47 protein-coding genes (1 of these 47 only partly in view) are annotated in these 57,671 nt (G+C 39.0%); 29 read left to right on the forward strand and 18 right to left on the reverse strand.

Translation table 11 applies throughout. The features are described 5' to 3' along the window. The 3 genes from ACXAG7_RS02310 to ACXAG7_RS02320 all read right to left on the reverse strand — a co-directional run. Positions 1–1,595 carry the 5' end (the start) of a CusA/CzcA family heavy metal efflux RND transporter gene (locus ACXAG7_RS02310; RefSeq protein ID WP_476665820.1) on the reverse strand. 2,713 nt of this gene lie to the left of the window's left edge, so 1,595 of the gene's 4,308 nt are visible here — the first part of the coding sequence; the start codon lies at positions 1,593–1,595; the stop codon falls past the left edge of the window. 82 nt (positions 1,596–1,677) lie between these two features. After that, a complete protein-coding gene (locus tag ACXAG7_RS02315; protein ID WP_476665821.1) occupies positions 1,678–2,016 on the reverse strand; it encodes a hypothetical protein in 339 nt (112 codons plus the stop codon). A gap of 122 nt (positions 2,017–2,138) precedes the next feature. Next, positions 2,139–2,945: an RDD family protein gene (locus ACXAG7_RS02320; RefSeq protein WP_476665822.1), complete on the reverse strand. Its 807-nt coding sequence runs from the start codon at positions 2,943–2,945 to the stop codon at positions 2,139–2,141. Between the two features lie 22 nt (positions 2,946–2,967). Between ACXAG7_RS02320 and ACXAG7_RS02325 the strand changes: the two genes are divergently transcribed. Genes ACXAG7_RS02325 through ACXAG7_RS02350 form a run of 6 tightly spaced genes read left to right on the forward strand, consistent with a single transcriptional unit; the run spans position 2,968 to position 8,642 of the window. Further along, positions 2,968–3,933 carry a stage II sporulation protein M gene (locus ACXAG7_RS02325; protein WP_476665823.1) on the forward strand — a complete coding sequence of 322 codons (966 nt, stop codon included), beginning with the start codon at positions 2,968–2,970 and terminating at the stop codon, positions 3,931–3,933. Continuing rightward, complete coding sequence (locus ACXAG7_RS02330; protein WP_476665824.1) at positions 3,933–4,658, forward strand: DUF4129 domain-containing protein; 726 nt, start codon at positions 3,933–3,935, stop codon at positions 4,656–4,658. The genes ACXAG7_RS02325 and ACXAG7_RS02330 overlap by 1 nt, the downstream gene beginning before the upstream one ends. Beyond that, a complete protein-coding gene (locus ACXAG7_RS02335; protein WP_476665825.1) occupies positions 4,659–5,864 on the forward strand; it encodes a DUF4350 domain-containing protein in 1,206 nt (401 codons plus the stop codon). A 2-nt stretch (positions 5,865–5,866) separates the two neighbouring features. Then, a complete protein-coding gene (locus tag ACXAG7_RS02340; protein WP_476665826.1) occupies positions 5,867–6,865 on the forward strand; it encodes an AAA family ATPase in 999 nt (332 codons plus the stop codon). 4 nt (positions 6,866–6,869) lie between these two features. Beyond that, the gene (locus tag ACXAG7_RS02345; RefSeq protein ID WP_476665827.1) at positions 6,870–8,204 is read left to right on the forward strand and encodes a DUF58 domain-containing protein; all 1,335 of its coding nucleotides are present in this window, start codon (positions 6,870–6,872) and stop codon (positions 8,202–8,204) included. A gap of 48 nt (positions 8,205–8,252) precedes the next feature. Continuing rightward, positions 8,253–8,642, forward strand: coding sequence for a DUF805 domain-containing protein (locus ACXAG7_RS02350; RefSeq protein WP_476665828.1), 390 nt, complete (start codon positions 8,253–8,255; stop codon positions 8,640–8,642). Positions 8,643–8,678: 36 nt separating this feature from the next. Here ACXAG7_RS02350 and ACXAG7_RS02355 read toward each other — a convergent pair whose 3' ends face one another. The 3 genes from ACXAG7_RS02355 to ACXAG7_RS02365 are packed head-to-tail and all read right to left on the reverse strand — an operon-like array spanning position 8,679 to position 11,295. Then, complete coding sequence (locus tag ACXAG7_RS02355) at positions 8,679–9,071, reverse strand: acyl-CoA thioesterase (RefSeq protein ID WP_408043922.1); 393 nt, start codon at positions 9,069–9,071, stop codon at positions 8,679–8,681. 11 nt (positions 9,072–9,082) lie between these two features. Then, a complete protein-coding gene (locus ACXAG7_RS02360; protein WP_408043923.1) occupies positions 9,083–9,307 on the reverse strand; it encodes a CPXCG motif-containing cysteine-rich protein in 225 nt (74 codons plus the stop codon). Further along, complete coding sequence (locus ACXAG7_RS02365) at positions 9,274–11,295, reverse strand: vWA domain-containing protein (protein WP_476665829.1); 2,022 nt, start codon at positions 11,293–11,295, stop codon at positions 9,274–9,276. Before ACXAG7_RS02365 ends, ACXAG7_RS02360 begins: the two co-directional genes overlap by 34 nt. 145 nt (positions 11,296–11,440) lie before the next feature. Between ACXAG7_RS02365 and ACXAG7_RS02370 the strand changes: the two genes are divergently transcribed. Beyond that, positions 11,441–11,782, forward strand: a complete 342-nt coding sequence (locus tag ACXAG7_RS02370) for a hypothetical protein (protein ID WP_476665830.1) — start codon at positions 11,441–11,443, stop codon at positions 11,780–11,782. Here ACXAG7_RS02370 and ACXAG7_RS02375 read toward each other — a convergent pair. Then, on the reverse strand, positions 11,763–12,167 hold the full coding sequence (locus tag ACXAG7_RS02375) for a group III truncated hemoglobin (RefSeq protein WP_476665831.1): 405 nt from the start codon (positions 12,165–12,167) through the stop codon (positions 11,763–11,765). The two genes, ACXAG7_RS02370 and ACXAG7_RS02375, sit on opposite strands and share 20 nt — an antisense overlap. A gap of 68 nt (positions 12,168–12,235) precedes the next feature. Between ACXAG7_RS02375 and ACXAG7_RS02380 the strand changes: the two genes are divergently transcribed. The 5 genes from ACXAG7_RS02380 (at position 12,236) to ACXAG7_RS02400 (ending at position 18,337) form a co-directional block, all read left to right on the forward strand. Next, complete coding sequence (locus ACXAG7_RS02380; RefSeq protein ID WP_408043927.1) at positions 12,236–12,832, forward strand: Crp/Fnr family transcriptional regulator; 597 nt, start codon at positions 12,236–12,238, stop codon at positions 12,830–12,832. A 153-nt stretch (positions 12,833–12,985) separates the two neighbouring features. Beyond that, positions 12,986–14,329 carry an adenylosuccinate lyase gene (gene purB / locus ACXAG7_RS02385; protein ID WP_476665832.1) on the forward strand — a complete coding sequence of 448 codons (1,344 nt, stop codon included), beginning with the start codon at positions 12,986–12,988 and terminating at the stop codon, positions 14,327–14,329. Between the two features lie 19 nt (positions 14,330–14,348). Then, on the forward strand, positions 14,349–14,765 hold the full coding sequence (locus tag ACXAG7_RS02390; protein ID WP_476665833.1) for a hypothetical protein: 417 nt from the start codon (positions 14,349–14,351) through the stop codon (positions 14,763–14,765). A 2-nt stretch (positions 14,766–14,767) separates the two neighbouring features. Next, positions 14,768–15,544 (forward strand): TerC family protein, encoded by a 777-nt coding sequence (locus tag ACXAG7_RS02395; protein ID WP_408043930.1) that lies wholly within the window; start codon positions 14,768–14,770, stop codon positions 15,542–15,544. 519 nt (positions 15,545–16,063) lie between these two features. After that, on the forward strand, positions 16,064–18,337 hold the full coding sequence (locus tag ACXAG7_RS02400) for a TonB-dependent receptor (protein WP_476665834.1): 2,274 nt from the start codon (positions 16,064–16,066) through the stop codon (positions 18,335–18,337). 96 nt (positions 18,338–18,433) lie between these two features. On the opposite strand, the gene ACXAG7_RS02405 is transcribed toward ACXAG7_RS02400, so the two are convergent. Together ACXAG7_RS02405 and priA are read right to left on the reverse strand one after the other, a co-directional pair. Then, positions 18,434–18,589 (reverse strand): hypothetical protein, encoded by a 156-nt coding sequence (locus ACXAG7_RS02405; protein ID WP_408043932.1) that lies wholly within the window; start codon positions 18,587–18,589, stop codon positions 18,434–18,436. A 431-nt stretch (positions 18,590–19,020) separates the two neighbouring features. Then, positions 19,021–21,462, reverse strand: a complete 2,442-nt coding sequence (gene priA, locus ACXAG7_RS02410; RefSeq protein WP_476665969.1) for a replication restart helicase PriA — start codon at positions 21,460–21,462, stop codon at positions 19,021–19,023. Between the two features lie 71 nt (positions 21,463–21,533). Between priA and ACXAG7_RS02415 the strand changes: the two genes are divergently transcribed. After that, positions 21,534–22,406, forward strand: coding sequence for an alpha/beta fold hydrolase (locus ACXAG7_RS02415; RefSeq protein WP_476665835.1), 873 nt, complete (start codon positions 21,534–21,536; stop codon positions 22,404–22,406). Between the two features lie 266 nt (positions 22,407–22,672). Continuing rightward, positions 22,673–23,020: a hypothetical protein gene (locus tag ACXAG7_RS02420; protein ID WP_476665836.1), complete on the forward strand. Its 348-nt coding sequence runs from the start codon at positions 22,673–22,675 to the stop codon at positions 23,018–23,020. A 54-nt stretch (positions 23,021–23,074) separates the two neighbouring features. Here the strand turns inward: ACXAG7_RS02420 and ACXAG7_RS02425 are convergent, their stop codons facing one another. Together ACXAG7_RS02425 and ACXAG7_RS02430 are read right to left on the reverse strand one after the other, a co-directional pair. After that, entirely contained in the window at positions 23,075–23,623 is a 549-nt protein-coding gene (locus tag ACXAG7_RS02425) for a TlpA family protein disulfide reductase (protein ID WP_476665837.1), read from the reverse strand. A 2-nt stretch (positions 23,624–23,625) separates the two neighbouring features. Further along, on the reverse strand, positions 23,626–25,248 hold the full coding sequence (locus ACXAG7_RS02430) for an aminopeptidase P family protein (protein ID WP_476665838.1): 1,623 nt from the start codon (positions 25,246–25,248) through the stop codon (positions 23,626–23,628). 167 nt (positions 25,249–25,415) lie between these two features. Between ACXAG7_RS02430 and gcvT the strand changes: the two genes are divergently transcribed. Beyond that, on the forward strand, positions 25,416–26,498 hold the full coding sequence (gene gcvT / locus ACXAG7_RS02435; RefSeq protein ID WP_408043937.1) for a glycine cleavage system aminomethyltransferase GcvT: 1,083 nt from the start codon (positions 25,416–25,418) through the stop codon (positions 26,496–26,498). Positions 26,499–26,531: 33 nt separating this feature from the next. On the opposite strand, the gene ACXAG7_RS02440 is transcribed toward gcvT, so the two are convergent. Continuing rightward, a complete protein-coding gene (locus ACXAG7_RS02440; protein WP_408043938.1) occupies positions 26,532–27,959 on the reverse strand; it encodes a pyridoxal phosphate-dependent decarboxylase family protein in 1,428 nt (475 codons plus the stop codon). A 138-nt stretch (positions 27,960–28,097) separates the two neighbouring features. Here ACXAG7_RS02440 and ACXAG7_RS02445 point away from each other — a divergent pair, with 138 nt between their 5' ends. The 6 genes from ACXAG7_RS02445 (at position 28,098) to ACXAG7_RS02470 (ending at position 37,387) form a co-directional block, all read left to right on the forward strand. Then, positions 28,098–29,729, forward strand: coding sequence for an OstA-like protein (locus ACXAG7_RS02445; RefSeq protein ID WP_476665839.1), 1,632 nt, complete (start codon positions 28,098–28,100; stop codon positions 29,727–29,729). Beyond that, positions 29,730–30,911: an aspartate aminotransferase family protein gene (locus tag ACXAG7_RS02450; RefSeq protein ID WP_476665840.1), complete on the forward strand. Its 1,182-nt coding sequence runs from the start codon at positions 29,730–29,732 to the stop codon at positions 30,909–30,911. Positions 30,912–30,948: 37 nt separating this feature from the next. Beyond that, positions 30,949–32,721 (forward strand): AMP-dependent synthetase/ligase, encoded by a 1,773-nt coding sequence (locus ACXAG7_RS02455; RefSeq protein ID WP_476665841.1) that lies wholly within the window; start codon positions 30,949–30,951, stop codon positions 32,719–32,721. A gap of 72 nt (positions 32,722–32,793) precedes the next feature. Beyond that, positions 32,794–34,566, forward strand: coding sequence for an AMP-dependent synthetase/ligase (locus ACXAG7_RS02460; RefSeq protein ID WP_476665842.1), 1,773 nt, complete (start codon positions 32,794–32,796; stop codon positions 34,564–34,566). Between the two features lie 72 nt (positions 34,567–34,638). Further along, a complete protein-coding gene (locus ACXAG7_RS02465; RefSeq protein ID WP_476665843.1) occupies positions 34,639–36,258 on the forward strand; it encodes an RluA family pseudouridine synthase in 1,620 nt (539 codons plus the stop codon). Between the two features lie 400 nt (positions 36,259–36,658). Next, entirely contained in the window at positions 36,659–37,387 is a 729-nt protein-coding gene (locus tag ACXAG7_RS02470) for an SDR family NAD(P)-dependent oxidoreductase (protein WP_408043944.1), read from the forward strand. Between the two features lie 26 nt (positions 37,388–37,413). On the opposite strand, the gene ACXAG7_RS02475 is transcribed toward ACXAG7_RS02470, so the two are convergent. After that, the gene (locus tag ACXAG7_RS02475; protein ID WP_476665844.1) at positions 37,414–38,157 is read right to left on the reverse strand and encodes a LytR/AlgR family response regulator transcription factor; all 744 of its coding nucleotides are present in this window, start codon (positions 38,155–38,157) and stop codon (positions 37,414–37,416) included. Positions 38,158–38,407: 250 nt separating this feature from the next. Between ACXAG7_RS02475 and ACXAG7_RS02480 the strand changes: the two genes are divergently transcribed. After that, complete coding sequence (locus ACXAG7_RS02480) at positions 38,408–40,021, forward strand: class I SAM-dependent methyltransferase (protein WP_476665845.1); 1,614 nt, start codon at positions 38,408–38,410, stop codon at positions 40,019–40,021. A 52-nt stretch (positions 40,022–40,073) separates the two neighbouring features. Here the strand turns inward: ACXAG7_RS02480 and ACXAG7_RS02485 are convergent, their stop codons facing one another. Continuing rightward, positions 40,074–42,557, reverse strand: coding sequence for a PIG-L family deacetylase (locus tag ACXAG7_RS02485; protein WP_476665846.1), 2,484 nt, complete (start codon positions 42,555–42,557; stop codon positions 40,074–40,076). Positions 42,558–42,638: 81 nt separating this feature from the next. Then, entirely contained in the window at positions 42,639–44,066 is a 1,428-nt protein-coding gene (locus tag ACXAG7_RS02490) for an ATP-dependent DNA helicase (RefSeq protein ID WP_408043948.1), read from the reverse strand. A 103-nt stretch (positions 44,067–44,169) separates the two neighbouring features. Here ACXAG7_RS02490 and ACXAG7_RS02495 point away from each other — a divergent pair, with 103 nt between their 5' ends. The 4 genes from ACXAG7_RS02495 to ACXAG7_RS02510 all read left to right on the forward strand — a co-directional run bounded on the left by ACXAG7_RS02495 (position 44,170) and on the right by ACXAG7_RS02510 (position 46,652). Continuing rightward, positions 44,170–44,904 carry a hypothetical protein gene (locus ACXAG7_RS02495; protein WP_408043949.1) on the forward strand — a complete coding sequence of 245 codons (735 nt, stop codon included), beginning with the start codon at positions 44,170–44,172 and terminating at the stop codon, positions 44,902–44,904. Next, positions 44,888–45,712, forward strand: a complete 825-nt coding sequence (locus ACXAG7_RS02500; protein ID WP_476665847.1) for a DUF3822 family protein — start codon at positions 44,888–44,890, stop codon at positions 45,710–45,712. The genes ACXAG7_RS02495 and ACXAG7_RS02500 overlap by 17 nt, the downstream gene beginning before the upstream one ends. Next, positions 45,713–46,264, forward strand: coding sequence for an RsmD family RNA methyltransferase (locus ACXAG7_RS02505; RefSeq protein ID WP_408043951.1), 552 nt, complete (start codon positions 45,713–45,715; stop codon positions 46,262–46,264). It abuts the gene before it with no gap. A gap of 109 nt (positions 46,265–46,373) precedes the next feature. After that, on the forward strand, positions 46,374–46,652 hold the full coding sequence (locus tag ACXAG7_RS02510) for an STAS domain-containing protein (protein WP_408043952.1): 279 nt from the start codon (positions 46,374–46,376) through the stop codon (positions 46,650–46,652). On the opposite strand, the gene acs is transcribed toward ACXAG7_RS02510, so the two are convergent. Next, complete coding sequence (acs, locus tag ACXAG7_RS02515; RefSeq protein WP_476665848.1) at positions 46,649–48,571, reverse strand: acetate--CoA ligase; 1,923 nt, start codon at positions 48,569–48,571, stop codon at positions 46,649–46,651. The two genes, ACXAG7_RS02510 and acs, sit on opposite strands and share 4 nt — an antisense overlap. Positions 48,572–48,751: 180 nt before the next feature. Here acs and ACXAG7_RS02520 point away from each other — a divergent pair, with 180 nt between their 5' ends. Then, on the forward strand, positions 48,752–49,528 hold the full coding sequence (locus tag ACXAG7_RS02520) for a sulfite exporter TauE/SafE family protein (protein WP_476665849.1): 777 nt from the start codon (positions 48,752–48,754) through the stop codon (positions 49,526–49,528). 52 nt (positions 49,529–49,580) lie between these two features. Here the strand turns inward: ACXAG7_RS02520 and ACXAG7_RS02525 are convergent, their stop codons facing one another. Further along, on the reverse strand, positions 49,581–50,051 hold the full coding sequence (locus ACXAG7_RS02525; protein WP_476665850.1) for a Dps family protein: 471 nt from the start codon (positions 50,049–50,051) through the stop codon (positions 49,581–49,583). A 116-nt stretch (positions 50,052–50,167) separates the two neighbouring features. On the opposite strand from ACXAG7_RS02525, the gene ACXAG7_RS02530 reads away from it, so the two are divergent. Beyond that, positions 50,168–51,109 (forward strand): LysR family transcriptional regulator, encoded by a 942-nt coding sequence (locus tag ACXAG7_RS02530; protein ID WP_408043956.1) that lies wholly within the window; start codon positions 50,168–50,170, stop codon positions 51,107–51,109. 503 nt (positions 51,110–51,612) lie between these two features. Then, the gene (locus tag ACXAG7_RS02535; RefSeq protein ID WP_476665851.1) at positions 51,613–55,665 is read left to right on the forward strand and encodes a hybrid sensor histidine kinase/response regulator transcription factor; all 4,053 of its coding nucleotides are present in this window, start codon (positions 51,613–51,615) and stop codon (positions 55,663–55,665) included. 13 nt (positions 55,666–55,678) lie between these two features. Here the strand turns inward: ACXAG7_RS02535 and ACXAG7_RS02540 are convergent, their stop codons facing one another. Beyond that, positions 55,679–57,556 (reverse strand): SulP family inorganic anion transporter, encoded by a 1,878-nt coding sequence (locus tag ACXAG7_RS02540; RefSeq protein ID WP_476665852.1) that lies wholly within the window; start codon positions 57,554–57,556, stop codon positions 55,679–55,681. Positions 57,557–57,671: the final 115 nt, after the last annotated feature.

Genomic DNA, 57,671 nt, shown 5'->3' on the forward strand with positions numbered 1-57,671 from the left:
ATTACAAGCAGTGGCTCGTACTTTGATCTAAAAAACTGCATTAACCGATCTGAAAATGTTTGCTTCACTTGAATATCCTTACTCAAAAACCAGGCGCTCATCATCGGAACATAGGTCAATGACAACAAGAAAGCACCGAGAATAGCAAAACTCACAGTAATTGCCATGGGTTTAAACATCTTTCCTTCAATGCCTACCAAAGCTAATATTGGCAAATACACGATTAATATGATCAATTCTCCAAAAGCAGCACTCGTGCGAATTTTTGAAGCCGCTTGGTACACCTCTCGATCCATCTCTTCTTGCGTCAGTGACCTACGTTGTTTTCCTTTTGACAAGAAATGCATGGTTGCCTCTACAATAATCACTGAACCGTCGACAATAATTCCGAAATCAATGGCTCCCAAACTCATTAAATTTCCAGATACGCCAAAGAGTTTCATCAAACTTATCGCGAACAACATCGCCAGCGGAATCACAGAGGCCACGATAAGCCCTGCTCTAAAATTCCCTAAGAGCAGTACTAAAATAAAGATGACGATCAAAGCGCCTTCGATGAGGTTTTTACTCACCGTACCTATGGCCTTATTCACGAGTTTAGAACGATCCAAAAACGGTTTGATAACAACCCCTTCTGGAAGGCTATTTTGAATTTGCTCCACGCGTTTTTTTACCTGCTCAATAACCTGAGAAGAATTTGCACCTTTCAGCATCATTACGATGCCTCCCACAACTTCACCATCTCCGTTTCGGGTCATTGCTCCATACCGCGTGGCATGGCCAAATTTTACGGTTGCAATATCTTTAATACAAATAGGAGTTCCGTTCTGGGTGTGTTTTACAGCGATCTTTTCTATCGCCGAGACATCTTCTATGAGTCCTTGACTTCGAATAAAATAGGCTCGAGGATTTTTATCAATATAGGCACCTCCAGTGTTCTCATTATTTTTTTCAAGCGCCGTTACCACTTCAGCGATGCTGATTCCTAGGGCTTTTAATTTTTCCGGATTTAAGGCCACCTCATACTGTTTTAGAAAGCCACCAAAACTACTGACATCAGCAACGCCTTCTATACCTAACAACTGCCGTCTTACCACCCAATCTTGCAAGGATCGCAATTCCATACTGGAAAACCTGTCCTCATAACCCGGTGTAGGAAAAATGGAATACTGATATATTTCTCCAAGCCCCGTTGTCACAGGAGCCATTTCAGGTACTCCAATCCCTGCTGGAATTTGACTTTTTACATCGGCCAGACGTTCGCTTATTTGCTGCCTTGCCCAATAAATATCCGTTTGATCTTTAAATACGACAGTAACAACACTCAAACCAAATCGAGAAAAGGAACGCACCTCTTCCAACTCGGGAATATTAGCTACTGCCAACTCAATAGGAAAGCTTACTAAACGCTCAATATCTTGAGCAGACTGTGAAGGTGCACTCGTTATAATTTGCACCTGATTATTGGTGATGTCCGGCACTGCATCAATTGGAAGGTCACGCAACGAAACGGTTCCCCATCCAATCAAGCCTAAGACAAACACAACAATAATCAATTTATTTTTTATTGAAAATTTTATGATGTTATCTAACATGAAAAGTAATTTAAACATTATGTATTGACACGTTAACCACGTGTACTCTTACCCGATGTAAGTACCGGGGACGGACTAATGTTTAAACTCTGGGCGGTTGAAAAATATCTACCAAATAATTAGAAAGAAAGGTCTGTTGGTAAGACACAGGCGGTTTTTGAACTACTCCCACCACGGGCAATACTTCAAAATCAAACCACGCAGGAATAAATTCCAAGGACAAATTTACCACAGAGCAATGATGATGGTGTTTTTTATGTTCATCTTCATTACTATCATTTTGATGATGCAAATCTTCGTGTTTAGCATCCATCAACTCGTGTTGTTCAGCATCGTCGTACACCACAATATCATTGTGTGCTTGCATTGGTGGCGCTAGCAATAACAGGGTGACTAATACGAGAATAACTTTCTTCAACATCTAACAAAGGTAGTAATAAATCTTTAACAAATGAAGCGTATACAGCTCAAAAAAACGCAGTCTTCTGCAGTTCTTCAAAGAAAAACGAATGATTGCCATTAAAAAGAAGCATTCTCTTAACACTACATATTTTGCGTATAATAATTATAATCCTTTAACACGATATCGATAAACTCAAAATCTGTAAGATTTTCGGCCGTTATTCCGGTCACTTCTTCTACTTTGAGCTTTAACTTCTTTATGGTCTTGTAATCTTTAGTTTTACGCGCCTTTCTGTAGGTATCCTTTATAATACGAGCATCGTTATCAGACAGTTTAATGACCGCAGCAAACTTCGGCTTATATGTTTCTGATATATTCTCTAAAATGGTATGTGAAAACTTCACTTCATCTTTCAGAGTCACTACCGTAGTATTGGCTGCAAAATCTCCGATACGCTGGTTATTCTTTGTAAATAGGATCATAAAAAAACCTATCATTTTCCCCATAAAAAACAAGACATATAAAAGCGCCTCTAAATGTGACATTCCAAGCGCATAGACATAGACTCCTATTAAGAAAAACAAATTAAAATCAGCAATTCGCAAAAACCAACGAATGAGATAATCGGTAAATGAGGGCTTAAACCCATCTTTTGTGATCACTCTGATTTTCAAGGCTCTTTTCCCTAAGGTTTGTCCATTCATCAAGACTTCCTGATACAAAGAGTACAACGTAACCGGTAAAAACAGAACCACTGTCACGGCCTTTACTGACCAACCATCTTCTGTAGCTTCCAACAATCGTAAATTAAAGAGCTGCATCACAAAATACACATAAGCAAACTTTAGTATATTGTCAATAACAAAAGCCCCTAATCGGAGTCCCACATGTGCGAGTTCAAAGTTAATTTTTACATTTTGTGTGGTATTTACTTGCAGTCTTTTCATACATTATTTATTTTTGTTCTCTATGAGAGAGGTAGCTTTTATTAAGCAAAATAAAGAAAAATGGCTTGAATTTGAAGAAGTAATTTCAAAGAAAACTGAAAAAAGCCCAGATGAAATTGCGGATTTGCATATTAAAATCATGAACGATTTGTCATATGCACAATCCTTTTACCCTAAGAGCAAGGTAGTTACCTACCTCAATAAGCTCGCAAAAAAAAGTTATGGAAAAATTTACCACACCAAGAAACAGGATAAAAACAATTTATTCCATTTCTTTTTTGACACGGTTCCTTTAATCGCTTACAAACGAAGAAACTACATCTACATTTCTTTTGCATTCTTTTTTATCTGCTTTTTTATCGGACTGTTGTCTACATTTAACGAAGAGAACTTTGCTAGAGAAATATTAGGGAATGCCTATGTGGATGAAACCTTAGAAAATATTGCGAGTGGTGATGCCCTGGCCATCTATAAAGGCGGCAGTACATGGGGATCTTTTATCGGAATCTTTGACAACAATCTCCGCGTCGGGCTCAACATGTTTTTGTCTGGATTGTTTATCGGAATAGGAACCGGATATTACATTTTATACAACGGTATCATGGTTGCGGTTTTCCAGGCCTTCTTTTACCAACACAACAGCTTTTACGACAGTATCAAAGGAATATGGATCCACGGTACTTACGAAATTTTCGCTATGGTAATAGAAGCCAGCGCTGGTTACATTATTGGAGGTAGTTTATTGTTTCCGGGAGCTCTTAAACGAATTGAGTCGTTAAAAAAGGGACTACGTGAAGCCTTTTTCCTCTTTATAAGTACTATTCCCTTCACCTTTGTCGCTGCTTTTTTAGAAGGGTATGTCACGCGACTTTACAATCAAATTCCAGCAATTATTTGTTATATTATAATCCTAGCTTCTTTGGCAAGTATCAGTTATTACTATTTGGTACTGCCCTTTAAAGTAGCTTCAAAGCACCATTTGCGCTAATGAAAAAACATTTACTTTCTTGGCTGATAGTACTAATGAGTTTTTCGGCCATTCAAGCGGCGAACCGCGCAACAACATTACAGCAAACCAACCCTAAACCGAACATTGAATCGGCTAGTATTCAGGAGAGACGTCAATTTAAAGAAAATCTCAACGAGAAATATTCTGGTAGGGACTTTACCTATATTGAAGAAGAAACCAAAAAGGAAGAAACGGAAGATAAAAAATCAAATTCGTCCAGTGGCAAGGCATTTATCGATCTTTTAAAGGGGATCGGAACTATACTCCCCTACCTACTCATCCTATTTGTCGTATTTATTTTAGTGAAGAGCTTTATCGGGGAAGATTTTGATTTCTGGAACAAAAGCAAATCAAAAATAGCTCAAGGAGCTGAGTTTTCCACGGAGGAGGAAGTAGACTTAATTGATAGAACCGGTTACGAAAAAGCTTTACAAAATGCGATTGCGGCAAAAAATTTCCGCTTGGCCACACGCTTCTATTACCTGATTCTATTACAGCGTTTGAACGAAAAAGAACTGATACAATATCACAAAGACAAAACGAACTCGCAGTACTTGTTTGAATTGAGCCAAGCTTCTCAACGCAAACATTTCACCTACCTTGTGTACCTGTACGACTACGTATGGTACGGTGAGTTTCCTATCAATGAAGTCGAATTTGAACAGGTAACCAACAGTTATCAAGATTTCTTTAAAACGCTATAAATGAAAAAGAATCGCAGCATACCATTTTTTACCTTAGGGATACTTGTCGCATTTTTGACTAGTTGTTCAAAAACCAACTGGGAGGAAAACTACAGCAAACGGTCTAAAGATCCCTTCGGAACTTTTATCTTATACGAAGAACTACCCGAATTGTTTGACAATAATGAGGTGCTTTACTTGCGTAAAAACATTCACGACTACCTAGATGATATCTATTTTGAAGAAGAATCAGAAATTGCCAATTACTATCTCATCAAAAAAAACGATGCTAGGTTGGACTCTGTTAGTGTGGCTAGCTTACTTAACTTTGTAGCGGCAGGTAATGATGCACTTATTTCTTTGGACCATTTTGGTGAAGAACTAAAAGACGCCCTCCATTTTGAAACGAAAGACGGTTCTGCTTACGGTAAAAACAACCGTAAAAACATGAGCGGAACTTTGACTTTAGACCGCAATCACTTTACTCCTTTTAAAACTGAGTATGACCGCAACCTGCACAACCACTATTTTTCGGAGCTAGACAGCAGCTCGACAAAAGTTTTAGGTTACCAAACCATCGGTAGGAAACACAACCCTAATTTCTTACAAATAAGTTATGGTGATGGTAAAATTTACTTGCACAGCAACCCTATCGTATTTACCAATTATTACTTGCTCAAAAAGGCTAACCGTGACTATGTCGCTCAGGTATTATCGTACCTTCCCAATCGCAACTCGTTTTGGGATCCAGCTATTCGTTCAAGAAAAATGGCCAAAGAAGAGAGTCGCTCTATCTTAAAGTTCTTCTGGAAGCACAATTCGCTAAAATGGGCATTGCTTTTAGGCTTCTTTGGACTGCTGTTGTTCATGCTTTTTAATGCTAGAAGACGACAACGCCCTGTTCCGGAGCTACCGGAATTGAAAAATGCGACCTTAGAATTCACCCATACTATTGCCAACTTGTATCGCCAAGAAGAAAATCACAAAAATATTATCACCAAAAAAATCACGTATTTTCTTGAAAAAATACGTACCAAATATTTGATAGAAACCAACGTACTCAATGATGACTTTATTGAAAAACTCGCTGCAAAATCGGGTAATGAACTGAGTACAACACGCTATCTAATCAACACCATTATTATGCTCAATAAAAAATCGTCATGTAGTCAAGACGAATTATTGCGCCTAAATACATTAATAGAAAACTTTTTTGAAAATCGCTAATTATGGAAAATACAACAAACGAATCTAGTAATCTTGAATTTGAAAACAGGATTGACTTAACAGAGTTACAAGAGAGCGTTTACCAAATAAAATCGCAACTCTCAAAGGTGATTGTTGGACAACAGCGCATGATGGACCATTTAATTGTTGCTTTATTAGCCGATGGTCACGCCTTGATAGAAGGAGTTCCAGGAGTAGCAAAAACAGTTACGGCAAAGCTTTTATCGAATACTATTAGTATTGATTTTAGCCGTATACAATTCACTCCCGATTTAATGCCTTCGGATATTTTAGGGACCTCGGTGTTTAATGTAAAGACCTCTGAATTTGAATTTAAAAAGGGACCTGTATTTTCTAACATGATTTTGATTGATGAGATTAACAGAGCGCCGGCTAAAACGCAAGCCGCTCTTTTCGAGGTTATGGAAGAGCAGCAAATCACTATAGATGGCGTTACCTATAAAATGGACGAGCCTTTTATAGTGCTAGCTACGCAAAACCCCGTAGAACAAGAAGGTACCTATCGATTACCAGAAGCACAACTCGATCGTTTTCTTTTTAAAATTAACGTTGAATATCCAACTGCAGAAGAAGAGCTAGAAATCGTGACCCGTGAGCAAGCACTGATAAACGGAAGCAAACTCGACGCTGTGGAACCTGTGATTTCAGGAGCCCAGATTACGAAATATAGAGCTCTCGTAAAACAGATAAAAGTGGAGCCTCATTTGTTGAAATACATAGCCAATATCGTGGTAAATACTCGTAGCAACTCCTTTTTATTTTTAGGAGCATCTCCTAGGGCTACGATTGCCATTTTAAATGCAGCAAAAGCTTTTGCCGGTATCCATGGAAGAGACTTTGTTACACCTGAAGATATAAAGTCTGCAGCCATTCCAGTGTTGCAACACCGTGTTATTGTAACCCCTGAACGCGAAATGGAAGGGCTCACAAGTACACAAATCATTGAACAAATCATCGAATCCGTAGAAATTCCAAGATAAGCACATGCAGAATTTATACAATTCTTTATTTCTCAACAATCGATTCTTTTACGGGGTCGGAATGCTGAGTATGCTTTTTATAGTAGGATATTTCGTGCCCTTTTTCTTTTGGATAGCTAAATTGGGAGTGTTTTTCTTGGTACTGCTTACCTTGGTTGATATGCTATTGCTGTTCAGCACCAAAAATGCCCTACAATTAGAAAGGATACTCCCTGAACGCTTGTCAAACGGAGATGATAATACGGTACAATTGCACCTTACTAGCAAATATAAATTTAAAGTTAAAGCGGAAATTTTGGAAGAACTCCCCTTTCAGTTTCAATTGCACAACTTTAGTTTAACCAAAAGCTTAACGCGCAATAAAACAGTTCAGATTGACTATATTGTCAGTCCCAAAAAACGCGGTGAATACAATTTTGGTCGTGTGAACATATTCATCACAACCCCATTTCAACTGGCTAGTAAAAAGTTTGAACTAGGAACAGAAAAAACATTGAAATGTTATCCCTCTTTTTTAAAAATACAAGATTTTAGCTTAAAAGCCATCAGCAATAATTTAACTGCTATCGGAAGTCGCAAAATCAGACGACTCGGACACTCCCTCGAATTTGAACAAATCAAAGAATACGTTTCAGGAGATGATATCAGAACCTTAAACTGGAAAGCGACCGCTAAGCGCAACCAACTTATGGTTAACCAATACATAGACGAAAAGTCACAACCTGTTTATGCCATTATCGATAAAGGGAGAACCATGCAAATGGACTTTGACAAGTTACATTTACTCGACTATGCCATCAACGCTACTTTGGCCTTGAGTAATATCATTTTGTCGAAACAAGATAAAGCCGGAATGCTGACATTTGCCGAAAGCGTGGATAATTTTGTCGTAGCTGAACAACGACGCTCTCAAATGAATTTAATTTCAGATGCACTCTACAACGTAAAAACCAAGTTTATCGAGGCGGACTACAGTTTATTATACGCCACTATTAAACGAAAGATTACCAGTAGAAGTTTGCTTTTACTCTATACCAACTTTGAAACAATAGATGCTTTAAACAGACAATTACCATACCTGCGCGCAATTGCGAAAAACCACCTGTTAATTGTTATCTTTTTCGAAAATACCGAATTGATAAATTTTACAGAGCAAAAAGCCAAAACAGACAGCGATGTATACGATAAGGTGATTGCTGAAAAATTCATGTATGAGAAAAAACAAATTGCAAACGAACTCCGCAAATACGGGATACAGTCAGTACTCTCCACTCCTGGAAATTTGACCGGTAACACCATTAATAAGTATTTGGAAATAAAGTCAAGAGGACTTCATTAATTTGTTATATTTGGCATCAATTAACTAAAAAAAACAAAAAGAATTATTATGAATTGGTATTTAAAAGTACTTGAAAATTACGCGAATTTTTCGGGCAGAGCAAGAAGAAAAGAGTATTGGATGTTTACGTTGTTTCACATTCTTATTTTGCTAGCTCTTGCACTTACTGGCGTTGCTACTGAATCGTCAGTATTTATAATTATATGCTATTTATACATCTTGATTACCCTTATCCCTACTTTGGCCGTAGCGGTTAGACGATTGCACGACATCGGTAAAAGCGGATGGTTTTATCTGCTGAGGATGATCCCACTTGTTGGACCTATCTTAATGTTGGTTTGGTTTTGTACCGATAGCGAACACGGAAAAAATCAATGGGGAGACAATCCTAAAGGAATTGGAAACGACAGAGAGATTTCCATGATAGGACGAGAATAAAATAAAAAAAAGAGAAGCTGAGGCTTCTCTTTTTTTTTATTGTTTTTTTAGGCGATCTTTTACATATTCCTTTTCCGTTTTTCCGTGTTGCGTCGGTACGCCGTTTTCATCCAAACTCACCATGATTATTTTATCGATTTCAATAATGGTTTTATGCGTTAACTTATTGCGCACTTCACAAGTTAAGGTGATCGATGTTTTCCCAAACTTAACCACGTCTATACCAATTTCAATAATGTCCCCCTGCTTAGCAGAACTGACAAAATCAATCTCAGACATAAACTTCGTAACCGTCTTTGGGATTTCCAATTGGATGATGGCGTAAATCCCTAACTCTTCATCAATCCATTGCAATAGCCTACCTCCAAACAAGGTTCCATTCGGGTTTAAATCTTCGGGTTTTACCCATTTTCTGGTGTGAAACTTCATAACATTCTTATTTACTGTTCTATACTATTTACCTCAAAATACACGAGCTGCCTTTCTTCTATTGCTAACTGTACTCGAAAAGGGTTGCAACACACTTCACAATCTTCTATATACGATTGCGTCTGAACACTGGTATCTACTAATACAGAAATTTGCTCCCAGCAGTATGGGCATTGAAAAAAGTGCTCTTCCAACATACCGTTTATATTTTTCCGAAATACTTTCTCGTAAACCATTCAGCACTGAATAAACCAGCTATCACTAGTAATATCCAATACCAATCGAGTAAGGATTTCTCTATAAGTTTTTCTGACTGTAATGGCTGTAGGTTCGAGTTTGTAAGCAAGGTGTTTACCAACTCTTCTGTTTGGTCGGAATAAAAGAGTTTTCCTTTCGATTGTGCTGCCAAGAGCTCAAGTTTTTCCTTCGAAGCAGTAGTAAACTGTTCTTCCAAGGAATAAGGCACTATCTCGAAACTCCCGTATCGTTTTAAGTCTTGTCCTTTTACCACTACAATAAAACTGTATTTCCCGGGCTTTAAGCCTTCTAAACGAACTTCAAACACGTTTCCTTTCAAGGAAAACGGAACGCGGGTAACCTCCTTTTTGTCGGAGTCACGAACCTGAATTTCCAGCGCCGCACGTGGATCAAATCGGTAGGTTTCGTCTACGTAATAAGCCGTAAGATCAACAGATAGGTTGGCAGGAACTATTCTATCATAGCGTAATGATAGACGCTCTTTCTTCTCTCTGTCACTCGTAAACTGGACAAAATTCCCTAAAAACTCATCAAAGTCATCGAAATTGTCATTGACTGCAAAGTAGGCTGCTCGCCATTTCCAGAGACCTTCACCCAACAACCAGCTAAATCGCCCTTCTTGTCCATCGAAGGTTACCAGCAACGGTTGCTTCGTATCCAGGCCGGTTATATTTTGATATAACAATACCTTCGCTTCCTTAGTAACGCGCATCCTTCCAAACTTATCTTCAAGAGGTGGGAACTCTTCAAATCCAATATTTTTCTGTACAAAACTCAAGAAATCTGGATTATAAACAGCACCGTAACCTTCTGATTTCTGGATGGCTTGTTTTTTAATTCCCAGGGAACGCGCATTGAGGAAACTCCAATCTGTTTGACTCCCTGTAACGATAAGCATATTAGAAGATCGCGCATCGAATAGCTGTTTAAATTGCTGATTTGGCTGATACGCAATGACCAAATCATAGCTCGCGATATCCTTAACTGCACGAGTTGGTGTTGTAATTGTTACAGATCGTTGTTCGCTCCTTTCAATAGCCTTTTTTAAGGCTCCTAAATCGGGGTGCATAACGGTGCTCACTAATAGCACTTTTGACTTTTCATTGAGGACTTCAATAGAAAAAGAACGGCTGTTATTTTTTGTATTCTTTTCGCTTTTTATCTTTTTTACTACCGCCCTGTAGAACTGAAGCCCCACTTTTTCAGAAGTCACAAAGCACTGTACTTGCTTAAAATTTTTAGCTGCCGATAAAACCAAAGGTTCTCGATAAACCAACTTGCTCTTGTGGTATAATTCAAAAACGGTATTCACCGTCTCTTTACCTTCGTAATTCACCTGAACCTCCACCGGAAATTTATTACCGATATAACTGTATTTATTTACGTTTACACGCTCAATACTCAGGTCTTCTACTGCGGTAGTATCACCAATAACCAAAGGGTAAATCGGAGCTGAAAACCTTTCTAACTGGTAGGCATTCCCTTTCGTTTGGTTACCGTCTGTGATCAAAACTTGCACGCGATTGCGCTTGTTAAACAGTTTTTCACTTCCTTTCAATGCTTTGGTAATATCCGTATAAGGTTGGTCAAACACTAAACTATCAGGAAGTGTTGTTGGTTGTGCTCCAAAAGCAAATGCAACGAGATCAAATTTGTCTTGTAATTGCTTGTCCTCAAGTATGATTTTTCTAATCTTCTCTACTTGTTCTTCCTTTTTCAGTGCTTTAACTGAAGCCGAATTGTCAAACAGCACATTTAAAACGGGCTTTGTCGTTGTTGTTTCCATAAAAGCCACTGTTGGATTCACCAAAAGCGCCCCAATAAAAAACAGTCCTAAAAATCGCATAATTGCTAAAAACCAAAGGTATTTAGGCCTTGCTTGTTCTCGAAAAAAATAATGAATATAGGTGGCAATTGCACTTCCGATAGCAACGCATACCAATAAAACTACAGTTAATGTCGACACGTAAATTGTTTTAAAGCGTGAAGATAATGATTACTAGATAAAAATACTTCATGCCCTCCAGAATCTTATCAGCCTTTATGATTCAAGTCATAAACTACCGAGCTCATCACGACTAACTTTGTAGAACAATTTAAAAAAACAACTCATGCAAATCACTAATACGATCACCAACAACAAACAAAAGCCAACAACGTTTAACATTTTTCAAACGATAAATCAAGAAATCGAAGCGCAACAGTCTAATGCCATGGGAATCGCCATCATACTCATTATTGCTGGTACCATGATTGCTTCCATTTCAGCGGCATTGGCAGTCCATAAAACCATCGCGTACTTTCCATTAGTATTCACCTGCATTTCTGCTATGGGAGCCAACGCGATGGCCATTAGCCAACGTTCTTTTAAAACGATAGCTTGGTCGTTTATCATTAGTATTACCGGTAATATATTTCTGATTATTTATCAACTTATGACATTGGCGGCTTAGGCTTCGCTTCATACATTCGAAAGAACAACATAGAGGCTATATTTCTAGCGCGTTCTTTGGCTTCATGAGCTTTGGTTCCTACAAATAATTCATCGACAGTGGAGAACCAGAGCTCTAACCACTTACCGAAGTGCTTTTGTTCAATAGAAAATTGGAAGTTTTTATCGACGTCTTGGTGTGCTTTCATTGGATTTCCTTTGAATTTCCTCACAAAAAACAAATTGGTTTCCCAAAAATCAGTCAATTTCTCTAAGTGTGCCTCCCAGGTTTCCTCCGGAATGGTTTGAACAAAAATTGGCCCGACAAAATCATCTCTTTTAATCTTATCATAAAAAGTCGTTACCAACAACTTTACATCTCGTCTCTCTGTAATTTCTCTTTTCACCTGTTAATTATTAAATTCTTGCTCAAAAGTATATCTTTACACCTGTGCAATTTATGACCTAAATCATAATGATTCCAATAGAACTTCTCGAAAAATTTGATGCGCAACTTCGCAACTATACCAAGGGTGAGCTTTTGTTTGCTCAAAATGATACCGCTCGCAATTATTACCAGGTACACGCAGGCGCCGTTAAAATGAATAATTTCAACGACGATGCCAAAGAGTTTATACAAGGGATTTTTTACCAAGGACAAAGTTTCGGAGAACCACCATTGTTTATTGACATCCCCTACCCCGCTAATGCGGAAGCCATGGCGGATTCGGAGGTTTGGGTACTGCCCAAATCAGCGTTATTCAATTTATTGGAACAGCACCCAGCAATACACCTTCAACTGACCACCCAGTTGGCAAAACGCCTCTATTACAAAGCTATTATTGCCTCTGAAATTTCCAATCAAGACCCCGCACATCGCATACTTCGCTATTTTGATTACCTCAAATACGAACTGGCACAAAAAGATAAAAACGAACGCTACCAAATACCGCATACACGTCAACAAATTGCCGATCTGTTAGCGCTGCGTGTCGAAACAGTGATACGAGCTATAAAAACTTTAGAAAAAAAAGGAGCCGTTACCATAGAAAAGCGGAAGGTGTACAGATAAAAACCATTTCGGAATTGCACTGACACAGTTCATAGCTACTGAACCTTTATAGGTCATCGAGAACTTCACGCTGAAATCTGGAAATTTAGTTTATTATTCAAGGTTAAAAAGTTTAGAATTTTTACATTTGTTGTTTCAACACAACAAACAAAAATGAACTTAACACAATTAAACGCCATCTCACCAATTGATGGACGGTACCGCGGTAAAGTTGCGGATTTAGCAGCGTATTTTTCTGAACAAGCATTGATCAAATACCGCGTTAAAGTGGAAATTGAATATTTTATTGCCCTTTGTGAACTTCCACTACCACAATTAGCAGACTTTAACAAAGAACTATACAGTGACTTACGAAATATCTACGAGAATTTCACGGCTGAAAATGCCCAAAAAATTAAGGACATTGAAAAAGTCACCAACCACGATGTAAAAGCAGTAGAATACTTTATCAAGGAAGAATTTGACCGCCTTAACATCGCCCAATTCAAAGAGTTCATCCATTTCGGATTGACTTCACAAGACGTAAACAACACAGCTATTCCTTTGTCTATTAAAGATGCCATGGAAGAGGTGTATTATCCTACGCTCGATACCTTGGTAAGTACCTTAGCAGCTTTATCAGAAGAATGGGCTGAGGTTCCGATGTTAGCACGTACACATGGACAGCCAGCCTCTCCTACGCGTTTAGGTAAAGAGTTTTTTGTCTTTGTAGAGCGTATTAACAATCAAGTTTTACAAGTGCAACACATTCCTCATGCAGCTAAATTTGGTGGAGCTACCGGAAACTTCAACGCACACAAAGTGGCCTATCCAAATATTGATTGGAAGAACTTCGGTACTCATTTTGTAGAAAACATCTTAGGCTTACACCACTCGTTTCCAACAACGCAAATTGAGCACTACGATCACATGGCTGCGCTATACGACGGGTTAAAACGCATCAATACCGTATTAATTGACCTAGACAGAGACGTTTGGACCTATGTTTCGAATGATTATTTCAAACAAAAAATTAAAAAGGGAGAAGTCGGGTCTTCTGCAATGCCGCATAAAGTAAACCCTATTGACTTTGAAAACTCTGAAGGAAACCTCGGAATTGCCAACGCACTCTTCGAGCACCTTGCAGCAAAACTTCCCGTTTCACGACTACAACGCGACTTGACGGACAGTACTGTATTGCGAAATGTGGGTGTTCCTTTTGGTCATACCATTATTGCATTTACGGCAACCTTAAAAGGATTAAACAAACTCTTGTTAAACCAAGCTAAGTTTGAAGAGGACTTGGAAAACAACTGGGCAGTAGTAGCAGAAGCTATTCAAACCATATTGCGTAGAGAATCGTACCCGAATCCTTACGAGGCATTGAAAGGTTTGACTCGAACCAATGAAAAGATCACGAAGAACTCTATTGCTGCTTTTATAGATACTTTAACGGTCTCTGAAGACATCAAAGCTGAGCTCAAAGCTATCAGTCCATCAAATTACACTGGAATTTAAATTTTACTATATATATATCATGAGAGTAACGATTTTAGTACTTCTTAGCCTCTGCTTATACAGTTGCGGAACTGAAACCAAAGGCGATCCTTTGCGCTTCAGAACAGGAACTTTTGAAATTCCGGCCAGTGACTCGTACGGAAAAACAACCATTAGGCGTGTAGACAGTCTTCAAATTGAAGAATACACAAAAAAGATAAGTATTTCCACAGACAGTTTGGTTACCCAAAAAGAAGAGAAACACATCGATACCCTCTATATCTCATGGAAAAATAATTTTGCATATACCCTGCGAATGAAATCGCCGAAAACAAAACTAGACAAAGACCCTATTTTTGTACAAATCACCAAAGTCACTAACGACTCTTATGATTTTACCGCGCGTATAGGCTATTCAAAATTCAAACAAAAAGGAACCGTTTATAAATTAAATTAAGTATGGAAATATTTTTACAAGCAGATACCTGGGGAGCATTGGTTACCCTGACGTTTTTAGAAATCGTATTGGGAATAGATAATATCATATTCATATCTATTGCCGCCAATAAACTCCCAGAAAGTGAACAAAAGAAAGCAACCAATATCGGATTGTTTTTAGCCATGATTTTACGCGTGGTATTGCTGTTTGGAATTTCCTTATTAATTGCCATGAACGCTCCCTTGTTTCACGTTGAACTCTCGTGGTTCAATGCTGGAATTACAGGACAAAGTTTAATTTTATTTGCTGGAGGGCTCTTTTTACTTTTTAAAAGTACCAAGGAAATCCACCATAAGGTAGAAGGTCAAGAAGAAAACCCAGAAGATGCAGGTACTAAAAAGAAATACAGTCTAAGTCAGGCCATTGTTCAAATTACCTTGATCAACATCGTTTTTTCTTTTGATTCAATACTTACCGCTGTTGGAATGACCAACGGTGTGGAAGGTGCCATGATTATCATGGTGACTTCGGTGATACTTTCGATGATTATCATGATGTTATTTGCCAATCCTGTTGGAAAGTTCGTCAACAAGCACCCAACTATTCAAATGTTAGGCTTGTCATTTCTTATCCTTATCGGGTTTATGCTTATCGCAGAAGCGGCGCATTTATCACATGCTAAACTCTTCGGTGAAGCTATTGGAACCATTCCGAAAGGCTATTTGTACTTTGCCATTACCTTCTCTTTAGGAGTCGAAATGCTCAATATGAAAATGCGCGGAAACAAGAAGAAATAAACGATGTACCCATAAAAATTAAAACCCCGACAAATATAAATGTCGGGGTTTTGTTTTTTTGATTACTTTTGCAGGGTGCAAATCGTTACGAGATACATAACACTACTACAACTTCTTCTGCTGTTGACGCCTTCTGCTATACAGTTGGCGCATACGTTTGAAGAAGATCACGACCACGTTGTGGTGTGTTCAGCTGTAGACGAGCAGCACTTTCACGAGAATAACGTAGAATGTTCCATTCTTCTCTTTCATCTTGAAACTTTCGACTACCAAGTTCCTAAACTTTTAGGAATTCAAACCCTTCCTGAGACCGACAAACAAATTGAGGGCTTTTCGCAAAGTTTACTCACACATACTGTCCAATTAAGATCTTCTAGGGCACCCCCTGTTTTATCATTGTAATATCAAACCCATTTTTCGCTATTCTCTTTTAGGTAATGTACTTAAAAGGCTTGGCACGTATCACTGTGAGATAGTTTTATCTGCAGTTGACCACTATTATAATTATAAAACACGATCATGAAAAAATTATTATTCGTCCTATTTTTTATAGGATTTGCCCAAACATACGCTCAAAGTACTCTTTCTGGTACTATTACAGACACTGATAACCAAGCTCTTTACGGAGTTGAAATCTATGCACCTCAATTACATAAAGGAACCACTTCTAACGAAGCAGGGACTTATGAATTAAAAAATATTCCAAACGGAAAAATCACGATCAATTTTACCTATATCGGATATAAAACCATTTCTAAAACCTTTAACTTCAGCAATGGAAACATTCAATTTGATGCAAAAATGGATGCTTCTGTATTTGAAATCGATGAAGTTATTGTATCGACACCTTTCAACAAATTACAATCGGAAAATGTAATGAAGGTCGATCGTTTGTCTGCAAGAGCCATCCAAAAGGTAGGAGCTCCAACCCTAGCCGAAGGAATCACTGTAATTCCAGGGGTTTCTCAAGTTTCAACAGGAGTTTCTATAGGAAAACCTGTAATTAGAGGTTTGAGTGGTAACCGTGTATTGGTATATACTCAAGGAGTACGTTTAGAAAACCAACAGTTTGGTGGAGAGCACGGATTGGGAATCAACGGTGCCGGAATTGAAGGTGTCGAAGTGATCAAAGGGCCTGCTTCACTATTATACGGATCGGATGCTTTAGGAGGAGTATTGTATATTCAACCTGAACGATTTGCTGCAGAAGGTCAAACCAAAGTAGCTGTTCAACAGCAATTTTTCACGAATACTCAAGGAAGTAATACGTCTTTAGGATTGAAATCATCACTTGAAAACTGGCAATTCTTAGCTCGTGGAACTTATGCTATTCACTCTGACTATAAAATCCCAACAGGACAACTGGTAACCAATACCCGTTTTAAAGAAAAAGACTTAAAGTTAGGAGTTGGTTTTCACCAAAAAAACTTTACCTCTGAGGTTCGTTATAACTACAACGATTCTGATTTAGGATTGACAGAAGGTTTTGGAGAGCAATCGAGAGAAACGCACCTAGAAAACCCATATCAAAATATTCAAAATCACATTTTGAGTATGCACAACCACATCTTCTTTGGTGATTCAAAATTAGATTTAGATTTAGGATATATCGTGAACAACAGAAAAGAGTTCGAAGAGCACGAAGAACACGGTCACGGTGGTGGCGCTGCTCCAGATCCTGATCACGACGAGCACGAAGAAGGAGAAGCTGCTTTAAACATGAAACTCAAGACGTTCAATTTTAATGCAAAATACCACTTACCTAAATTTGGTGCTGTTGAAATGATTGTTGGAGTGCAAGGTATGCATCAGAATAACAAAAACTTTGGAGAAGAAATTTTAATTCCAAATGCCAAAGTAAACGATATTGGTGTATTTACAACAGCCAACTATACATTTGATGAAAATACAGCTTTACAAGCGGGACTTCGTTTTGACAACAGAAACATCACTACTGAGCGTCACGAAATTAAGCACGAAGCTGAGGTTCACGTATTCGAAGCTTTAGACAAATCATTTAATAGCTTTACTGCTTCTTTAGGATTTAAAACTGTATTGTTTGATATGTTCACTACGCGTATCAATATTGCAAAAGGATTTAGAGCACCGAATTTAGCTGAATTAGCTTCCAATGGAGTTCACCACGGTACAAATCGATTTGAAGAAGGTAATGCCAACTTAAAAAATGAGCAAAACTACCAGTTTGACCTTGCTTTAGAATACGGGTCTGAACATTTTGAAGTATTCGCTAATGCTTTCTATAACAATATTAATGATTACATCTTCTTATCTCCAACAGGAGAAGTTGAAGACGGAGCTCCTGTGTATACCTATTTACAAGAAGACGCTAATTTGTTTGGTGGAGAAATAGGATTTCACTTACATCCACACCCATTAGACTGGTTACACTTAGAGAGTAGTTTTGAATCTGTAATAGGAAAAAGAGACAGTAAACGTTACTTACCACTTATCCCTACGAATGTATTTAAAAACACCTTACGTGGAGAATTCCAAGTAAACAATTGGTTAAAAAACAGCTTTGCTTCTTTCGGAGTTCAGAGCTTTATGGATCAAAATCGTGTAAGTGAATTTGAAACTCCAACTCCTGGATACACTATTGCTAATTTAAGTATCGGTAGTGATATCTATATCGGAAAATACAAGTTTACAGGATCGATAAACGTTAGAAACTTATTCGATAAAAAATACATCAACCACCTTTCTAGATTAAAATCTGATAATATCTTAAACCCTGGTAGAAACATCGTTTTCAACCTTCAATTCGGAATTTAAAACTAGCTGAGGTTTCAACCTAATCGAACAAGGGCGCTTACTGTTATGTAAGCGCCCTTGTTCGTATAAGACGAGTAGTTTTTTATAGTGCGGTTATCAGTTTAGAAACACAAATCCGAAATCTTTAACCATAAATACTTGGTTAAACAATACTTCATTGGAAACAACCGGAATTTCAATAAATATGAATCTATTTAAAGCTTCATATCCTTCCTTACTTACTAATTTAATTTTGATGGTTTCTGTTTTCATATCTCTTCGCTTTTAATAACTACACACTGCAAATTACTAAGGAATACCTTGGTGAAGCGTTGATATTAGGCGAAAGAGAATTAACCTACTTTCAATGAATGCTAACTATAGATAAGTCGATAAAGTGTATCGACAAAAAAAAACCCACTCAAAGATTGAGTGGGAAAATTGCTATGAAAAAGAAAGTCTAAGGACGTCTCCAAAGACATTTACAATATACTACTTATTTTTATTTTAACAAAAAAAACTGCGTTTTTTATTAAAATTTAGCTCATTATCAGATTCGAACATCGTTTTTATCAAGCAAACATCTCATTATCAAGCCCCCATACGTACTCAAAAAATACCGTATATGAAGAGTTATAGTGTAAAAACACCCTTGTAGAAGTGTATTTGGTACTCACCAAACCACAGAATCTGCTAAAAAACGTCTAGTAAGGGTCAATGTCGATGATAAAACGTATCGATCTGAAGTCTTTTATCGCTTCAAAAGTGTTTCGAATTTTAAGCAAATGTTGCTTGGTTTTAGCAAGTGATTGTTTTGGTGGTATCTTAATAGTCAGGTTTTTTATATACTGATTCCTCACTCTGGAAACCGCAGGTTCCGTTGGCCCTAAAACCTGATCGCCAAACACATTTTTATAGGCATTTGCCAACCAATTTACCCCTTGATCTACCCGAGCATAGTCTCTGTGCTTTAAGGTAATCTTTACCAATCGATAATAAGGAGGGTAATGAAATTGCCAGCGATCCTGTAGTTGTTCTTTGTACATTTGATGAAAACTGTTGGTCGACACTTGCTGTAAAATCTGATGGTAGGGATTAAAGGCTTGTATGGCTACTTTCCCCTGCTTTTCCGAACGCCCTGCCCTACCCGCTACTTGTACCATTAGCTGATATGCTCGCTCGTGAGCACGGAAATCTGGAAAATTGAGCATGGCATCGGCATTTAAAATCCCTACTAAGGAGACATTTGCAAAATCTAAGCCTTTTGAAAGCATTTGAGTCCCTACTAAGATATCAATTTCACGTGCTTCAAAAGCTCCAATAATTTTCTGATACCCATATTTTCCTCGAGTAGTATCCAAATCCATACGTCCTACCTTGTATTTCGGAAAGAGTTCCTTTAGCTCTAACTCTATCTGCTCAGTACCAAAACCTTTCGTATCTAATGACGTGCTTCCGCAAGCACCACAACTCGAAGGCATCGCTCTTTGATAATGACAATAGTGACATTTCAATACTTTTTTAAATTTGTGAAAGGTCAGACTCACATCGCAGTTAGGGCATTGGGGGGAGTTCCCACAGGATCCGCATTCCACTACGGGTGAATAGCCTCTCCTGTTTTGAAACAATATAATTTGTTCTTTCTCATCCAATGCGGCCTGGATTAACTTTAACAAACGATCGGAAAACAAACCGGTCATCTCTCGTTTTCGATGTTTTTCTTTTAAATCAATGAGTTCGATAGCCGGTAAACGCACATTCCCAAAGCGCCTAGTCAAGCTCACCAATCCGTATTTTTTTTGGGATGCATTGTAAAAACTCTCAATAGAGGGCGTTGCAGAGCCCAATAAAATTTTTGCTCCGTGTTGCAATCCAAGTACTATCGCTGCATCACGCGCATTGTACCTCGGTGCAGGGTCATTTTGTTTATAAGAGCTTTCGTGCTCCTCATCCACGACAACCAAACCTAAATTCGAAAAAGGTAAAAACAAGGCCGATCTAGCGCCTAACACAACTTGTGCTTTCTCTTTGTTTTCGAGTACATTGTTCCAAACTTCAACGCGTTCATTCATGGAATACTTGGAATGAAATACAGCTATTTGTTTTCCAAAAAACTTCTTAAGCCTATTAATTATCTGAGTAGTCAAGGCAATCTCAGGTAACAAAAACAGCACTTGCTTACCTTGCGCTAAAACTTCTTGGATAAGCTTCACATAAATTTCCGTCTTTCCCGATCCCGTTACTCCGTGCAACAAAACTACCGATTGCTCTTGAAACAACTCTTTAATTTCACTGTAAGCCGTTTCTTGAAAATCGCTGAGATCCTTAGTCATTTCCTGATTTCCATCGAATTGTACTCTATCTGTTTGCAGCTCGTAAAACTCAAAGATTTCTTTCGATACTAGCGCCTTTAAGACAGCAGCACTCACCTCAGCCGCAACTTCCAAATCTTTGGCTTTTACTGGCTTTTTCTGTGATGCCAATTGAAAATACGTCATCACAGCCACCCGCTGTTTTTGAGCTCTATTCAGCATTTCCATCAACTCCTGCAGCGCAGTAGAATTATCGTATTTTGCATGCAAACGGACGTACTTGACTAATTTAGGCTTATACGTTTCATAAATTTCCTCTTGGATGTTGATTGCCTTTGCCTCTAACAGCTCATTGATGATTGGTAACACCGTTTTTTTGCCTAAGATATCGACCACTTGATGGATGGTTAATTGCGAATGGTGTTGCAGTGCTTCAAAAATCAAAAAGGCTTCATCTCCTAAACTAGCATCCTCTACAAAATCAACATTTCTATGCAACACAGTTTCACTTTCCAACATAAACGCCGAAGGCAATGCCGCCCTGTAGACATCTCCTAAAGCACAACTGTAATACTGGCTGATAAATTCCCAATGCTTCAGTTGTTCTTCATTGACAACCGGACGATCGTCTAAAATTTGATGAATGTCTTTCGCTTCGTACCCTATAGGTGCCTGCTGATGAATTTTATGAACAATAGCGGTATACACCTTCGTTTTCCCAAAAGAAACCGCTACCCGCATACCTCTTTGTAAAAAGGAGGCTTCCTCTGGTCGAATCTTATAGGTAAAAGCCTTTTGCAAAGGCACCGGGAGTATGACGTCAATAAAGTAGATAGGCTATAATTTTAAAAGAATTCAAAACTACGTATTTTTAAGTATATTGTAAAGGACAATTTACCGAACTTATGCTACTTGAACATTGGAAAAACAAAGGATACCATACTAAGGTACTCCATCGCGATATCTTCATTATTGATACCGGAGGTAACAAGCCTGTGTTAGCAATATTACACGGGTACCCTACCTCTTCTTTCGACTATTATAAAGTACTTGATATCTTAGCACAAGACTACCGAGTTATTCTGCACGATCACCTCGGCTTTGGATTTTCTGATAAACCCACCAACTACTCTTATTCATTAATAGAGCAAACGGATGTTGCTATTGCTTTGTGGAAGCAGTTAGGCATAGCCCATTTAAGTGTCTTAGCACATGATTACGGTACGAGTATTGCCACGGAGCTGCTGGCTAGAAAAGAACAAGCATCCTTGCCTTTTACCATCACAAAGCTTATTCTATGCAACGGAAGTATGCATATAGAACTGGCAAAACTTCGCCCTATCCAAAAACTATTAAAAAACAAACACCTCGGTCCATGGGTTGCTAAATTGGGAACAAAAGCTCTTTTTTCTAGAAACTTAAAGCAAATCTACTACGATTCTGTCCAACTCACTCAAGAAGAAATCGATGTCTTATGGGAGATCATCACCTATAAAAATGGTAGAGCTGCACTTCCTCGATTGAGTAACTATATTAACGAACGATACTTTTTTTGGCATCGTTGGATCGGTGCCCTACGCAGTACTGACACTCCCATTGGCGTAGTGTGGGCCAAAAACGATCCAATTGCGGTTATGGCCATTGCTGAACAACTGCGCAGTGAGATTAAAAATTGTGAATGGTATTTGATTTCTGAAACAGGTCATTTTCCGATGCTAGAAAATCCTAAAATTTGGGTAAATCAAGTAAAATCGGCTTTAAAAAACGACAAAATTTAGTCGATAATATAAACTTAACACTCCCTAAATACGTCCCTAACACAGCCCAATTATCATATTCCTTTTTATTTATAAATTCCTACATAAAAAGACAACCCCACCTTAATCAAAATTACATTATTCGTAATTATTTAACCAAAAAGGGCGTTTTAAAACAAAAACACCCAATTATATGTTAATTTCTTTTTTAAATTCTCAAAATCAAAATTGCTTTCTATCTTTGCACCAGAAATTAATTTAAAGAAAATTCATTAAAAAAAACGAAAATGAAATCATTAGTAAATAACTTAATTTTAAGTGCTTGTATGTTCGTATCAGTTGCAACATTTGCAAACAACGATACTCCTAGTAAAAAAGTTACAAGTGCATTGCGTACTCAGATCGTAAACTTAATTGGGTCTACTATCAAATTAGATACTAAAGAAAACTTAAACGTTCGAGTTTCTTTCTTAGTAAACAACAAAAACGAGATCGTTATTGTTGATGTTATTTCTAAAGATGAGCGTTTAAACAAAATCATCAAAAACAGATTAAACAACAAGAAAGTAGCTAAGACTTCTAATGTGAAGAAACAAGACATCTACATGCTACCTATCAAAGTGAACAAAAAGTAAGCATTCCCGTTATAATAGAATACAAAAGCCGTACGCAAAGCAGTACGGCTTTTTTTATTGGGTAATTAATTCATCTAACAGTTTCCGAAACGACTCGCTGTACCAATTGACAGCTCCTTCTTCATCGATAACTATATTTCCATTACGATCAATAACAAACGTTCGTGGTATCCTTTGAGTTTGCAGTATTTTAGGAGTTGGAGACCCCTGCTGAAAGCTCGGCAAGTCTATATTTTGTTCCTTGAAAAAACCTTGAATTTCTGGCCAACTTTGCCCATTGACAAAAACGAATTTTACCTTTTTATTATAAACTAGGTACAGCTGGTGTATACTAGGCAATTCCGCAACACAAGGCGGACACCAAGTAGCCCAAAAGTTCACAAAAACCACTTCGCCTTTAGCCTGTTCCCACCGAAAATTGGGAGTATTAAGCCCAATGAGCTCCCAATGCATATCGCCCGTATATTTTTGCTCCGATTGCTCAATAACCGTAGGCCCCATTGCTAGCAAGCGAGTAAAAAAAACTTTTCCCGGTTTGGTTAACAATACCGCTATCAAAATCAAGAAAAAACCGTTATACAAGTGATCTTTTGTCCATTTCATACCTACAATTTAGGTAATTTAAATTGATTTAACACGCTCTCCTTACGCATAAGTTTTTCTATGGCTTCTACTGTTCTGGGTGCTTCATCAGATAAATTGACAGGTCCTTCTTTCGTAATCAAGATATCGTCTTCAATTCTGACGGCGATACCCCACCATTTTTTATCACATGGACTTCCGTTAGGGATGTAAACCCCGGGCTCAACGGTCACCACCATATTGACTTCAAAATTATTGTAATTCCCGGGATCATGCACATCCAAACCAATGTGATGTGAGGTTCCGTGCGGAAAATACTGGTGTTTGGTATCGGGGTGGTCAATAATTCCGAGTTCGAATAAGCCTTTGTTAATAATGGCTCTAGCAACCTCACCACTCTTCCAAAATGGATTTCCTGCTACACACTGTGCAATACCCGCATTTTGTGCCTTTAATACCAATTCGTAAATTGCTTTTTGCTCAACTGAGAATTTTCCAGAAGCAGGAATGGTGCGTGTAACGTCGGCTGTGTATCCGCGGTACTCGGCTCCCAAATCCATTAAAACCAATTCTCCTGCAACCTTAGTTTTACTATTCTCAATATAGTGTAAGATACAGCCGTTGTTTCCAGCTCCCACAATTGAAGGATACCCTTCGTACTCCGCACCGTATTTTTTATATACAAACTCATGAATCCCCTGTATTTCAGTCTCTGACATATTGGGCTTCATCGCCTTCATTACTTCTACTTGTCCCATTGCTGAGATCCGAATCGCCTTACGCAATAAGGTCAGTTCTTCAGGTCTTTTAATCTCGCGCATGGTCGCCATCGTTCGAGGTAGAAACTGGTGATCAAAATTTCCTTGTACAGCTAGCATCTGGCGTACCTTGCTGCGTATTTCCTTTTGAAAAGCAACCTCTTTGGTACTGTAAGTTACCAATAAACTATCCTTGGCTAGCGTGGCATCTTCGTTTATTTTTTTACCAATGTATTGAGCAACTGAGGCCGCATTTTCAATTGGAGTCGCTCGAATCAGCTGATACAATTGCTGTTTTGACGTTGGTAATGTTCTTCTACCAACGTAATTTGCAGAATTTTTAAAATGTACCACTAAATCGTACAAATCAACTGAACTCCTCATACTATTGCGATAATCATCCTGAAACTTAAACAACAGTATTTTTTTGAACCTATTAAACTGCCAAGAGTCCGTTAAAAATTGTTCGGTTGTCCTTACTCGGTCAAAAAGCAACTGCTTTTTTGCCGCTTTCATTCCTAGTCGCTTACCGTTCCACAACTCGTAACGCGGGTCTTTCTTCGGCACGTACAGCAACTCATTGTAACGTTGACCAGCATCATCTTGTTGCATATCCGAAAACAACATTAAAACGGCATTAGGTTCTCTAAACCCCGTTAAGTAATAGAAATTAGGATCCTGATGAAATACGTAGTCAACGTCATTGGCACGGTTCCTCATTGTATTGGAAAAAATCACAGCTACGGAATTCGCTGGCATTTTTTTACGCAATTCAGCTCTGCGATTTTTGTGAAAAGTCGCTGATAGGAAATCCTTGGGAACTTGGGCTGCACTCCATTGTACAAATACTAATGTGCACAGGCTTACAATATATCTTTGATAGCTCATGGTACTCGCGTTTTGGTAGTTACTCAAAGTTACACCAAAAACGCTAAGATTGTTAGTATATTAACATAACTTTAGTTAAGATTCCATTGAAATATATAACAAAAATGGACTTTTTGTTCGTTAATTTTTAACTACTTTAGCGGGGTAAAAACAAACAATTATACACAATGAAAAAAACGGCATTAACGCACGTACACGAAGCCCTAGGAGCAAAATTAGTTCCTTTTGCAGGATATACCATGCCTGTGCAATACGAAGGAGTAACGGTTGAACACGAAACGGTTAGAAAAGGTGTTGGTGTATTTGACGTTAGTCATATGGGAGAATTTTTCTTAAAAGGTGAGCACGCGCTTGCTTTAATTCAAAAAATCACTTCTAATGACGCCTCTAAATTAGTTCCAGGTAAAGCACAGTACAGTTGTATGCCAAATGCTGATGGAGGGATCGTTGATGATCTTATTATTTACATGATCAACGACAACGAATACATGTTAGTGGTCAATGCTTCCAATATAGAAAAAGATTGGAATTGGATTTCACAGCACAACGATTTAGGTGTTACCATGGAAAACCGTTCGGATGACTGGTCACTTTTGGCTATTCAAGGACCTAAGGCGGCAGAGGCAATGCAATCATTAACTTCTGTTGACTTATCAGCTATCAAATTTTACACCTTTGAGATTACTGATTTCGCTGGTTTACCAAATGTTATCGTCTCAGCAACTGGATATACAGGATCTGGAGGATTTGAAATATACGTTAAAAACGAAGATGTAGAAGCCGTTTGGAACAAAGTATTCGAAGCAGGAGCTGATTGGGGAATTAAACCTATCGGACTCGCTGCGCGTGATACCTTGCGTTTAGAAATGGGATACTGTTTATACGGTAATGATATTGATGATACTACCTCACCACTTGAGGCAGGCTTGGGATGGATTACCAAATTCACCAAAGACTTTATCAATGCGGAAAACCTTAAAAAACAAAAGGAAGAAGGTATTACTCGTAAACTCGTCGCTTTTGAATTGACAGAGCGTGGAATTCCTAGACAAGGATACGAAATTGTGGATCAAGAGGGTACTGTGATTGGAAAAGTAACTTCAGGAACTATGAGTCCTTCTTTGAACAAAGGTATTGGACTAGGTTATGTTACCAAAGCAAACTCTAAAGTAGACAGCGAAATCCGCATCCAAATTCGAAAAAAACAAATTCCGGCTAAAGTAGTAAAGTTACCTTTCTACAAGGGATAATCCATAAAAAAGAGCTCATTTGAGCTCTTTTTTTTATTGTTTAAGTATTTCTTCAGCGTAAGCATTACACTGCAAAAACGTTTCCTCAATGTGTTCAAAGGTCGTTTTTGGGTTGATTAAACACATGCGCAATACGACTTGTTTGTTTAAAACAGTGGTGACTAAAAAGGCATCACCAGACTCCATTATTTTCTCTGAAATCTTCTGGTTTAATACGTCGATTTCCTTTTCTGTTAAATTTAACCCCAACGGATTGTAGCGGAAATTGATTACTGCCAAGGTAGCTGGGGAGATAATTTCCCAGTTTCTACTTTTACGCAATACTTTCTCTACGCGATCTGCCAAATCGATATTGTAGCTCACAGCCTTTCTAAAAGTATCCAATCCGTAAGTTTTGATCGACATGTAGAACTTAAGTGCTCTAAAGCGTCTCGTCAACTGAATTCCATAGTCGTAGAAATTGATTTCTGACTCATTCCCTTCAATATCTCTTAAATACTCAGGTTTTTCACTAAAAGTACCGCTTAACCAAGTTTTATCTTTTACCAAGAGACAACCAATTTCATAGGGTTGGAAAAACCATTTATGAGGGTCTACCGTCAATGAATCGGCGCGTTCTATTCCGCGAAGTGCTTTCGCTCCCTTATCGCTTAAAATTGCCGCTCCTCCATAGGCACCATCGACGTGCATCCATAAATCTTCTTCTTCACACACATCTGCTATTTCGTGAAGGGGGTCAACCGTTCCCGTATTCGTCGTTCCTGCCGAAGCGATGAAACAAAAAGGTTGCAAGCCTTCCAAACGATCTTTAGCAATGGCGTTCTTGAGCTTATTCATACTAATACGGAATTCCAAATCGGTAGGCAATACGCGAATTTGTTCCTTTTTAAATCCGAGGACTCGAATGGCTTTAATATTCGATGAATGCGCTTGATCTGACAAGTAAATCACGGCCTTTGAGAAATCATCTCCGCATTTAATTCTCCTCGCCGTCACCAACGCCGTTAAATTGGCCATGGAACCTCCACTCGTAAAAATTCCTCCTCCTTGGGCTACCGGAAAATTATACATCTTTAGCAACCAGTTCATCGTTACAATTTCCAATTCAGCAGCTGCAGGCGACACCATCCATCCACCTGAAAATATATTGAATCCCGTAGCCAAGCTATCGGCCATTGTACTGATGTAATTACTCGGTCCAGGTACGAACGAAAATGCTTTCGGGTGTGAAATCACAGTACTGTTAGGAATCACATTGTCCATAACAAAATCCAATACCTCCTCAGCTGGTGTCCCTTCATTGGGAGCTTCTTGCAAAAACACCGAATCCATTTCTTTTCGGGTCGCCCTGATTACGGGTTTCTTATCTCCAATAGAATCCCAATGATCTGCTATAAGATCGACTATTTTATATCCATAAGACTTCATTTCCTCTTTTGATAAATCAAAATGGGCACTCATAATCTTGTAATTTTTAAATTTTCACAAAATTAGTACAATTAAATCCCATGGACAGGGGAAACCGAATATATTTTATCGTCTTCTTAAGAACTTTGGCATGGACTTTTCCTTATTTTTGCTGTCTAAATTAAATGCCTAGTGAAGAACCTATTTTATATTTGTTTGCTTTTGCTGACACAATACAGCATTGCCCAGTCTAAAAAAATAGATGTTTTATCGAGTCAATACAGTGAAGTAGATGAGAAAAAACACCCAGGAGCTACGATACTTCTAGGGAAGGTAAAAATAGCTCATGAAGGCGCTACCTTAGAATGTAAGCAGGCATTGCTATACAAAAAAGAAAACCTATTTAAAGCCGCAGGAGAAGTTGTTATTGAGCAAGGAGATAGTATTATCCAATACAGCGAATACGCCATTTACAACGGTAATACAAAAAAAGCCGTGTCGTGGGGAAATGTCGAGATCAACGACAAAGAGATGACCATGAAAACGGATACCCTACACTTCGACCGCAAGGCACAAGTATTGTTCTATCAGACAGGAGGAACTATTAAGGATAAAAAGAACACTCTTAAAAGCAAACGCGGCACCTATTATCTGGAAGAGAAAAAATTTAGTGCAAAATCCAAGGTCACCGTTGTCAACCCCGATAACTTTTTAGAGTCAGACCACCTTGACTATTACACGAATACCAGTTTGGCATACCTTTACGGTCCGAGTACGATTACCAATCTTAAAGACAGTACCAAAGTGTACTCTGAGCGTGGATTTTATGACACCAATACCGAAATTTCTTACTTTGTCAAGCGTGCCAAATTGTTTTTAAAAGACCGTACCGTTGAAGCGGATAGTCTCTACTACGACAAACGCGCTGGTTTTGCCTCGGCTACGAACAGAATTAAGATAATAGACACCATACAAAATACAGTGACAAAAGGAAATTACGCGGAGCTCTTTGAAGAAAAAGACTCGCTCTTTATCACCGAGCGAGCGGTAGCAATTTCCGAGCACGACAAAGATTCTATGTATGTACACGGAGATAAGATTTTGATTACTGGAAAACCAGAGGAACGCATTGTCCGTATCTTCAACGATGTGAAAATTTTCAAGTCAGACCTGCGCGGAAAGTGCGATTCTATTCACACCAGTCAAGTTACAGGGCTAACTCGCATGTTCAAACGACCAGTCCTCTGGTCAGGGAAAAGCCAGATAACAGGAGATAGTATCCATTTAAAATCGGAAAAAGAAACCAATAAATTAGATTCCTTATTTGTGTTACAAAATGCGTTCATCATACAAAAAGATTCGTTGAGCGATGACGATTTTAATCAGATCAAAGGACGTGACATTTTTGGAAAGTTTGAAGAAAACGAACTGCGCATTATGCTGGTCAAGGGAAATTCAGAATCGCTGTATTACAATCGCAACGAAGACACCCAAAAATTGGAGACCATTACCCGAGAGATTGCTAGTGATATTGAATTCACCCTGGAAAACAGTGAAATTATTCAGACAAAGTACCTAAAAAAGCCAAATGGAGAAACCTTCCCTCCTTCCGAATTTCCGCCTTCGAAACGCAAATTCCCTGGTTTTGTATGGCGAGGGGACGAACAGCCTTTGACGGTAGAAGACATCTTTAAAGACGATAAAAAAACAGCTGAGAAACCTAGAAAGGAAAAGGCAGCAATAGAAAAAGCGAAAACGCAATTTAGCAAAGAGCAAGAGAAAAGAGAAGGACAACCCGTTTACGAATTAAAAGAGGAGCAATAAATGAATACCAAGAGTGATTTCTTACAATTTCAAGGACAGACAACACCACATCCCTTAGCTATCGAAATAGCGAGTGCAAAGGGAAGTTACATCTACGATAGCAGTGGAAAACAATACCTCGATTTTGTAGCAGGTGTATCGGCCAACAGTTTAGGACATGCTCCTCAAGTAATTACCGACGCTGTGACTGCTCAAATGCAGCAATACACGCACGTCATGGTTTACGGTGAGTTCATTCAGCAACCTCAACTGGGGCTCTGTAAAGCATTGGCTGCTACCTTACCTAAAACGCTGTCATCAGTGTATTTGGTAAATTCAGGTACAGAGGCGACCGAAGGTGCCTTAAAGTTAGCAAAAAGATTCACGGGAAGGTCAGAAATTATAGCGGCTAAAAATGCTTATCACGGCAATACACAAGGAGCAATGAGCGTTTGTGGTGCAGAAGCACAAAACAGCGCCTTTAGACCCTTGATACCAGGTATCCGATTCATTCCCTTCAACGAAGAAGAAGCACTCTCTAAAATCACCAAAAACACCGCAGCAGTCATCTTAGAAACGATACAAGGAGGTGCTGGTTTTATAACTCCAAAAAACGACTATCTACAAAAAGTCAAACAGCGCTGTCATGCAATGGGAGCTTTGTTAATTTTAGATGAAATACAAACAGGAGTTGGAAGAACTGGGCGTTTCTGGGGCTTTGAACACTACGCTGTTGAGCCTGACATCATCATCACCGGAAAAGGACTAGGTGGCGGAATGCCCATTGGGGCTTTTATCAGTAGTCATGAAGTCATGCGCTGCTTGCAAGACAACCCTAAATTAGGACACATCACTACTTTTGGTGGGCACCCAGTCATTGCGGCGGCTGGCCTAGCGACCGTTAACACCATTACTGATAGCGACTTAATGGAGCAAGCACTCAAAAAGGAAGCTCTGATACGATCGTATTTTGAAGGACACCCTCAGGTTAAAGAAATTCGAGGAAAAGGCCTCATGCTCGCACTAATTTTAGAGAGTCCGGAACGGGCTACAGATGTTATTTTGCGTTGTTTAGACCGCGGGTTAATTTTGTTTTGGCTTTTGTTTGAAGGTAGAGCAGTACGCATCACTCCTCCCCTCACCCTATCAGAAGATGAATTAAAAAGTGGTTGTGAACTGTTACTGGAAGTATTAAATAGCTAATTATTTTTTTAGTAGATTTATAGCAAATAGCTTTTATATGCATAGATCTCCTTCAGTAACAAGACTTTTTGACGTACCGTATTATCAACTTGAAAATCACGCACAAGAGCGCTGTTTTGTTCATAAAGTAAACGGCGAATGGCAATCGATCAGCACCCATTCATACCTTGAGTTTATTCAACAAATTAGTGCCAGCTTACTCGCATTAGGCGTTCAACCTGGTGATAAAATAGCGCTCATCATCCAAAACAACGGCCCACAATGGCATATGATGGATATGGCAATCACTCAAATTGGCGCTGTGAATGTTCCGCTGTACCCGACGTTTTCTGAAAAGGATTTTGCCTACATACTAGCACACTCCGACAGCAGCTATTGCTTTGTGAGTGACGACGAACTCCTCTCGAAAGTTACGAAGGTAAAAACGCAAACACAACTCAAGGAAATCTATTCCTTCGAAAATTTGGATACTCCACAAGGATGGCAACATTTTTTAGCTTTAGGATCCGCCACAGCCGTAACCGAAACCATCGATTTGCGGAAATCAGAGGTTGACCCAAATGATTTGGCTACCATTATCTATACCTCTGGAACCACAGGTACCCCTAAGGGAGTCATGCTAAGTCATGAAAACATACTCAGCAACGTTTTTTCGGTCGGTAACACCCTAGCCCTCTACGACTCTGACAAACGCGCTATTAGCTACCTACCTATCAGTCATATCTTCGAAAGAGCTTCTTCGTATTACTGCCAATACATGGGCTTTGAAATTCATTTTGCTGAGAGTATCGAGAAAATTGGCGATAATTTACGTGAGGTACAGCCTCATTTTATGGCTGTTGTGCCACGACTTCTGGAAAAAGTATTTGATAAAATAGTCGACAAGGGAAGTTCTTTAACCGGGCTAAAAAAACGCTTATTCTATTGGGCTCTGGACTTGGGAGAACGCTACCAACCCTATAATGCCAATGGTGCTTGGTACGAATTCCAACTGTCAATTGCGCGCAAGCTGGTTTTTTCCAAATGGCGGGCAGCACTCGGAAACAATTTGCAATTTATGATTGCCGGTAGTGCCCCCACTCAAGCTCGACTCATACGAATCTTTACTGCCGCAGGAATACCTATCTTGGAAGGCTACGGTCTTACCGAAACTTCCCCTGCTCTTTCCGTCACTCAAATCGCTGAACGCGGGTTCAAGATCGGCACCGTTGGTAGGGTACTCGCAGACGTTACGATAAAAATAGCAGAAGACGGAGAAATTTTAGCCAAAGGTCCGAACATTATGCTCGGGTATTACAAGCGTCCAGAATTGACCGCTGAAACCATTAAAGACGGATATCTACACACGGGAGATATTGGCGAAATTGACTCGGATGGCTTTTTAAAAATTACGGATCGTAAAAAACAAATATTCAAAACTTCCGGTGGTAAATACATTGCACCAGCAATATTGGAGAGCGAACTTAAAAAATCGAGATTTATAGAACAAGCTATGGTAATTGGCGAAGGTCAGAAAATGCCTGCTGCCCTCATTCAAATTTCCTTTGAATTTGTGTGGGAATGGGCCAAACGTCACGGGCATACTATTGACGATGTAAGTACTGATGAAAAGCTCCGTGCGAGAATACAACAAGAAATAGCACAGTGCAATGCGTCCTTCGGTAAATGGGAACAGATAAAAGCCTTTGAAATCACTAGTGAGGCATGGACTGTCGCTAATGACTTATTAACCCCTACATTAAAAATAAAGCGAAAAAACATCTTAGAAAAATACAATGATTTGTACCAAAAAATATATAATCATCAATAAATCAACAAGTAAACTTATATTTGTTCAATCGAGCTATTTTTTATAATTTGCAGAGCCCAAAAATTTGAATTTATGCCGCGTGAAATAAAACGTCTATTTGATTTTCCTTACTACCAATTAGAAACTTACAATCTCGATAAAGCTTTAACCACAAAATACAACGGTGAATGGAAATCCTTATCCACTAAGGAATACATTGACCAAGCGAATGCGTTTAGCCGAGGATTGTTGCGTTTAGGAGTACAACCCAATGATAAAATTGCGGTGATTTCAACCAATAACAGAACCGAATGGAACGTATGTGACATCGGTATCTTACAAACAGGAGCACAAAACGTTCCTATTTACCCTACGATCTCAAAAGAAGATTACGAGTACGTTTTAAACCACTCTGAAGCAATTTACTGCTTCGTGTCTGATGAGACGATATTGGAGAAACTCAACCAAATTAAAGACCAAACAAAATTAAAAGGCGTATATACCTTTGATGAGATTGCTGGAGAGCAGCACTGGTCTGAGATTTTAACCCTTGGGGAAGACGATAGCAATCAAGCGGATGTAGAAGCGCGTATGGCTGCTGTAGATTCAGATTCTCTGGCTACGCTTATTTATACCTCAGGAACTACTGGTCGTCCTAAAGGAGTAATGCTCTCACACGGAAACATCGTTTCAAATGTTTTGAGTAGTGAACAACGAGTTCCTTTAGTATACGGTCAAGAAAAAGGACTGAGTTTCCTTCCTGTTTGCCACATTTTTGAACGTATGATTTTGTATTTATATCAATATTGTGGTGTTTCTATCTACTTTGCAGAGTCTATTGAAAAACTGAGTGAAAACGCACAGGAAATCAAACCTAATGTCATGACGGCCGTTCCGCGTTTGTACGAGAAAATCTACGACAAAATTTACGCAAAAGGAGCTGAATTATCAGGGATTAAAAAGAAATTATTTTTCTGGGCTATTGAACTCGGATTAAAATACAAACCTTACGGTGCCAACGGATGGTGGTACGAAAAGCAGTTGAGCATTGCTAGAAAATTGATTTTCTCAAAGTGGCAAGCTGCCCTTGGAGGTGAATTAAAACTAATGGTTTCTGGTTCTGCGGCATTGCAAGCTCGTTTAACACGTGTATTTGCTGCTGCTGGCATGCCTGTGATGGAAGGATATGGTTTGACAGAAACCTCTCCTGTAATTTCAGTAAACGACCTTCGCAATGGAGGATTCAGAATTGGAACCGTTGGAAAAATGATTGATGGAGTTGACGTAAAGATCGCGGATAATGGTGAAATTTTAGTCAAAGGTGCCAATGTAATGATGGGGTACTACAAAGACCCTGAAAAAACTGCAGAAGTACTGAAAGACGGATACTTCCACACGGGAGATAAAGGTGAAGTTTGTGAAGAAGGCTTCCTAAAAATTACCGGACGTACCAAAGAAATGTTTAAAACTTCAGGAGGTAAATACGTGATCCCACCATTGTTAGAAGGTAAATTAAAACAGTCTCGATTTATTGAACAGGTAATGGTAGTCGGTGAAGGTGAAAAAATGCCTGCCGCCCTCATTCAGCCGAACTTCGAGTTCGTTCGTGAATGGGCTAATAGACACCGCATTGAATTGGGTACGAACGCAGAGGTAATTGCTCATCCGAAAGTAATTGAGCGCATCCAAGAAGAGGTTGATGGTTGCAACAAACGATTCGGAAAATGGGAACAAATCAAACGCTTTGAACTCACACCTGAAGAGTGGTCTATCGACGGTGGTCACCTTACACCAACCATGAAAATGAAACGAAAAATTATCAAAGAAATCTACACTGATTTATACGAAAAAATCTACCGTAGCTAATTTTTCAATAATATAAAGTATCAGAAACGCCGAGGAATTTTATCCTTGGCGTTTCTTTTTTATTTTTGCCCAATGAACAAACTGCACCGATTTTCAGGAGAACTTTCCCGTATTACACTCCCTACATCACTCCCCTATCCGCATAATTACCATCCTCATCCCATTGCCAAGCAAGCCGCCGAGGAATTGCAAACCTATTTGACACATACCACTGATTTTTTACATGATTTTGGATTGCTTCCCGGGCAATCAGGTGTCGGAAAAATGTTCGGGGTACTCGTCGTGTTGGATACAGTAGGAGAATTGGGCTACCTCACTGCATTTTCTGGCAAACTCGACAACAGCTATCATCAGCAACATTTTGTACCACCTGTATACGACAGCTTTGACCCAAAGGGTCCGTACAAACAATTGGAACGACAAATAGAGCAGCTCAGTGATCAACTTGAAGCCTGTCGTAAAGCGCCGGAATACCTTGAAGCAAAATCAGTCTATACAGCACTTAAAAACAAGTATGAGCCCCAATACCAGGCAGAAGTACAGAAAATCAAAGAAAGGCGCTTAAATCGTAAAAAAACGGGCACCATTAACAACCAGCAAAATATCAATGAAGAGTTCTATTTAAAAGAATACGCTACTTATATTGAACAGCAAACTGCCAACTCCAGAAAAACGACCGAACTGTGGGAGCAAAAAATAACGCAACTAGAACGCTTGCGAGGTGAAACCTCGGCAAAGGCACAAAACGCATTATTCGCTTCTTACGCATTCTATAATCAGGCCAAGGAAGTCAAGACCCTCATTGACCTCTTTGACCATCAGCACCAAAGTATTCCTGCAGGTGCAGGTGAGTGCTGTGCGCCTAAACTTTTTCAGTACGCACATATACACGGGTTACACCCTATTGCTATGGCTGAATTTTGGTGGGGCGCTCCTCTGAGCAGTACCGTCCGTATTCACCAAAACTACTATCCAGCGTGTACTGGAAAATGCAAACCCATTTTAGCACATATGCTTCAAGGACTACCCGTAGCCTCGAACCCGTTAGTCGCTTTTCAAAAAGTTGTGGACACCGTTGAAATCCTTTTTGAAGATGACTACCTACTCGCGGTAAACAAACCGCACGATGTGCTAAGTGTTACTGGTAAAGAAATTACTGAAAACACCATCGAAACTTGGGCGAAAAAACGCTATCCAAATGCCACAGGCCCATTGTTGGTGCACCGCCTCGACATGGCAACATCTGGAGTTTTGCTCATTGCAAAGTCCAAAGCGGTACACAAAGCATTGCAAGAACAGTTTATAAAAAAAACCGTACAAAAGAGATACCTGGCCGTGCTTTCCAAAAAGATAGAAGAAAACAGCGGACAAATCAACCTTCCACTCAGAGTCGATTTAGACGACAGACCCAAACAACTTGTTTGTCCAGAACACGGAAAACACGCACTTACTCGTTGGGAAAAAATATCGGAGACAGCGAACACCACTCGGGTGTACTTCTACCCTGTAACGGGAAGAACACATCAGCTACGTGTACATGCCGCTCATCAACTGGGGCTTGGCGCTCCGATTGTTGGAGATGATCTATACGGTATTCGAGACCAAAGACTTCACCTTCATGCCGAACGCCTTACGTTGATTCATCCAGTAGAAAAACACACATTCATAATTGAAGCTAAAGCTCCTTTTTAAAGGAAAAAATCTCCTTTCATTTCTGAAAGGAGATATCCCTTAAATATTAGCAGAATGTATCGTGTTTGAAACTCTTACACAAACACACTGCAATGTACTTAAAATAAGCCCATTTTACACTCAGTGCTATCCCTAGAAAGTAACTAAGGGTTTTCCCTATATATACTACCTATAAACCATGACCCACAAAAAAAGCCCTCCGCAGAGAGCCTAAACTAAAAACCAATTTAAAAATCTAATAATGAAAAACATCACTGTAAAAATACGACCGTTTTCAAGGTGTTTTTCTCAATTTTAGTTCAGACAAAGGGTAGCTTTCGACCAAGTGCTTCTAGCCTACGACGAGTTGAATTTTTTGTGTTAACCTAGTCCTGAGTCATTTTTTGGCTATCTTTACCTCATGAAGGCAGTAATTATCACAGGAGGTAGTAAAGGTATTGGACGTGCATTGGCACAAGAATTCATAAAGAGTGGTTATCGAGTATATATCTTATCAAGAACAGTTCCGGCAATTGATGGCGCTAGGCACATTCAGATAGATCTATCGGTACTCGATGAGGTAAGCACCCGATTCACTGAGCTATTGGATGAGCTTTCAGCAGCCAGTCTGACTTCCTTGCTATTAATTAACAACGCAGGAAGACTCGGCACCATTAAACCTTTAGACCAATTGGCGCCAGAGGACATTCAAAAAACGATGACACTAAACACGACTATTCCTCTCGTACTTTCGAGCCTATTCATCAAAAAAACTGAAGCACTTGCCATCCGAAAAGACATCATCAATATTTCATCAGGAGCAGCTACCAAACCCTATGAAGGCTGGTCTGTGTACTGTACTTCAAAAGCAGCATTGGATATGCTGACCAAAGCTACAGCTGCTGAACAGGAAGCGCTGACTCATGGAGTAACGTGTATTGCTCTCTATCCGGGAGTTGTGGATACCGAAATGCAAACACAAATACGAAGTACTTCGGAAAAAGATTTTAAAAATGTACAGCGATTTATAGATTTAAAGCAGCAGCAACAACTGTACACTCCGTCGTATGTAGCCACTACAATCGTGAAGCTCTACAAAGAAAACACCCTCGCTAACGGAACTGTTTTAGACATCAGGAACTTAGCCTAATCAACGTACCGTTGCTTATAAAAGGCTTAACGGAATATCGTATTATTTTTAATAAAGGCATTTTTATAGCGTTCGCTAAAAGGAATTTTGCTACCGTCGTCAAGAATTATCAAGTTGTCTTCAAAATAGATTTCTTTGATTTTTTTGATATTCACCAAATAATTTCGATGTACTTGCTTAAAGTCAGGATTGGATAACATTTCCTTTAGTTTGGTCAGTGACAATTTTATGAGGTAGTGCTCCTCATCGCAACGAATACTACAGTATTTTTCCTTAACTTCTATATAATTAATACCACTAACATCCACTTTTACAACACTGCGCTTCTTTTTAATAAACAAAAAAGTAGGGCTTAATACGGCTGCTTTATCTTCAAAGCTCATACTATTTTCTTGTTGGTAACAAGATTCAATAGCGAGTTCTAAGGAATACAGCAACTCCAATTCGTTATAGGGCTTTAACAAATACACCATAGGGTGTGTCAATTTAGCTTCGTCAAACACGGCCTTACTCTGCATACTTGTCAAGAACAAAAACGGTACATTGATCCCCTTCTTATTGATTCGTTTAGCCAATTCAATACCGTCAGGTTTCCCTTGTATCATGATATCGAGAATAATTACATCAAAGGTACTTTTCTTAATTTCCTCTTCTGCTTGTTCAGTATCAGACACGCGAACGACCTCGTAATTATTCACCTCCAAAAAGGCTATTAGGTCATTTGCTTCTTTATCAAGGTCTTCTAGTAATAGTAGTCGTAGTTTGTTCATTCCCTAAAAATACTTCTATTTTCTCAAGAAAACCAAATATTTTTGCCCTTTGCATCAATATGATTCCCGTTCATTACAAAAAACAAGTTATCTACACCATTTCTTTTTCCAGGTATTAATTTAACAAAGAATTCTCTCCGAATTCAATACGCAGCTGTTGCCCCTTCGGAACAACTTGATCTAAAATTTAGCACACAGCACATAGTTTCTTAAACTTCAAATAGTTATATTTAATACAAAAATATCCTATATGTTATCCAAAACTGAAAAGAAAACCCTCCGCAGTGCTTTGTTCAGACATTTAGACGGTATCGTAACTTGTCCGTCTGCCTACGTACTCTATCAAAAAGGAGTTACGGAATACCTCTTAGAACACCGCGAATGTACCCTCTCCAGTATTAGTCAAGAGTTTCACGCCAATGAAGGCTACCTCAATGTAGCTTTGAGGACCTTGAGCTCTCAAGGTTGGCTTCACATGAAAATAGACCCTGTAAAAAATGAGGTTACTTACAGCGTCAATGAAAAAAGTACCATCGCTTTCAAGGCTTTTCAATTATACCAAAAGGCATTCGAGCTTTTGGTTTTTACGGAACAATACAACACCCGAAAGTTTGAAAAAGCGCCCTTTTTAAAACTTGAAGAAGTTTACGGACACTATCAAAGAGACTTTGCAAACATCGACGAACTGACAGACCTGACCAAAGCCATTCACCAACAAATAAAAACCCATATCGAAGGGATCATGCTAGGCCCAACCGCGGTAATTTTAGGCATGAATAACATGTTCCACAAATACTTTATGCAAACCAAGTTTCGGGCCGAAGAATTTCACAGCGATCCCGATCATTTCGGCCGCTTATTAGACATACTCAGTGCCTTTGGTTGGTTTGAAAAAAAAGGCAAATCATACGAATTTACCGATACGGGGCTGTTTTTTGCCAGACGTGCCAGTGCATACGGAGTTACGGTATCGTACATTCCTACTTTGCGAAAACTGGATCAGTTGATTTTCGGAAATCCCACGCTACTTCAATCAGAAGGAGCTGCTATTGAAAATCACGTAGATCGTGCAATGAATGTATGGGGAAGCGGCGGTGCTCATGCCGCTTACTTTAAGGTTATCGATACCATCGTTATCGATATGTTTAACAAGCCTATTCAAGAGCAGCCCAAGGGAATCCTCGATGTAGGCTGTGGTAATGGAGCGTTTCTTAAACACCTCTTTTCCATTATAGAAAATCAAACCCTTCGCGGCCAGATGCTCGAAGAGCATCCTTTATTTCTCATTGGTGTTGACTACAATGAAGAAGCGCTGAAAATTACGCGTAAAAACCTTGTACAAGCCGATATTTGGGCCAAAGTTATTTGGGGAGATATCGGAAACCCCAAAGCTTTATCTGAAAGTTTGGAAGAAAAATACGGAATTGCACTAACCGATTTGCTCAACGTACGCACTTTTCTAGATCACAACAGAGTATGGGAGCCACCAGTAGCGGCATCGGCCCCGGGCACTACGAATAGCACAGGAGCTTATGCTTCCAAAGGAGTCCGACTCAATAACAACGACGTTTATACTTCATTAAAAGAACACTTTGGCAAATGGGCTCCTTATATCAATCAATTTGGTTTACTATTGATAGAATTACACACCTCGCCACCTGAACTCGTCGCTAAAAACTTAGGCCACACAGCTGCCACAGCGTACGATGCTACCCATGGTTATTCTGATCAGTACATCATAGAAATAGACGAGTATATGCGAGCTATGAAAGAAATCGGCTTGCTTCCGCAAGAAAATAGTTTCCGAAAATTCCCAAATTCTGAACTCGCAACCGTTTCCATTAACCTCTTTAAACCACAATAAAAAAAAGACCGTTGCACGCGCAACGGTCTTTTTTTTGAAAAGGAACTTTCTTTTATTTTAAGGAAAGTAAATTGGCAAATAGTTTATAGGCTCCCGGAACCCCAGCAGGCAGTTCTCTAAAAAAGCTCAAACCTGTATAAATATAATTTCCCTTTCCGTATTTTGCAATGAGTAAACTTCCCTTTTTAGGAGTTTCTCCTTTATCATTCATGGCTAATATTGGTTGAAATTCTCGGCTCCAAGAATTCGGAAAATACAATCCGCGCTCCTGCACCCAACCGTCAAAATCTTTGTCCGCTATTTTGTTTGGAAACTGCAACACAGGATGTTCTTTTGCCAATAAAGTTACTCTGGCCTGCTCATCCGTAACGCGATCTCTCGATAGTTGCATACGATAAGGTGGCATTACATCTACTCTTCTGTTGGTGTTGTATTGAACCACTAAATTTCCTCCATTCTTTACGTATTCTAATAAAAACTTTTGCTTGAATTTCAGTTCTTTTTTTGTATTGTAGGCACGAATCCCTACCACTACCGCATCGAACTTTGCCAACATCTCGGTATTTAAGCTAGGTAAGTCCAATAGATCTACCGTATAACCGATTTGACGTAAACTTTCCGGAACGGCATCTCCTGACCCTTGAATATACCCAATACGCTTTCCTTCTTTATGGATATCCAATCGAACAACTTTGGCTTTAGAGTCGAGTAATACGGTCTGCTTTGGTATGTGCTCATAGGCAATGCTCACCAATTCTTTATCGTAGGTTTTTCCTTCGCTCTTTGCAATGGCTCGTATCCATCCTTCTGACTGATTTTTTGTAGGTGTTACCTGGAAAGTGACTTTTTGCACTTCTCCTTTGTTTGGAATCGCAAACTTCACCTTCTCAGGACTTGCTTTCCATCCTTTTGGCAAGTCCAACTCAAGCTCACCCGATACCTTATTTGCTCCGGCTCGTACATCAACGCTCACGCTTTGCTCAGAGGCATCTGAAAACAAAATTACTTTATTCTCGATATGGGTAGTAACGGCCGGTACGATTTCAAAAGGTTCGTACAATTCTCCTTTATCTCTTCTCGAATACCTGTAAACTAGATCTTTTGTATAGGTCAAGAGTTGCTTTCCTATTTCTAAGGTAAAACTCACTTGTACAGGACGGTCATTTTCCGGTTTCCCAATATCCTCCTGACGTGGAACTTCATACATTCCTAAACTCCAAGGAGCATTTAACCAATACGGGTTTGAATACGGAATTGCCCCTAGTTTGATCGTCTCTTTAAAATTGATACGTCGATTATTCTCCAAAACGATGTCTTTGTTCAGGGTAGTTCCTGTCGGCGCTATGGTCACCGTTTTTAATCGCATCGGAGTTGTACTTCTATTCACCAACTCCGCATTCATGGTAATGGTGCTGTTCGGTGTTGTAGACGAGGTTCCGGCTGTCGCCTCGAGGTATAATCCTGCACAAGCAGCGATCAACTCTTTTAGCTCTTTCGATTTTACGCGTTTCCAATGGCCATCAGGCAAATCTTGTAATACTCCATACGCCTTTACCAATGCTGAAACGTGTTTTTCAGGATGCACAAAATCGAAGTTGTCAGCTATCGGATACAGAATTTCTCCAACAGCACTTCCTCCCTTTATGCGATTCCAAGTGGTATCGATTCCGTCAAAAAGATTATTCTTATCCTCGGGAAAACTTCCTTTGAGGTGCTCAATATACTCTTCCTCACTTCCACGACGTGTTAGTCGTCCAAATCCCTGGCATAGGTGTTGACTACTTGCAATAGCGGCTACCTCATTGTTGGAAAGTCCCTTTAACGGGTAATAGGTTCCAATATCGAAACGCAACATGGCGCTTTTGTCTGCTTTTTCAAAGTTTTTTCGAGACCCGTAAAACCACCATGACGTATTAAAAAATAAGCGTTCGGGCTGCCAAGTACTCGTAAGGTTAAGCTGTTCAGGATACTTGCTCTGATCCGCTGCCAAATCAAAAGCGGCTACACTCAACATTGCTGACGTTGTATGATGTCCATGCGTAGTTCCTGGAGTTCTGTGATCGAAACGATTGATAATCACATCGGGCTTGAAGGTTCTTATGGCCCAAACCACATCTGCTAATACTTTCTTTTTATCCCAAATCTCCAATGTTTCATCTGGGTGCTTAGAATACCCAAAGTCATTTGCTCTGGAAAAGCGTTGTTCTCCTCCATCAACGCCCCTTGCGGCCAACAGTTCTTGGGTTCGTATCACTCCTAACAATTCACGAATTTCGGACCCTATCAAATTCTGTCCTCCATCACCTCTTGTCAATGACAAATATGCCGTCCTCGCTTTGACTTTATTCGCTAAATACGCAATCAATCGCGTATTTTCGTCATCGGGATGTGCTGCAATGTACAGGGCAGACCCTAAAAAATTGAGCTTCTGGAGTTTTTCGTAAATCTGATTTGAATTGAGTTTTGAAGGTTTTTGGGCAAATACAGAGGCCTGTAACAGGCACAGCATCCCCAATAACAAGGCTTTTTTATTCATTACTACTATTTTGGTTGCCCAACAAATGTAGCTTTTTTTAAGAGGTTCACTTGTTAAATTAACAAAATGCTAACATTTCTACTAATCGTTAAAATATTCATCCTTAAAGCCTATGAGGTACAATTTTTCTTGAGCACGTGTTACTGCTGTATACAACCAACGCAGGTATTCTACAGAAGGGCCTTCTGGTAAATAGGGCTGCTCTATAAACACGGTTTTCCATTGCCCCCCTTGTGATTTATGACAGGTCATGGCGTAGGAAAATTTTATTTGCAAAGCGTTAAAGTACTTGTTTTTCTTTATCCCCATAAATTGCTTGTACTTCGATTTTTCATGGGCAAAATCCTCCTTTACAGCCTGGTACAAACGATTTGACTCTTCATATGTTAACGAAGGACTTTCGCTAGTCAGTGTATCCAATAGCAACACAGTTTCGAAAGGTTTCATATCTGGATAGTCAATCATCCTAATTTCCACTTCAGCAAACTTAAAACCATAAAGCTCTTTGATGGCTTTGATACGCATGACTTCACAGATATCTCCATTGGCGATAAAACCAGCAGAAGAGGAATCTTTTAGCCAGAAATAATTGTTCTTGACAACCATAACATAATCTCCGGTTGATATTTCATTTTCCTGACCTCTAATTTTTGTTCGTATTTGTTGGTTGTATTGATTGGCTCGTTTGTTAGAACGTACAATGATTGCCGTGTCTTCTACCCCTATATCACCATCATAGGCACTTGTAATAGCATCTTGGATATCGTAACCGTCTTGCAAACGCACTACATCGGGGAAATTCACATCAAATCGAAAATCTACGGACTCGTCTTGAATCAACAAGCGCAATTCTGTTGCATTGAAAAGAATACCTGAATCTTCTTGTTGACGAACCACTTCATTCAACTCTATTTCTGTAATTTGTTTGTTGTATTCAAACCCTAAAGTGTCGGGATCAAGCGCCGGACTCAACGACAATTTTACCGGAGGTAACTGCGCGGTATCACCGATAAACACCAACTTACAATTCCTTCCTTGATACACATAGGTAATTAAATCGTCTAACAAAGAACCATTTTCAAACAGCTTGGCCTGTTGTTTTTCGTCAGAAATCATCGAGGCTTCATCTACTAAAAATACCGTATCAGTATGTTTATTGGGTTGCATAACAAAGCTCACGCCCCCATTTCCTTGCTTTTTTGGGAAGTAAATTTTCTTGTGTATGGTAAAAGCTTGTTTCCCTGAATAACCGGAAATGACTTTGGCTGCGCGTCCGGTAGGTGCCAACAACACTGATTTTTTCCCTGCTCGCCACAAATTGTTTACTACTGTACTAATCGTGGTTGTTTTTCCCGTTCCTGCGTATCCTTTTAACACGAACATAGCTCGTTCGTCTTCACTAAAAATAAAATTCGTTAACTCACTGAGTAATTCGTTCTGTTTATAGGTAGGTGTATACGGAAACTTTTGTACGACTTGCGTGTAAAATTTGTGCGCGGATTCAATCATAAATTCAAATAAAATTCAAAGATAACTCTAATTATAGTTAAAAATTTTCTTGGTTAAAAAAAAATTGTAGATTTGCGAATATCATATATTAAAAATTAGAAAAATGAATTTAGTACTGACGATTTTAGGAGCTGTTGCCGTTGCTATACTATTAGCTATCGTGATTGTAAAATACATTCCATTAAAATTGAGAGGTTTAGTATCTATTGTATTATTAGCAGCCTCTGGATACTTGGCATATTTAATTTATCAAGGGATCATGGAACCTATTAACTTTAACAAAGACAAGATTGCTCGTTATGTTAAGGTTATCGACAATTTAAAATTAATCCGAGACGCCGAAGTTAAATACAAGCAAGTACACGGAGAATATACAAACAGTAAAGATTCATTAATCGAATTTGTTAAAAACGGACAGTTAGCGATCACAGAAATTAGCAACCGTGAAGAAGAGGTTGATAAAGGTGGTGGAATTAAAATCAAAGTTTCTGTTAAGCAGGTAGATACTACAGGTTATGAGCCGGTATTAAAATACTTCTCAGGAAGAGACTTCGAAAACATGTTCAGCGTACCAGGAACTGACAAGCAGTTTGACTTAGCTACTTCAAAAATCGAAAAATTACCAGGTTTAATGGTATCTGTTTTTGAAGCAAAAGTAAGCAAGAAGCCTATCTTAAAAGGATTGTCTAGTTCATTAATAAAGCAAGAATTAGAAGCTATTGAAACTGATCAGGTAAAAGGAGAGTTCGTATCAGTAGGATCATTATTAGAAGTAACTACTGCAGGAAACTGGCCTCCGTCATATGATAAAGCAGAAAACCTTGAAAAAAAGGACTAAACATACTGGCGCAACGTCGCAACAAAAAAATCTATCCATCCAATTTAGTTTGGATGGATTTTCTTTTTGTATTACGGATAGCGAAAGCAAATCCGTGTTATCATACACTGCATACAATTTCGAAAAAACCTTGAGTTCACCCGAGCAACTCTTGGAAAAGGTGATCGCGATTTTCGCCGACGATCCCGATTTACAAACAGAATTTGACAAGGTATATGCCATTCATCAAAATAACTTAAGCACCGTTGTTCCTGAGGTCCTGTTTGATAGAAATGATTTACTCCCCTATCTTAACTATACCGTAAAAACCTTACAAACGGATTTCATAATCTTTGATGAACTTCCGGTTATCCAAGCAAATACCGTTTACATCCCTTATGTAAATGTCAACAATTTCATTTTTCAAAATTTTGGTGAGTTTGAATTTCAACACCACAGTACGGTACTTATTGACAAACTCATTGCCAGCTCGAAAGACCTTATTCAGGAAACTTGCTTTTTTGTGCATGTCACAGCTAGTAGTATGGATATTGTAGTGATTCGCGAAGAGCAATTGTTGTTATGCAATACTTTTGACTACCAAACCAAAGAAGACTTTATTTACTATATCTTGTTTGTAGCCGAACAGTTACAACTCGACCCGGAATCCGTTCCTGTGACCTTCTTGGGAAATATCACCAAAGAGGATCCCCGCTATCAAATAACCTATGAGTTTGTCAGAACGCTCAATTTTATTCGAAGCACTACTCGATTTTTTGAAAGAGAAGATGATATCAAAAATCATCAAACCTATTTATTACTTAATTAAATGCGCATAATCTCAGGAAAATACAAGAGCAAAAGAATTACTGCTCCCAAAAACTTACCCGTACGCCCAACTACGGATATGGCTAAAGAATCGTTGTTTAATATTTTAAACAACTGGTACTACTTTGAAAATCTAAAAGTTTTGGACCTCTTTGCCGGAACTGGTAATATCAGTTACGAATTCGCCTCTCGAGGCACGAGTGAAATCCACGCCGTAGATGCTCACTACGCTTGTATTAAATTTATCAATCAGACGTCTACTGAATTAGCTATGGACATCCACACCTACAAAAGTGATGTTTATAAATTTCTTGAGCGTACACCGTTAAAGCTCGACCTCGTTTTTGCAGATCCACCTTACGATTTCAGTAAGGAGGAGTTTTTAAAAATTGTCAACCTCGTTTTTGAACGTTCTTTACTTTTAGAAGACGGTATTTTAATCGTTGAGCATTCCAAACATACAGATTTATCAGAACACCCCAATTACAGTCATGAGAAACGCTATGGAGGAAATGTGTTTAGTTTCTTTGAGCTGGAAAAAGATACTGAATAAACCGCAGAAATAAGCCACTCACCTACAGCTATTTGCAGTTTATCGAAATTTTAAGCGAAAGTTAAGAAATGTTAAATAACTTACTGTTAACAACTTAACCAATAATACCATGAGCTTAACAATAACGAATACCGGCAATGAATTACGTTTATTTGGTAATTTAAACCAAGAAACCTGCAAAGACGTAAAAAAGAATGTTACCTCATATCTTAAAAAACACTCCAGTGTTATTATTAATATAGATGAGGTAACATCCATTGATAGAACTTCACTAAATTCTCTGGCCAAACTATTTGAAAAAGCCTCAAAGACTAATAAAAAAATTAGTATTCAAGGCGTAGGCTGTAAAGAGATTTACGATGAACTCATGAACCGGAGTATTGTTTAAGGCACCGAAGGTGTCATTCTTTCTCGGATTATAGCTTCAACAATATCAGGATTCAACAAGGTTGAAATATCACCCAGATTATCCAATTCATTATGAGCAATTTTTCTTAAAATTCGTCTCATAATTTTACCTGAGCGTGTTTTTGGCAAGCCCGGAGTAAATTGAATAATGTCAAGCTTAGCAATCGGTCCAATATGTTCTGTGATAATTTGATTGATTTCTTTTCTGAGGTTATCGTGATTTCGACCTTCTCCGGTCTCTTTTAAAATCACATAGCCATACAAGGCATTTCCTTTAATATCGTGGGGGACTCCAACAATAGCGCTTTCCGCAACAGCCGGATGCTCGTTGATGGCGTCTTCAATAGGAGCTGTTCCTAAATTGTGCCCCGAAACAATAATGACATCATCGACTCTTCCGGTAATTCTGTAATATCCCACCTCGTCACGCAAGGCTCCGTCTCCTGTAAAGTAGGCATTGTCAAAAGCAGAAAAATAGGTATCCTTATAGCGTTGGTGATTTCCCCATATCGTCCTTGCCATCGATGGCCATGGAAACTTAACACACAAACGACCATCCACCTGGTTTCCAACAACCTCATTACCTTGTTCATCCATTAAGGCTAATTGTACACCTGGCAATGGCAAGGTTGCATAGGTGGGTTTTGTGGGCGTCGCAAAAGGTATAGGAGAAATCATCATGCCTCCGGTCTCGGTTTGCCACCAGGTATCGACTATCGGTGCTTTTTTCTTACCTACATTGTCGTTGTACCAGTGCCATGCTTCCTCATTAATGGGTTCTCCTACGGTTCCTAGCACTTTAAGAGATGACAAATCATAGCTATTCACGAACTCTAAATTCTCCTTAGCCAAGGCTCTAATGGCCGTAGGTGCCGTATAAAACTGCGTAATTTTATGCTTCTGAACTACCTCCCAAAAACGTCCATAATCGGGATAGCTCGGTACTCCTTCAAACATAACAGTCGTGGCACCGTTCGCTAACGGACCGTAAACTATATAGCTATGCCCAGTAATCCAACCTATGTCGGCAGTACACCAGTAAATATCTCCATCTTTATAATTGAAAACATTTTTAAAGGTATACGCTGTATACACCATATATCCTGCTGTGGTATGTAGCATTCCTTTCGGGCTCCCGGTAGACCCCGAAGTATAGAGGATAAACAAGGGATCTTCTGCTTCCATAATTTCCGCAGGACAATCGCTCTCAGCTGTCTCTAACAGAGGAGCCAACCATGCATCACGTCCTTCCTCCATCAAAATTTCAGTATCAATTCTCTTCGCAACCAATACCGTAGTTACAGAATCACAAGTCGTAAGCGCTTCATCGACGATTCCTTTTAAATCAATCGTTTTATTCCCTCTAAACGAACCGTCAGCTGTAATGACCATTTTTGCTTCACAATCATTTATCCTTGTCGCCAAGGCCGTTGCTGAAAAACCAGCAAAAACCACAGAATGCACCGCTCCAATTCGAGCACAAGCCAACAGAGCAACAGCGAGTTCTGGAATCATGGGTAAGTATATGCAGACGCGATCTCCTTTTCCAATACCTTTTGATTTGAGCACATTGGCAAACTTGCACACTCGCTCGTGCAATTCACTATAACTGATGTGCAATACCGGTTCATCGGGATTGTTAGGTTCAAAAATTATGGCAGTTTTGTCAGCCTTACTCGGCAAGTGCCTGTCAATACAATTCTCTGTAATATTGAGCTGTGCTCCCTCAAACCACTTGACTTCAGGTTTTGAAAAATCGTAGTCCAAAACCCGATCCCAACGCTTTTTCCAAACAAAGTGTTCCTCTGCGACTTCCTCCCAAAATAACTCAGGATTCCTTACAGATTTTCTATACACTTGATAATATTCTTCTAAATTTTTTATATGATAATTACTCATCGTAAAATAATTTTAGCTATTTGACAATCTAAACTACAATTTTCTACATAATTATCCTTATAAATTCTACTAACTACTCGCAATTTTACACTAACTTCTAAAATTGAGTAATAAACGAAGGTTTCCAAACCCGTATTAAACTGTAATTTGTAACTTTGGAAAAACAACAGAAATAACAACTTGCTACTGACAGAACTACTCACCCATCAATGGCTATTAATGCTCTTATTTTTTATCATCGCAGTGTTCTACTCTTCTGTGGGCTTTGGTGGAGGATCGAGCTACCTAGCCATCCTAGCACTTACCGCTCTTAGCTTTACTGAAATTCGTTCAGTAGCTTTACTCTGCAATATCGCTGTGGTTAGCGGTAACTTATTCAATTATCAACGAGGAAAATGGATCCCTTGGAAACAGGTTATTCCTTTGGTAAGCACTAGCGTTCCTATGGCCTTTTTAGGAGGCTACTTGCCTATTAATCGCAGCTTTTTTTACCTGCTTTTAGGAACTACACTGCTGTTAGCTTCGCTAACTATGTGGTACAGTGGAAGCACCTACAGCAAAGAGAATTACAACGCCCCCGTTAAACAGCGCTTAGTAAAAAACAGCTTGCTCGGTGGCTTTATAGGTTTCTTGTCTGGAATGGTAGGAATTGGCGGAGGGATTTTCTTAGCACCACTTTTACACCTCACTCGTTGGAATCAACCCAAAAAAATAGCTGCCACTGCAAGTCTCTTCATTTTTGTAAACTCTGTCAGTGGAATTTTGGGACAATTTTCAAATCAGCGTTTTACGTTGGCATCGTATCAACATCTCTGGCTTATTTTCGCCGTAGTTGTAGGAGGATGGATTGGAAATAGCTGTAGTACCAAATACTTGAGTTCTATTCAAATTAAAAGAGCTACTGCAGTGCTGATTGCGTTAGTCGGACTCAGAATTATCAGTGAGTACCTACCATAAAAAAAAAGCAATGATAACCATTGCTTTTTTAACTTCCCCCAAAAAGGACAACTTAGCCTAACCAAGCATTCATCATCCATAAAGTTTTTTCTTGTTCTGCGATAAAATCACTCATCATTGAATTTGTCCCCTCATCGTCTGCCTGATCTGCTAACTCAAAAATAACGCGTTCAATTTTCAAGAGTTCCGATAAGGAAGCTACTATTAACTGTACCGCTTCGACATCATCAGAAATACCCTTTCCTACAGGCACTTTTGCTACAGAAATATAGTCTTCAAAGGTGTGTAATGGCGTTCCTTGTAGGGTTAAAATTCGCTCTGCTATTAAATCTACTTTTTCTTGAGCATCGGTATAGAACTCTTCGAATTTTGCATGTAACTCAAAGAAATTTTTTCCTTTAATATTCCAATGCAATCCTCGAGCATTTTGATAGTACACTTGAAAATTAGCCAGTAACCCGTTGAGTTCTGTTACGAGGTTTGCTGTTTTTATTTTATCTAAGCCTAACACAGTAGTTTCCATATGGTCTTATTTTTAAGATTGTTACTTTTTCTACTACAAAATTATTGCAATTAATCGCACTTAAAGTATAAATCTAATTGATTGTTTTAATATCTTTATCAAAAAATATTATTGAAATGACCATTACACAACTAAAATATACTTTAGCTGTTGCCGAATACAAAAACTTTACAGTAGCTGCAGAGCATTGCTTTGTTACCCAACCTACGTTGAGCATGCAAATTCAGAAACTCGAAGAAGAACTCGATGCTAAAATATTTAACCGATCAAAAAAGCCAATAGAGCTCACAGAAGTGGGTAGGCGTATCGTTGAACAAGCGAAGGTTATTGTTGATGAAAGTAATCGAATTATCGACATTGTACACCAGCAAAAAGGATATGTAGGTGGTGAATTTAAGCTCGGAATTATTCCGACCATTATGCCAACACTACTTCCTATGTTCTTAAAAACCTTCAATAAAAATTATCCAAAAGTACAATTGATTATTGAAGAGTTGACGACTGAAGAAATCGTTCGCAAACTGACAGATGGCCATATTGATGCTGCTATCGCCGCTACTCCTTTAGAAAATGAGGCAATCAAAGAACGCGTTTTGTATTACGAACCCTTTATTGGACTCATTCCAGAAGATCACGAATTGTTCGAACAAAAGAAAATTCAAGTAGATAAGCTGGATGTGGATGAGTTATTACTCCTCGAGGATGGACATTGCTTTAAAGACAGTGTATTGAATTTATGCCGAACAAATAAAACCAATAAAACTCAGCATTTCCAATTGGAGAGCGGAAGTTTCGATACTTTGATAAAACTGTCAAAAGACGGCTTGGGGATGACCCTACTCCCCTATTTGAATACCTTGGATTTAAACGAAGACGACAAAAGACACTTACGCGAATTTGAAACGCCTCCTCCTGCGAGAGAGGTGAGTTTAATTTACCACAAATCACAACTCAAAATGCAACTAATTGAAGCGTTGAAATCTACTATTGATGGTGTTGTGAGAGGAGCAATAGCCTTTAGTGATGTACAAATTATAAGTCCTTTACAAAAAGCTTAAAAAAAAAGTGTCGGGTCAAATTTAGACCCAACACTTTTGAGAGAAAAATTACTCAAGGGGAAAGACGTTCTTCTAGGTTGGCAAAGTTACTTTCTAATTACTGGTAGAAAGTGTACGATTTCGCCATTTATAGTCCTCAGATTTGCTTTTTTCGTTGCCTGTTGTTCGTAATGCAATGCTTTCTATAAAAAGCGCTAGTACCTGTAAGATTCCTAGCGCTCTTAAAAATAGTATTCTAACACTGTTCTGCTGGGTTACACTGGCAATAACAAATGAATACATAAGCAATAACAATGGCAAGTTAGCTCTTTGATTTAACTAAAAGGTGGTTTATTTATTCAGTTTCTCACCGGAGCTTGTTTTAGAAATAACCCCACTATTAATCAATTAATTGAAAGCAAGTTAGTTTAGACTACTTAAAAATAGTACACCTTTTTGACTAAAAAAAACTACCTAAAAATCACAAATTCCAGTATATTTGGCTCCCCCCTAAATTTCCCGTTATGAATAAAGCGACTTTATTTTTAGTCTGTTTACTAAGCACGTTTTGCTTTTCGTCCTTTGCTCAACAGCAATACAACTTTATTCATATTGACCCCAATCTTAAAAACAGTACCAAGCAAACCAATATCAATCATATTTTTGAAGATCAGCTCGGTTATATCTTGCTCTGTCATAAAAAAGGAATTGAACGCTATGATGGCTACCAATTTTCTCATACTAACATACAAGAGTTTTTTCCAGCTATAAGCTCGGAAGATTTCATTCAATTCGCGAGTAAAGATGCAGCAAACAGTCTTTGGGTGACTTCCAATCACGGACTACTAAGTACCCTAGATACGCTGGGGCACATCCGTGAAATTCCCAACAAAGGATATCAATTTAGTGCTACTCACATAGCAGGAAACGATTTGTTCGCAAGTACTTTTACAGGTACTGTGTTTCAATACAACTACCAAACCCAGGTTATGGACAGTATTACTACACTTCCGAAGACCCCAGGACTATCTTCCAAAATCAAACACGTTAAAAAAGGCAAAAATCAACGGCTATACATCAGTACTTACAAGGGGAAATTGTATCAGTACAACCTCCTTACTGGGCAACTTAAAAACATAAAACTCCCGATTCCTTCCTATGAATACGGAATAGCACTCGAACTTGACTTACACGATAGGCTTTGGGTAGGAACAGAAAATTTCGGTATTTTCCTTTTCGACACACGTTTGGAAAAATTTGACACACCCTATACTTTTTTAAAGGAAGTACCCGGTTTAAATAGTAGTATCGTCATGAACCTACTCTGCGACTCTGAAGGCAATTTATGGGTAGGTACTGATGGTGACGGCCTCTACCACTTGGAATTGGCAGCACAAAAATATTCGCTTTTCACACATGACCCTCTCAATAAATTTTCATTACCGACCAATACTGTCGTTTACACCAATGAAGATAGACACGGAAATATGTGGGTTGCTACCAATTACGGTGGATTAAATGTACTACCCAAAAGCAACAAACACATAAGTTACTATTCAGGATCTAAAAACAAAACTCCGGAACGTGTATTGTCTATACTGAAAACCAAAACCGACCTGTGGATAGGAACCGATGGTAATGGAATCACTAAAATTTCTTTTAACAACAATTCCGTACAGAAAAAGGAACAATTCTTTAACAATACACAGGGTGCCAAAGGTTTTTACGTGCAGAGCATTTTAGAAGATCCCATCGGTAATATTTGGATGGGGACCTACAAAAATGGACTGTGGCATTACAATACAGTTACCCAAAAATTCAAACCTGTTCCTTTACCCGATGTCATAGATGTTCGAAAACTATTTCAAGACAGCAAAAATCGCATCTGGGTCAGCACGGATGTAGCTCTGTACGTCTTTGATCAAAATTTACGTGAAATTGCCAAATTTCCGAACCATAAAAACGGACTTGGAGCCATCGTCAAAAGTATGGCCGAAATTAAGGACTACGGCTTGTGGTTAGGCTGTGATCACGGTGGCATCTTTCAGTTTATCGAACAATCACCATTTCATGAAAGTTATTTTGTTCAATATGAGCTCCCTCCTAACAGAAATGATATCCACGACATACAGCAGGCCGATAACGATCACCTGTGGCTTGTTGACTTATACGGAAAAATAGCATCGTTCAACCTAAAAACAAAAAAGCATCGCGTATGTAAAGATTTTGGGGCTTTTAAAAATGAAGCGATTAGTAGTTTACTCATCGAAAATGAACGAAAAATTTGGCTAGCGACCAAAGACAGAGGTATTTTCAGCTATGATTTACAAACCTCACTCGTGCAGAGTTATTATGAAATAGATGGGCTACAGGGGAATAATTTTATCCGAAGAAGTGCCTTTAAAGATGCTCAGGGAACACTGTACTTCGGTGGTCTGAAGGGAGTCAGTAGCATCTCCCCCAATGCCATCAGTAAATCGGAAATTACCCCTCAGCTGTACATAAACGATATCAAAGTTCTCAATCGCCCCATTCGAAAGGCGCTACCCGAACAATCAAAAGAAGGTGTGCATCAATTACAGACCCTACAACTGGATGCAGACGAGTCATCGTTTTCATTCAAGTTCTCAGCAATTGGCAATATACTCGCGCCCAATTTCTTCTACTCCTATCGCCTAAAGGGATTTGACCAAGAGTGGAAAAAAGTAACTGCCGACTTGCAGGCTTCTTACACCAACATTCCAGACGGTAATTACACCTTTGAGGTCCGCGCCAGTAACAACAAGGACACTTGGAACATTCCGACCAAACGCATCGCCATAACTATTGCCAAACCCTGGTACAAAAGTCATACAGCGTTTGGTATTTACGCCTGTATCCTCATTTTAATTTACTTGGCATTTCGAAAGTGGTATCACTTAAAAAACCACCTTATTTTACAGCGATTACACCATCAGAATGAAAAAGAACTCCAGGCACTTAAAATGGATTTCTTTGCTAAGATGTCACATGAAATCCAAACCCCAATTACATTAATTACCGGCCCCATAGATCACATGATTCAAAAGGCTGAGGAAGATGGTGATTTACTTTTAAAGGAGCGCTTAGAAATCATTCAAAACAACGCCCACCGACTTTCGAGAATCGCTTTTGAACTCACCACCCTACGCAATAAGGAATTGAACACCAACAAACTCAGGGTAACTCAAAACAATCTACTGAAAGATTTTGAAAAAATTTGCACCTCTTTTAACGAAGAGGCCCGACATAAAAACATCGATTTTAACTTGCTCCTCCCCAACCAGCTGAATGAAACCTGGTACGATCGAGACAAAATTGAACACATACTTTTTAATCTACTGGCTAATTCCTTTAAATTCACTCCTTCCGAAGGTGTTATACAACTCGTAGTAGAACCCATCAATCATCAAAAAGCTGTTAAAATAACCGTAAGTGATACCGGAATCGGTATTCCCAAACACGAACTCGATAAAATTTTCAAGCTATTCTATCAATCCCCACAAGGAGTCACTGCCGAAGGAAGTGGTATCGGTTTAGCCCTAGCAAAAGACTTTATGGACTTGCACCGAGGGGATATCCATGTAGAATCGGCTGTAGACGAAGGAACGACCTTTATTTTAACCTTACCGATTATCAAAACCGCCTACAGACCAGAAGAAATTTCAGAAGTAAAAACCTCGGACGATCACGCTGTGCATTCCGGTGAACTAGCCTACCAAGAAACCAAGAAAACACATAACAAAACCTTACTCATCGTCGAAGACAATTATCAACTCCGAGAATTTCTTCGTGCCATGTTCCACGAATCGTATAATGTTCTCGTAGCTGAAGATGGCCAGCGTGGTCTAGAAATAGCACAAAACATCTTTCCTGACCTTATTATCAGTGACATTATGATGCCTAAGCTCGACGGAATAAGCCTTTGTAAAAAACTCAATGAACACGTAGCTACCCAACACATCCCTGTCATCTTATTAACCGCTAAAAACTCCTCTCAAACACGGATTTCAGGATTGGAGTCTGGCGCTATCGAATTTATTCGTAAACCCTTTAACTCGCATGAACTGTTATTAAAAGTACACAACATACTACAAGCGAAAGAACACATAATTTCTAAATATAAAACTACATTGTTAAACTCCCCCTTAGTTATCGAACAGCAATCGCCCGAAGAAATTTTCATGGCGAATTTAGTATCGGCGATTAACAACCGCCTGGATACGCCTAATTTTAAAATTGAAGCACTGGCCAGTGATCTCAACATGAGTTACTCGGCATTGTACCGCAAATGTCAATCCATTACTGGCGAAAGCTTAGTCGATTTAGTGCGGTCTATCCGTCTTACCAAAGGAGCTATCCTCCTCGCTAAGTATCAGTACAACATTTCCGAAGCTGCCTATCAGTGCGGATTCAACGACCCTAAGTACTTTTCGAAATGTTTTAAAAAGAAATTTGGTATCCCTCCCAACAGTTTTAGAAAAGAAGCCCAGGAAATCACCTATGAAGAGCTTCTGGAAAAGTACCAGCTCGTTGAACAACAAAAAATCCCGCTTTAAAGCGGGATTTTTATTAGAATTTATATTCTGCCAAAGGTTTCGGAAACTTTTCGGGATTTGCTGCCAAATGATATCGCGGATCATCAACAGCCTCTTCAATAACTTCCGAGAATTTCGGACTTGCTTTTTCTAACAACACTTTACAGTCTTCACTCAAATGCTTCAATCGAACTTTTTTACCTGCGGCTTCGTACTTTTCTACTAAGTTAAAAATAGCCTCAATTCCTGAATGATCAGACACTCGTGATTCAACAAAATCGATCTCTATACTGTCAGGGTCGTTTTTCACGTCAAACTTTTCATTAAACGCTGAAATACTACCGAAAAATAGAGGTCCCCATATCTCATACACCTTTGTTCCGTCTGCTTTTACACGTTTTCTAGCACGGATTTTCTTCGCATTTTCCCATGAGAACACCAAGGCACTGATAATTACCCCTGCAATTACTGCGATTGCTAAATCAAAAAATACCGTAAGTAGTGAAACTGAGATTAAAACCACCAAATCTGCTACTGGAATTTTGTTGGCAATTCTAAAACTAGACCAAGCAAATGTTCCGATAACAACCATAAACATCACTCCTACAAGGGCACCGATAGGCACCTGTTCTATCAATGATGAAGCAAACAAGATAAACATTAGTAAGAAAACGGCAGCGGTAATACCCGAAAGTCGACCACGACCACCCCCTTTAATATTGATAATTGACTGACCGATCATAGCACAACCTCCCATACCTCCGAAGAGACCTGTTAAGATATTTGCACCACCTTGAGCCATACATTCTCTATTTGTATTTCCACGAGTTTCCGTTAAATCATCTATTAAATTTAAAGTCATCAATGACTCTATCAATCCTATCGCAGCCAAAATAAAAGCATAAGGTAGAATGAATTTAAAAGTTTCAAAATTCATTGGGATTTTTGAAAATGTCTCCCAAACAGGCATCGGGAATCCCCCTTTAAGTCCTTCTCCACCACCTTCTCTAATAAACGAACCTACCGTCGCTACATTCGTCAAGTTGGATAAAATAACAATTGCCGACACTACTAAAATTGCTATCAAGGCCTCAGGTAATTTTTTAGTCGCCTTCATTTTTGGCAAGCCCCACATGATAAGCATTGTTATTGCAACGAGTAATAACATTAGTAACAACTCAGAAGTTGGCAAAAATGACTTGGCATTTCCTTGTACCATAATATCGTATACTGTATTGTTTTCAAATCCGAATTTTATCTTATGAGTCGTTGCGTCGTATACGCGACCGTCAAAAATCTCATACGCGACCTGCTTAGTGTCCGGATTCAAGAGCTTAGCACCCTCTTTGGTGAACACCACACTCTTTGTAGCTGCGTCTACTACCTCATTGCCTTCTACGACAAAATGAGGGCTCACTAGCTCTATATTTTTAAGTTTATTACCATAAGGATCTTTATCGACCTTTTTAAACATACCTATCTGAGCAATAAAAATAACGATTGCCAAACCATTTACAAACCCCATCATTACTGGATGCGGGATTAAACGGACAAATTTCCCCAACTTAAAAACTCCGGCTAAAATCTGGATAACCCCCATAGCAATAACCGTTAAAAACAAGTAATACAACCCAAGGTTATCACCTTCCGCTCCCATGGCATTTCCCTGACGAACGAGATCAACCATTACTACGGCAAGTGCACCTGTAGCACCAGAAATCATTCCAGGTCGTCCTCCAAATATTGAGGTAATCAATCCAATCATAAATGCGGCGTACAATCCTACTAAAGGATCTACCCCCGCAACAAAAGCAAAAGCCACAGCTTCAGGCACCAAGGCCAAAGCGACTGTGATTCCAGACAAGACGTCGTTTCTCACGTTCCCGACACTCTTTTTAATAAATTCAGTCATACTACTTATTCGTTTTAAAAGTGCGCAAATATAGCTATTATTTAAACCATGGACGTTTCTTCAACTTTAATTTTGTCAAGCTGTTTTTTTCGCTTACTTTTGAATGTTGAAACTA

Source organism: Tenacibaculum sp. AWR4_210 (assembly GCF_056160945.1).

Bases quoted from the DNA above. Each gene is read 5' to 3' on its own strand.
- ACXAG7_RS02315 (WP_476665821.1), bottom strand. From the start codon at position 2,016: ATGTTGAAGAAAGTTATTCTCGTATTAGTCACCCTGTTATTGCTAGCG.
- ACXAG7_RS02320 (WP_476665822.1), bottom strand. From the start codon at position 2,945: ATGAAAAGACTGCAAGTAAATACCACACAAAATGTAAAAATTAACTTT.
- ACXAG7_RS02325 (WP_476665823.1), top strand. From the start codon at position 2,968: ATGAGAGAGGTAGCTTTTATTAAGCAAAATAAAGAAAAATGGCTTGAA.
- ACXAG7_RS02330 (WP_476665824.1), top strand. From the start codon at position 3,933: ATGAAAAAACATTTACTTTCTTGGCTGATAGTACTAATGAGTTTTTCG.
- ACXAG7_RS02335 (WP_476665825.1), top strand. From the start codon at position 4,659: ATGAAAAAGAATCGCAGCATACCATTTTTTACCTTAGGGATACTTGTC.
- ACXAG7_RS02340 (WP_476665826.1), top strand. From the start codon at position 5,867: ATGGAAAATACAACAAACGAATCTAGTAATCTTGAATTTGAAAACAGG.
- ACXAG7_RS02345 (WP_476665827.1), top strand. From the start codon at position 6,870: ATGCAGAATTTATACAATTCTTTATTTCTCAACAATCGATTCTTTTAC.
- ACXAG7_RS02350 (WP_476665828.1), top strand. From the start codon at position 8,253: ATGAATTGGTATTTAAAAGTACTTGAAAATTACGCGAATTTTTCGGGC.
- ACXAG7_RS02355 (WP_408043922.1), bottom strand. From the start codon at position 9,071: ATGAAGTTTCACACCAGAAAATGGGTAAAACCCGAAGATTTAAACCCG.
- ACXAG7_RS02360 (WP_408043923.1), bottom strand. From the start codon at position 9,307: ATGGTTTACGAGAAAGTATTTCGGAAAAATATAAACGGTATGTTGGAA.
- ACXAG7_RS02370 (WP_476665830.1), top strand. From the start codon at position 11,441: ATGCAAATCACTAATACGATCACCAACAACAAACAAAAGCCAACAACG.
- ACXAG7_RS02380 (WP_408043927.1), top strand. From the start codon at position 12,236: ATGATTCCAATAGAACTTCTCGAAAAATTTGATGCGCAACTTCGCAAC.
- purB (WP_476665832.1), top strand. From the start codon at position 12,986: ATGAACTTAACACAATTAAACGCCATCTCACCAATTGATGGACGGTAC.
- ACXAG7_RS02390 (WP_476665833.1), top strand. From the start codon at position 14,349: ATGAGAGTAACGATTTTAGTACTTCTTAGCCTCTGCTTATACAGTTGC.
- ACXAG7_RS02395 (WP_408043930.1), top strand. From the start codon at position 14,768: ATGGAAATATTTTTACAAGCAGATACCTGGGGAGCATTGGTTACCCTG.
- ACXAG7_RS02400 (WP_476665834.1), top strand. From the start codon at position 16,064: ATGAAAAAATTATTATTCGTCCTATTTTTTATAGGATTTGCCCAAACA.
- ACXAG7_RS02405 (WP_408043932.1), bottom strand. From the start codon at position 18,589: ATGAAAACAGAAACCATCAAAATTAAATTAGTAAGTAAGGAAGGATAT.
- ACXAG7_RS02415 (WP_476665835.1), top strand. From the start codon at position 21,534: ATGCTACTTGAACATTGGAAAAACAAAGGATACCATACTAAGGTACTC.
- ACXAG7_RS02420 (WP_476665836.1), top strand. From the start codon at position 22,673: ATGAAATCATTAGTAAATAACTTAATTTTAAGTGCTTGTATGTTCGTA.
- ACXAG7_RS02425 (WP_476665837.1), bottom strand. From the start codon at position 23,623: ATGAAATGGACAAAAGATCACTTGTATAACGGTTTTTTCTTGATTTTG.
- ACXAG7_RS02430 (WP_476665838.1), bottom strand. From the start codon at position 25,248: ATGAGCTATCAAAGATATATTGTAAGCCTGTGCACATTAGTATTTGTA.
- gcvT (WP_408043937.1), top strand. From the start codon at position 25,416: ATGAAAAAAACGGCATTAACGCACGTACACGAAGCCCTAGGAGCAAAA.
- ACXAG7_RS02440 (WP_408043938.1), bottom strand. From the start codon at position 27,959: ATGAGTGCCCATTTTGATTTATCAAAAGAGGAAATGAAGTCTTATGGA.
- ACXAG7_RS02450 (WP_476665840.1), top strand. From the start codon at position 29,730: ATGAATACCAAGAGTGATTTCTTACAATTTCAAGGACAGACAACACCA.
- ACXAG7_RS02455 (WP_476665841.1), top strand. From the start codon at position 30,949: ATGCATAGATCTCCTTCAGTAACAAGACTTTTTGACGTACCGTATTAT.
- ACXAG7_RS02460 (WP_476665842.1), top strand. From the start codon at position 32,794: ATGCCGCGTGAAATAAAACGTCTATTTGATTTTCCTTACTACCAATTA.
- ACXAG7_RS02465 (WP_476665843.1), top strand. From the start codon at position 34,639: ATGAACAAACTGCACCGATTTTCAGGAGAACTTTCCCGTATTACACTC.
- ACXAG7_RS02470 (WP_408043944.1), top strand. From the start codon at position 36,659: ATGAAGGCAGTAATTATCACAGGAGGTAGTAAAGGTATTGGACGTGCA.
- ACXAG7_RS02475 (WP_476665844.1), bottom strand. From the start codon at position 38,157: ATGAACAAACTACGACTACTATTACTAGAAGACCTTGATAAAGAAGCA.
- ACXAG7_RS02480 (WP_476665845.1), top strand. From the start codon at position 38,408: ATGTTATCCAAAACTGAAAAGAAAACCCTCCGCAGTGCTTTGTTCAGA.
- ACXAG7_RS02485 (WP_476665846.1), bottom strand. From the start codon at position 42,557: ATGAATAAAAAAGCCTTGTTATTGGGGATGCTGTGCCTGTTACAGGCC.
- ACXAG7_RS02490 (WP_408043948.1), bottom strand. From the start codon at position 44,066: ATGATTGAATCCGCGCACAAATTTTACACGCAAGTCGTACAAAAGTTT.
- ACXAG7_RS02495 (WP_408043949.1), top strand. From the start codon at position 44,170: ATGAATTTAGTACTGACGATTTTAGGAGCTGTTGCCGTTGCTATACTA.
- ACXAG7_RS02505 (WP_408043951.1), top strand. From the start codon at position 45,713: ATGCGCATAATCTCAGGAAAATACAAGAGCAAAAGAATTACTGCTCCC.
- ACXAG7_RS02510 (WP_408043952.1), top strand. From the start codon at position 46,374: ATGAGCTTAACAATAACGAATACCGGCAATGAATTACGTTTATTTGGT.
- acs (WP_476665848.1), bottom strand. From the start codon at position 48,571: ATGAGTAATTATCATATAAAAAATTTAGAAGAATATTATCAAGTGTAT.
- ACXAG7_RS02525 (WP_476665850.1), bottom strand. From the start codon at position 50,051: ATGGAAACTACTGTGTTAGGCTTAGATAAAATAAAAACAGCAAACCTC.
- ACXAG7_RS02530 (WP_408043956.1), top strand. From the start codon at position 50,168: ATGACCATTACACAACTAAAATATACTTTAGCTGTTGCCGAATACAAA.
- ACXAG7_RS02535 (WP_476665851.1), top strand. From the start codon at position 51,613: ATGAATAAAGCGACTTTATTTTTAGTCTGTTTACTAAGCACGTTTTGC.
- ACXAG7_RS02540 (WP_476665852.1), bottom strand. From the start codon at position 57,556: ATGACTGAATTTATTAAAAAGAGTGTCGGGAACGTGAGAAACGACGTC.